This is a genomic window from Mycobacterium palustre, assembly GCF_002101785.1.
Classification (GTDB): Bacteria; Actinomycetota; Actinomycetes; order Mycobacteriales; family Mycobacteriaceae; genus Mycobacterium; species Mycobacterium palustre.
Genome location: NZ_LQPJ01000143.1, coordinates 1 through 53,329, shown reverse-complemented (window position 1 = coordinate 53,329; position 53,329 = coordinate 1). Strand labels below are relative to the sequence as shown.

58 protein-coding genes and 1 pseudogene are annotated in these 53,329 nt (G+C 70.4%); 26 read left to right on the top strand and 33 right to left on the bottom strand.

Annotation, left to right across the window (positions count from 1 at the left end):
* Positions 1-78 precede the first annotated feature (78 nt).
* The 4 genes from AWC19_RS25755 to ruvC form a co-directional block, all read right to left on the bottom strand.
* The gene (locus AWC19_RS25755; protein ID WP_085080917.1) at positions 79-756 is read right to left on the bottom strand and encodes a hypothetical protein; all 678 of its coding nucleotides are present in this window, start codon (positions 754-756) and stop codon (positions 79-81) included.
* Between the two features lie 95 nt (positions 757-851).
* Positions 852-1,925, bottom strand: coding sequence for a Holliday junction branch migration DNA helicase RuvB (ruvB, locus tag AWC19_RS25750; RefSeq protein WP_085080916.1), 1,074 nt, complete (start codon positions 1,923-1,925; stop codon positions 852-854).
* Positions 1,922-2,530, bottom strand: coding sequence for a Holliday junction branch migration protein RuvA (gene ruvA, locus AWC19_RS25745; RefSeq protein ID WP_085080915.1), 609 nt, complete (start codon positions 2,528-2,530; stop codon positions 1,922-1,924). Before ruvA ends, ruvB begins: the two co-directional genes overlap by 4 nt.
* A complete protein-coding gene (gene ruvC, locus AWC19_RS25740) occupies positions 2,527-3,093 on the bottom strand; it encodes a crossover junction endodeoxyribonuclease RuvC (RefSeq protein ID WP_085080914.1) in 567 nt (188 codons plus the stop codon). Before ruvC ends, ruvA begins: the two co-directional genes overlap by 4 nt.
* Positions 3,094-3,244: 151 nt before the next feature.
* Here ruvC and AWC19_RS25735 point away from each other — a divergent pair, with 151 nt between their 5' ends.
* The 5 genes from AWC19_RS25735 to AWC19_RS25715 are packed head-to-tail and all read left to right on the top strand — an operon-like array spanning position 3,245 to position 6,863.
* On the top strand, positions 3,245-3,856 hold the full coding sequence (locus AWC19_RS25735) for a DUF4178 domain-containing protein (protein ID WP_085080913.1): 612 nt from the start codon (positions 3,245-3,247) through the stop codon (positions 3,854-3,856).
* Between the two features lie 10 nt (positions 3,857-3,866).
* Entirely contained in the window at positions 3,867-4,379 is a 513-nt protein-coding gene (locus AWC19_RS25730) for a DUF2617 family protein (RefSeq protein WP_085080912.1), read from the top strand.
* Positions 4,376-4,807: a DUF4247 domain-containing protein gene (locus tag AWC19_RS25725; protein WP_085080911.1), complete on the top strand. Its 432-nt coding sequence runs from the start codon at positions 4,376-4,378 to the stop codon at positions 4,805-4,807. Before AWC19_RS25730 ends, AWC19_RS25725 begins: the two co-directional genes overlap by 4 nt.
* Before the next feature lie 14 nt (positions 4,808-4,821).
* Positions 4,822-5,277, top strand: a complete 456-nt coding sequence (locus AWC19_RS25720) for a DUF350 domain-containing protein (RefSeq protein WP_085080910.1) — start codon at positions 4,822-4,824, stop codon at positions 5,275-5,277.
* Entirely contained in the window at positions 5,274-6,863 is a 1,590-nt protein-coding gene (locus tag AWC19_RS25715; protein ID WP_085080909.1) for a polyamine aminopropyltransferase, read from the top strand. The genes AWC19_RS25720 and AWC19_RS25715 overlap by 4 nt, the downstream gene beginning before the upstream one ends.
* Before the next feature lie 75 nt (positions 6,864-6,938).
* Here AWC19_RS25715 and AWC19_RS25710 read toward each other — a convergent pair whose 3' ends face one another.
* From AWC19_RS25710 to AWC19_RS31320, 12 genes are all read right to left on the bottom strand, one after another.
* Positions 6,939-7,691 carry a YebC/PmpR family DNA-binding transcriptional regulator gene (locus AWC19_RS25710; RefSeq protein WP_085080908.1) on the bottom strand — a complete coding sequence of 251 codons (753 nt, stop codon included), beginning with the start codon at positions 7,689-7,691 and terminating at the stop codon, positions 6,939-6,941.
* An 82-nt stretch (positions 7,692-7,773) separates the two neighbouring features.
* Complete coding sequence (pdxT, locus tag AWC19_RS25705) at positions 7,774-8,370, bottom strand: pyridoxal 5'-phosphate synthase glutaminase subunit PdxT (protein WP_085080907.1); 597 nt, start codon at positions 8,368-8,370, stop codon at positions 7,774-7,776.
* Positions 8,367-9,212, bottom strand: coding sequence for an acyl-CoA thioesterase II (gene tesB / locus AWC19_RS25700; RefSeq protein ID WP_085080906.1), 846 nt, complete (start codon positions 9,210-9,212; stop codon positions 8,367-8,369). The genes pdxT and tesB overlap by 4 nt, the downstream gene beginning before the upstream one ends.
* Positions 9,213-9,221: 9 nt before the next feature.
* Positions 9,222-10,133: a pyridoxal 5'-phosphate synthase lyase subunit PdxS gene (gene pdxS / locus AWC19_RS25695; RefSeq protein ID WP_085080905.1), complete on the bottom strand. Its 912-nt coding sequence runs from the start codon at positions 10,131-10,133 to the stop codon at positions 9,222-9,224.
* A 66-nt stretch (positions 10,134-10,199) separates the two neighbouring features.
* Entirely contained in the window at positions 10,200-11,237 is a 1,038-nt protein-coding gene (locus AWC19_RS25690; RefSeq protein ID WP_085080904.1) for an NUDIX hydrolase, read from the bottom strand.
* Positions 11,237-12,373: a glycosyltransferase family 4 protein gene (locus AWC19_RS25685; protein WP_085080903.1), complete on the bottom strand. Its 1,137-nt coding sequence runs from the start codon at positions 12,371-12,373 to the stop codon at positions 11,237-11,239. Before AWC19_RS25685 ends, AWC19_RS25690 begins: the two co-directional genes overlap by 1 nt.
* Positions 12,373-13,290: a phosphatidylinositol mannoside acyltransferase gene (locus AWC19_RS25680; protein ID WP_245849336.1), complete on the bottom strand. Its 918-nt coding sequence runs from the start codon at positions 13,288-13,290 to the stop codon at positions 12,373-12,375. Before AWC19_RS25680 ends, AWC19_RS25685 begins: the two co-directional genes overlap by 1 nt.
* Positions 13,287-13,934, bottom strand: coding sequence for a phosphatidylinositol phosphate synthase (gene pgsA, locus AWC19_RS25675; RefSeq protein WP_085080902.1), 648 nt, complete (start codon positions 13,932-13,934; stop codon positions 13,287-13,289). The genes AWC19_RS25680 and pgsA overlap by 4 nt, the downstream gene beginning before the upstream one ends.
* A gap of 16 nt (positions 13,935-13,950) precedes the next feature.
* Positions 13,951-14,523 carry an ATP adenylyltransferase gene (locus AWC19_RS25670; RefSeq protein ID WP_085080901.1) on the bottom strand — a complete coding sequence of 191 codons (573 nt, stop codon included), beginning with the start codon at positions 14,521-14,523 and terminating at the stop codon, positions 13,951-13,953.
* The gene (gene thrS, locus AWC19_RS25665; RefSeq protein WP_085080922.1) at positions 14,516-16,633 is read right to left on the bottom strand and encodes a threonine--tRNA ligase; all 2,118 of its coding nucleotides are present in this window, start codon (positions 16,631-16,633) and stop codon (positions 14,516-14,518) included. The genes AWC19_RS25670 and thrS overlap by 8 nt, the downstream gene beginning before the upstream one ends.
* 76 nt (positions 16,634-16,709) lie before the next feature.
* Positions 16,710-17,333: a PaaI family thioesterase gene (locus AWC19_RS25660; RefSeq protein WP_142281420.1), complete on the bottom strand. Its 624-nt coding sequence runs from the start codon at positions 17,331-17,333 to the stop codon at positions 16,710-16,712.
* A gap of 40 nt (positions 17,334-17,373) precedes the next feature.
* A complete protein-coding gene (locus AWC19_RS31320) occupies positions 17,374-19,308 on the bottom strand; it encodes a PE family protein (protein WP_142281419.1) in 1,935 nt (644 codons plus the stop codon).
* Positions 19,309-19,535: 227 nt separating this feature from the next.
* Here AWC19_RS31320 and AWC19_RS25645 point away from each other — a divergent pair, with 227 nt between their 5' ends.
* Positions 19,536-22,109 carry a helix-turn-helix transcriptional regulator gene (locus AWC19_RS25645; RefSeq protein ID WP_085080899.1) on the top strand — a complete coding sequence of 858 codons (2,574 nt, stop codon included), beginning with the start codon at positions 19,536-19,538 and terminating at the stop codon, positions 22,107-22,109.
* A 14-nt stretch (positions 22,110-22,123) separates the two neighbouring features.
* Here the strand turns inward: AWC19_RS25645 and AWC19_RS25640 are convergent, their stop codons facing one another.
* Positions 22,124-23,002 (bottom strand): aldo/keto reductase, encoded by an 879-nt coding sequence (locus tag AWC19_RS25640; protein ID WP_085080898.1) that lies wholly within the window; start codon positions 23,000-23,002, stop codon positions 22,124-22,126.
* A 59-nt stretch (positions 23,003-23,061) separates the two neighbouring features.
* On the opposite strand from AWC19_RS25640, the gene AWC19_RS25635 reads away from it, so the two are divergent.
* Positions 23,062-23,562 (top strand): DUF1990 domain-containing protein, encoded by a 501-nt coding sequence (locus AWC19_RS25635; protein ID WP_085080897.1) that lies wholly within the window; start codon positions 23,062-23,064, stop codon positions 23,560-23,562.
* Here AWC19_RS25635 and AWC19_RS25630 read toward each other — a convergent pair.
* Complete coding sequence (locus tag AWC19_RS25630; protein ID WP_085080921.1) at positions 23,544-23,984, bottom strand: DoxX family membrane protein; 441 nt, start codon at positions 23,982-23,984, stop codon at positions 23,544-23,546. The two genes, AWC19_RS25635 and AWC19_RS25630, sit on opposite strands and share 19 nt — an antisense overlap.
* A 92-nt stretch (positions 23,985-24,076) precedes the next feature.
* On the opposite strand from AWC19_RS25630, the gene AWC19_RS25625 reads away from it, so the two are divergent.
* Positions 24,077-24,814 (top strand): helix-turn-helix transcriptional regulator, encoded by a 738-nt coding sequence (locus tag AWC19_RS25625; protein ID WP_085080896.1) that lies wholly within the window; start codon positions 24,077-24,079, stop codon positions 24,812-24,814.
* Here the strand turns inward: AWC19_RS25625 and AWC19_RS25620 are convergent.
* Genes AWC19_RS25620 through AWC19_RS25605 form a run of 4 tightly spaced genes read right to left on the bottom strand, consistent with a single transcriptional unit; the run spans position 24,756 to position 27,205 of the window.
* Positions 24,756-25,709: an NAD(P)H-dependent flavin oxidoreductase gene (locus AWC19_RS25620; RefSeq protein WP_085080895.1), complete on the bottom strand. Its 954-nt coding sequence runs from the start codon at positions 25,707-25,709 to the stop codon at positions 24,756-24,758. The two genes, AWC19_RS25625 and AWC19_RS25620, sit on opposite strands and share 59 nt — an antisense overlap.
* 5 nt (positions 25,710-25,714) lie before the next feature.
* Positions 25,715-26,062, bottom strand: a complete 348-nt coding sequence (locus AWC19_RS25615) for a cupin domain-containing protein (RefSeq protein ID WP_085080894.1) — start codon at positions 26,060-26,062, stop codon at positions 25,715-25,717.
* Between the two features lie 34 nt (positions 26,063-26,096).
* Positions 26,097-26,531, bottom strand: a complete 435-nt coding sequence (locus tag AWC19_RS25610; RefSeq protein WP_085080893.1) for a hypothetical protein — start codon at positions 26,529-26,531, stop codon at positions 26,097-26,099.
* Complete coding sequence (locus AWC19_RS25605; RefSeq protein WP_085080892.1) at positions 26,528-27,205, bottom strand: helix-turn-helix transcriptional regulator; 678 nt, start codon at positions 27,203-27,205, stop codon at positions 26,528-26,530. Before AWC19_RS25605 ends, AWC19_RS25610 begins: the two co-directional genes overlap by 4 nt.
* A gap of 361 nt (positions 27,206-27,566) precedes the next feature.
* On the opposite strand from AWC19_RS25605, the gene AWC19_RS25600 reads away from it, so the two are divergent.
* Both AWC19_RS25600 and AWC19_RS25595 read left to right on the top strand, forming a co-directional pair.
* Positions 27,567-27,773: a hypothetical protein gene (locus AWC19_RS25600; protein ID WP_211285002.1), complete on the top strand. Its 207-nt coding sequence runs from the start codon at positions 27,567-27,569 to the stop codon at positions 27,771-27,773.
* A gap of 293 nt (positions 27,774-28,066) precedes the next feature.
* Positions 28,067-28,744 (top strand): TetR/AcrR family transcriptional regulator, encoded by a 678-nt coding sequence (locus AWC19_RS25595; protein WP_085080890.1) that lies wholly within the window; start codon positions 28,067-28,069, stop codon positions 28,742-28,744.
* On the opposite strand, the gene AWC19_RS29755 is transcribed toward AWC19_RS25595, so the two are convergent.
* Genes AWC19_RS29755 through AWC19_RS25585 form a run of 3 tightly spaced genes read right to left on the bottom strand, consistent with a single transcriptional unit; the run spans position 28,731 to position 30,356 of the window.
* Positions 28,731-28,904 (bottom strand): hypothetical protein, encoded by a 174-nt coding sequence (locus AWC19_RS29755; protein ID WP_158090939.1) that lies wholly within the window; start codon positions 28,902-28,904, stop codon positions 28,731-28,733. The genes AWC19_RS25595 and AWC19_RS29755 overlap by 14 nt on opposite strands.
* Before the next feature lie 31 nt (positions 28,905-28,935).
* Positions 28,936-29,421 (bottom strand): hemerythrin domain-containing protein, encoded by a 486-nt coding sequence (locus AWC19_RS25590; protein WP_085080889.1) that lies wholly within the window; start codon positions 29,419-29,421, stop codon positions 28,936-28,938.
* Positions 29,418-30,356 carry a Rieske (2Fe-2S) protein gene (locus AWC19_RS25585; RefSeq protein WP_085080888.1) on the bottom strand — a complete coding sequence of 313 codons (939 nt, stop codon included), beginning with the start codon at positions 30,354-30,356 and terminating at the stop codon, positions 29,418-29,420. Before AWC19_RS25585 ends, AWC19_RS25590 begins: the two co-directional genes overlap by 4 nt.
* 362 nt (positions 30,357-30,718) lie before the next feature.
* Between AWC19_RS25585 and AWC19_RS25580 the strand changes: the two genes are divergently transcribed.
* A complete protein-coding gene (locus tag AWC19_RS25580) occupies positions 30,719-31,564 on the top strand; it encodes a polysaccharide deacetylase family protein (RefSeq protein WP_372508571.1) in 846 nt (281 codons plus the stop codon).
* Between the two features lie 7 nt (positions 31,565-31,571).
* On the opposite strand, the gene AWC19_RS25575 is transcribed toward AWC19_RS25580, so the two are convergent.
* Positions 31,572-32,354, bottom strand: a complete 783-nt coding sequence (locus AWC19_RS25575; protein ID WP_085080920.1) for an IclR family transcriptional regulator — start codon at positions 32,352-32,354, stop codon at positions 31,572-31,574.
* Between the two features lie 299 nt (positions 32,355-32,653).
* Between AWC19_RS25575 and AWC19_RS25570 the strand changes: the two genes are divergently transcribed.
* A complete protein-coding gene (locus AWC19_RS25570) occupies positions 32,654-33,493 on the top strand; it encodes an SGNH/GDSL hydrolase family protein (protein ID WP_085080886.1) in 840 nt (279 codons plus the stop codon).
* Positions 33,490-34,149 (top strand): DedA family protein, encoded by a 660-nt coding sequence (locus tag AWC19_RS25565; RefSeq protein ID WP_085080885.1) that lies wholly within the window; start codon positions 33,490-33,492, stop codon positions 34,147-34,149. Before AWC19_RS25570 ends, AWC19_RS25565 begins: the two co-directional genes overlap by 4 nt.
* On the opposite strand, the gene AWC19_RS25560 is transcribed toward AWC19_RS25565, so the two are convergent.
* On the bottom strand, positions 34,150-34,770 hold the full coding sequence (locus AWC19_RS25560) for a TetR/AcrR family transcriptional regulator (RefSeq protein WP_085080884.1): 621 nt from the start codon (positions 34,768-34,770) through the stop codon (positions 34,150-34,152).
* 156 nt (positions 34,771-34,926) lie between these two features.
* Between AWC19_RS25560 and AWC19_RS25555 the strand changes: the two genes are divergently transcribed.
* On the top strand, positions 34,927-35,364 hold the full coding sequence (locus AWC19_RS25555) for an anti-sigma factor antagonist (RefSeq protein ID WP_211285001.1): 438 nt from the start codon (positions 34,927-34,929) through the stop codon (positions 35,362-35,364).
* On the top strand, positions 35,358-36,467 hold the full coding sequence (locus AWC19_RS25550; RefSeq protein WP_085080918.1) for a glutamate--cysteine ligase: 1,110 nt from the start codon (positions 35,358-35,360) through the stop codon (positions 36,465-36,467). Before AWC19_RS25555 ends, AWC19_RS25550 begins: the two co-directional genes overlap by 7 nt.
* A 2-nt stretch (positions 36,468-36,469) precedes the next feature.
* Here the strand turns inward: AWC19_RS25550 and AWC19_RS25545 are convergent, their stop codons facing one another.
* Genes AWC19_RS25545 through AWC19_RS25535 form a run of 3 tightly spaced genes read right to left on the bottom strand, consistent with a single transcriptional unit; the run spans position 36,470 to position 39,058 of the window.
* Positions 36,470-37,255: a sulfite exporter TauE/SafE family protein gene (locus AWC19_RS25545; RefSeq protein ID WP_142281418.1), complete on the bottom strand. Its 786-nt coding sequence runs from the start codon at positions 37,253-37,255 to the stop codon at positions 36,470-36,472.
* A gap of 49 nt (positions 37,256-37,304) precedes the next feature.
* Positions 37,305-38,243: a catalase family peroxidase gene (locus AWC19_RS25540; protein ID WP_085080882.1), complete on the bottom strand. Its 939-nt coding sequence runs from the start codon at positions 38,241-38,243 to the stop codon at positions 37,305-37,307.
* 17 nt (positions 38,244-38,260) lie between these two features.
* Positions 38,261-39,058 (bottom strand): SDR family NAD(P)-dependent oxidoreductase, encoded by a 798-nt coding sequence (locus AWC19_RS25535; RefSeq protein ID WP_211285000.1) that lies wholly within the window; start codon positions 39,056-39,058, stop codon positions 38,261-38,263.
* A 45-nt stretch (positions 39,059-39,103) separates the two neighbouring features.
* Here AWC19_RS25535 and AWC19_RS25530 point away from each other — a divergent pair, with 45 nt between their 5' ends.
* Positions 39,104-40,654: a long-chain-fatty-acid--CoA ligase gene (locus AWC19_RS25530; protein WP_085080880.1), complete on the top strand. Its 1,551-nt coding sequence runs from the start codon at positions 39,104-39,106 to the stop codon at positions 40,652-40,654.
* Between the two features lie 488 nt (positions 40,655-41,142).
* Here AWC19_RS25530 and AWC19_RS30975 read toward each other — a convergent pair whose 3' ends face one another.
* Positions 41,143-41,334 (bottom strand): hypothetical protein, encoded by a 192-nt coding sequence (locus AWC19_RS30975; RefSeq protein ID WP_245849334.1) that lies wholly within the window; start codon positions 41,332-41,334, stop codon positions 41,143-41,145.
* On the opposite strand from AWC19_RS30975, the gene AWC19_RS25525 reads away from it, so the two are divergent.
* Complete coding sequence (locus AWC19_RS25525) at positions 41,242-41,757, top strand: TetR/AcrR family transcriptional regulator (protein ID WP_372508574.1); 516 nt, start codon at positions 41,242-41,244, stop codon at positions 41,755-41,757. The two genes, AWC19_RS30975 and AWC19_RS25525, sit on opposite strands and share 93 nt — an antisense overlap.
* Positions 41,758-41,864: 107 nt before the next feature.
* Positions 41,865-42,221 (top strand): hypothetical protein, encoded by a 357-nt coding sequence (locus tag AWC19_RS25520; protein ID WP_085080878.1) that lies wholly within the window; start codon positions 41,865-41,867, stop codon positions 42,219-42,221.
* A gap of 199 nt (positions 42,222-42,420) precedes the next feature.
* Here the strand turns inward: AWC19_RS25520 and AWC19_RS25515 are convergent.
* Positions 42,421-42,672: pseudogene (locus AWC19_RS25515) on the bottom strand (hypothetical protein); the annotation flags it as partial.
* Positions 42,673-42,850: 178 nt separating this feature from the next.
* On the opposite strand from AWC19_RS25515, the gene AWC19_RS25510 reads away from it, so the two are divergent.
* Genes AWC19_RS25510 through dszC form a run of 3 tightly spaced genes read left to right on the top strand, consistent with a single transcriptional unit; the run spans position 42,851 to position 46,523 of the window.
* A complete protein-coding gene (locus tag AWC19_RS25510; RefSeq protein WP_005099785.1) occupies positions 42,851-44,209 on the top strand; it encodes an LLM class flavin-dependent oxidoreductase in 1,359 nt (452 codons plus the stop codon).
* Positions 44,209-45,279 carry an ABC transporter substrate-binding protein gene (locus AWC19_RS25505; protein WP_023900526.1) on the top strand — a complete coding sequence of 357 codons (1,071 nt, stop codon included), beginning with the start codon at positions 44,209-44,211 and terminating at the stop codon, positions 45,277-45,279. The genes AWC19_RS25510 and AWC19_RS25505 overlap by 1 nt, the downstream gene beginning before the upstream one ends.
* A complete protein-coding gene (gene dszC, locus AWC19_RS25500) occupies positions 45,276-46,523 on the top strand; it encodes a dibenzothiophene monooxygenase (RefSeq protein WP_023882538.1) in 1,248 nt (415 codons plus the stop codon). Before AWC19_RS25505 ends, dszC begins: the two co-directional genes overlap by 4 nt.
* Before the next feature lie 180 nt (positions 46,524-46,703).
* Here the strand turns inward: dszC and AWC19_RS25495 are convergent, their stop codons facing one another.
* Positions 46,704-47,372, bottom strand: coding sequence for a TetR/AcrR family transcriptional regulator (locus AWC19_RS25495; RefSeq protein WP_011725686.1), 669 nt, complete (start codon positions 47,370-47,372; stop codon positions 46,704-46,706).
* Positions 47,373-47,517: 145 nt separating this feature from the next.
* On the opposite strand from AWC19_RS25495, the gene AWC19_RS25490 reads away from it, so the two are divergent.
* The 5 genes from AWC19_RS25490 (at position 47,518) to AWC19_RS25470 (ending at position 53,097) form a co-directional block, all read left to right on the top strand.
* The gene (locus tag AWC19_RS25490) at positions 47,518-48,030 is read left to right on the top strand and encodes a PaaI family thioesterase (RefSeq protein ID WP_031344738.1); all 513 of its coding nucleotides are present in this window, start codon (positions 47,518-47,520) and stop codon (positions 48,028-48,030) included.
* 59 nt (positions 48,031-48,089) lie between these two features.
* On the top strand, positions 48,090-48,650 hold the full coding sequence (locus AWC19_RS25485) for a TetR/AcrR family transcriptional regulator (protein WP_005099718.1): 561 nt from the start codon (positions 48,090-48,092) through the stop codon (positions 48,648-48,650).
* Between the two features lie 74 nt (positions 48,651-48,724).
* The gene (locus AWC19_RS25480) at positions 48,725-49,150 is read left to right on the top strand and encodes a DUF6188 family protein (protein WP_003882618.1); all 426 of its coding nucleotides are present in this window, start codon (positions 48,725-48,727) and stop codon (positions 49,148-49,150) included.
* A gap of 123 nt (positions 49,151-49,273) precedes the next feature.
* Positions 49,274-52,501: an MMPL/RND family transporter gene (locus AWC19_RS25475; protein WP_024455269.1), complete on the top strand. Its 3,228-nt coding sequence runs from the start codon at positions 49,274-49,276 to the stop codon at positions 52,499-52,501.
* A complete protein-coding gene (locus AWC19_RS25470; RefSeq protein WP_019732906.1) occupies positions 52,501-53,097 on the top strand; it encodes a TetR/AcrR family transcriptional regulator in 597 nt (198 codons plus the stop codon). Before AWC19_RS25475 ends, AWC19_RS25470 begins: the two co-directional genes overlap by 1 nt.
* Positions 53,098-53,329: the final 232 nt, after the last annotated feature.

The following is a 53,329-nucleotide window of genomic DNA, read 5'->3' as shown; positions in this document are numbered from 1 at the left end:
ACACTCAACGCCGCCACAGCGCACTCAGCGGCCTACCACCCATCAGCCGCCTGTAACCAACGTTATGGCCGGGTACACCTAGACGCCGGCGTGGTGGCGCCGGCCGAACAGGCCGCCGCCGAAGCGCCGCCGCGGTTCGGCCTCGGCCGCCGCGGGGTCCGTGCGCGCCCGCGACACGTCGCGTGACTCGTCGTACATCGCCGGTTCGGCCGCCGGCGCGCCGGCGCCCGGTGCGGCCACCGGGGCGGCCGCCGGCTCGGTCACCACGACGTCGCGCGCGTGCCGCACCGCCGCGCGGGCCAGCGCGGCGCCGCCCAAAAACACGATCAGCGCGCCCAGGCCCGTGAAATAGGTGACCTCCAGCAGGGCCCGCTTGAGGTCCGCGGCCGCCGCGGGTTGGCCCACGTCGCCGATCCGCAGCGTCGGCGCGAACGCGCGCCCGACCACGAACCACGCGCCGCCGACCACCGCCAGCCAGCCGCCGAACACCGCGCTGGCGCGGTTCCCGGAGACGAGCAGGATCAGGCCGCCCACCGCGGTGACGACGCCGGGAAGCACCTCCAGCCAGCCCTTGGCCGCCGTCCAGGTCCAGGCCGGGTCGGTCATGTAGGCCCAGTTGATGTTGGGTCCGAAGAACGGAACGAGCGCGCCCCACGCGCCCAAAAGAATAAGGAGCAGCCCGGACAGTGCGCCGCGGCTGCGCGGCATGTAGGGCCGTCCATAGCCGGCGCCGTAGTCGGCGTTGGTGTGCCTCATAAGAATCTCCTCCGACAGCTAATTACTGCTGACGGCCTGGATACCCGCGGAGACGGTGACGTAACCCACACCGGCGCGCGGCGGTCACCACGGCGCTAGTCGAACAGACCCGGCTGCCCGAGGCCGGCCGCGCCGGCCGGCGGGGTCATCCCGAGGTGCGTCCAGGCCTGCGCGGTCGCCACCCGCCCACGCGGCGTGCGCGCCACCATGCCCGCGCGGACCAGGAACGGCTCGCACACCTCCTCGACGGTGGCGGCCTCCTCGCCCACCGCCACCGCCAGCGTCGACACCCCGACCGGGCCGCCGCCAAAGCCACGGGTCAGCGCGGACAGCACCGCCCGGTCCAGCCGGTCCAGGCCCAGCTCGTCGACGTCGTAGACCTCGAGCGCGGCCTTGGCGACATCCCGGGTGATCACGCCGTCGGCGCGCACCTCGGCGAAGTCGCGGACCCGGCGCAGCAGCCGGTTGGCGATGCGCGGGGTCCCGCGCGAGCGCCGGGCGATCTCCGCGCCGGCGTCGGCGCCCAGCTCGATGCCCAAAATCCCCGCCGAACGCGCCAGCACCCGCTCCAGCTCGGCGGGCTCGTAGAAGTCCATGTGCGCGGTGAAGCCGAACCGGTCGCGCAGCGGGCCGGTCAGCGCGCCGGACCGCGTCGTCGCGCCGACCAGGGTGAACGGCGCCACCTCCAGCGGGATCGACGTCGCCCCGGGGCCCTTCCCGACGACGACGTCGACGCGGAAGTCCTCCATCGCCAAATAGAGCATCTCCTCGGCGGGCCGGGCGATGCGGTGGATCTCGTCGATGAAGAGCACGTCGTGCTCGACCAGGTTGGACAGCATCGCGGCCAGGTCGCCGGCGCGCTCCAGCGCCGGCCCGGACGTCACCCGCAGCGACGAGCCGAGCTCGGCGGCGATGATCATCGCCAGCGACGTCTTGCCCAGCCCCGGCGGCCCGGACAGCAGGATGTGATCGGGCGTGCCGCCGCGGTTCTTGGCGCCCTCGATGACCAGCTGCAGCTGCTCGCACACCCGCGGCTGGCCGATGAACTCCCGCAGCGAGCGGGGCCGCAGGCCGACGTCGACGTCGCCCTCGCCGGACACCAGCGCCCCCGACACCTCGCGCTCGGCGTAGTCCTCCGGATGGTCGGGGCCGCGGAAGTTGTCGGTCATCGCGCCTTCCCCAGCAGCGACAGGGCGGCCCGCAACGCGCCCGGCGTCGTCGCGTCAGGATTCGTGGCCAGCACCTTGTCGGTGGCCTCCTCCGCCTGCTTGGCGGCGAAGCCCAGGCCCACCAGGGCCTCGACCACCGGGCCCCGCACGGCGTGGCCGTCGAGACCCGCGTGGGCGGGCGCGCCCGGCGCAAAAGCAGCCCCCACCGGGGCCACCTTGTCGCGCAGTTCCAGCACCATCCGCTCGGCGCCGCGCTTGCCGATGCCGGGCACCCGGGTCAGCGCGGCGACGTCGCCGTCGTGCAGGGCTTGGCGCAGCGCGGCGGCGTCGTGCACGGCCAGCGTCGCCATCGCCAGCCGGGGGCCCACCCCCGACACCGACAGCAGCGTGGCGAACAGGTCGCGGGTCTCGGCGTCGGAGAACCCGTAGAGCGTCATCGAGTCCTCGCGCACCACCATCGCGGTGATCAGCCTGGCCTCGCTCCCGCACCGCAGCGTCGCCAGCGTCGACGGCGTCGCGTTCACCCGGTAGCCGACGCCGGCGGCCTCGATCACAACGTGGTCGAGCGCCACCTCGAGCACCTCGCCGCGCACCGAGGCGATCATCGGACGGCCCTCGCCTTGGCCGCCAGCCTGGCCCGGTAGGCGTGCCGCTGCTGGGCGGCCACGGCCTCCGCTTTGGCCATCCGCGCGAGCATCGGCGCCCGCCAGCAGTGGCAGATCGCCAACGCCAGCGCGTCGGCCGCGTCGGCGGGCGTCGGTTTGGCTTGCAGCGCAAGGATTTTGGTGACCATCGCGGTCACCTGGGCCTTATCGGCGGCGCCGTTGCCGGTGACGGCGGCCTTGACCTCGCTGGGGGTGTGGAAGTGCACGCCGACGCCGCGCTTGGCCGCCGCCAGCGCCACCACGCCGCCCGCCTGGGCGGTGCCCATCACCGTCGTCACGTTGTGCTGGGAGAACACCCGCTCGATGGCGACCACGTCCGGCTGGTGGGTGGCCAGCCAATGCTCGACGGCGTCGCTGATGGCCAGCAACCGACTCGGCAGCGACGCGTCCGACGGGGTGCGCACCACGTCGACGTCGAGCGCGACGACGTGGCGCCCCCGCCCGCTTTCCACCACGGACAGCCCGCATCGGGTCAGCCCGGGATCGACGCCCATCACCCGCATTACCGCTCCCTACCACCAACAGTGCGAACAGCTGTTCGAGAGCCTAGCGGGCCGGGCCGACGCGATCCGTCAGGACACGCGCCGCCCTGGGCAAAAGCTGTTAACTTAAGGCCCACGTCCGCTCCTGCACCGCCGCAACGGAAGGGTCCGCGTGGGAACACTGCTGTTCGTGCTCGCGGCGGTGCTCTTCGTTGCCTCCATCGTGGTGCTGGTCATCGCGTTGCGGCGGCCGAAAAAAGGCGCGCGGCCGCGCGGGCGTTCCGACCCGCTGTCGTTCGACGCGATGCCGCAGTTCGGGCCGCGCCAGCTCGGCCCCGGCGCCGTGGTCAGCTACGGCGGCGTCGACTACGTGGTGCGCGGGTCGGTGACGTTCCGCGAGGGCCCGTTCGTGTGGTGGGAGCACCTGCTCGAGGGCGGCGACCAGCCGCTCTGGCTGAGCGTCGAAGAGGACGACGGGCGCCTCGAGCTGGCCATGTGGGTCGCCCGCAAGGACCTCACGCTGCAGCCCGGCGACTCCTACGTCGTCGACGGCGTCTCGTTCCACGAGTCCGAGCGCGGCCGCGCCTCCTACACCACCGAGGGCACCACCGGGCTGCCCGCGGGCGGCGAGATGGAGTTTCTGGACTGCACCAACGCCGACGAGAGCGCGCTGCTGTCCTTCGAGCGCTGGGCCCCGGACATGCCCTGGGAGATCTCGACGGGCAAGTCCGTGCGGCCCGGCGAGCTCACCGTTTATCCCGCGCCCCCACCCTCCTCGCCGTAGGAGCGCCCCGGTGCCGCTTCATCAGCTCGCCGTGACCCCGACGGACGTGTCCGGCGAAAGGCTGGGGCTGGCGCTCAACGCGCCCGCCCCGGCGCCGCTGGCCAGCTGCTCGCTGCGGCACCCCGCCGGCGGGGCGCTGCTGCTCGGGGTCCTGGGCGCCTCGCACGTCGTCGCGGTCGAGCACGCGAAAGGCACGTTCTCCGAACAGGTTTCGTGCACCGCCCGCAGCGCCGGGGGCGACCTGCCGCAGCGCACCGACGCGCCCGGCTACCGGCTGGAGTCGCGCACCGAAACCTACGACGAGGCCCGCTTCCGCCGGCTGGCGCGCGGGCTGCGCGACCGGTGCGCGCGCGAACCCGGCTGGCTCGGCGGGACGTTCCCCGGCGACGACGCCGCGCTGACCGCGCTGGCGGCCGCGCCCGACGGCGCCGGCTGGCGGTGGCAGACCTGGCATCTGTATCCCGGGCGCCGGCCCGGCTCCGGCGGGACCGTGGTGCACACCTCGAGCCGGTGGCAACCATGAGCCGCAACCGCCTGTTCGTGCTGTCGGGCGCCCTGGCCGTCGGCGCCGTCGTGTGCCTGGTATTGGGAATCGCGTTGCAGCACAAGAACATCGCGTCCTATATCGCCGGCCACTACCGGGAGTACTCGCGCGACGCGAACGGGACCCGCTACGCCTGCACCGGACCGCCCGCCCAGGTGGCCAACACGCTCGCCGGCTATCAGCGCCCCGACGCCCGCGCCGCGCGCGGCGACAGCCAATACCTGCGCTACCCCGACAACATCGTCATCGTGGGGCCCGACGGCGGCTACCCGTGCAGCATCCGCGTGGAGGGCCTCGGCGGCGGATACAGCCACGGCGCGTTCATCTTCCTCGGTCCCGGGTTCTCGCCCGGATCACCGTCGCGCGGCGCCGGAGGTAGCCCCGGCGGGCCGGGTGGAACGAAATAGCAAAGGAGACAACCATGTACCTCGCCGTCGAGATCGGCAACGTCGACGTCAACCCGATCCTGCGCGGCGTCGTCGCGTCGATCCTGTACTTCGCGGTCGGGATGGCCGTCCTCGTCGTGGGGTTCTACATGGTCGACGTGCTGACCCCGGGCAAGCTGCGCCAGCTGGTGTTCGTGGACCGCCGCCCCAACGCCGTCGTGATCGCCTGCGCGATGTACACCGCGCTCACCGTCGTGATCATCACCGCCATCGCCAACAGCTACAGCCAGCTGGGCCAGGGGCTGCTCGGCGTGGCGGTGTACGGCTTGATGGGCGTGATCCTGCTCGGCGTCGCGCTGCTCACGCTGCACCTGGTGATCCCCGGCAGCTTCCACGAGCACGTCGAGGACCCGCAGCTGCATCCGGCGTCGTTCGCGGTCGCGCTGATGCTGCTGGCCGTGGGAGGGGTCACCGCCGCCGCGGTGTCATGACGTCGGTCGATTCGCCGGCGCCGCGGGCGGTCCGGCCCCCGGAACCCTCGGCGCGGTGGCGCGCCGTGCTGCTGGCCGCCGTGGCGGCGTGCGCGGCGTGCGGCATCGTCTACGAGCTCGCCCTGCTGACGCTGTCGGCCAGCCTCAACGGCGGCGGGATCGTCGCCACCTCGCTGATCGTCGCGGGCTACATCGCCGCGCTGGGGGCCGGCGCCCTGCTGGTCAAGCCGCTGCTGGCGCACGCGGCGGCCGCGTTCGTCGCCGTGGAGGCGCTGCTGGGCGTCGTCGGCGGGCTGTCGGCGGCGGCGCTGTACGTGGTGTTCGCCTTCCTGGAGGCTTCCGACGGATCGACGTGGGTGCTGGCGGTGAGCACGGCGCTGATCGGCGCGCTGGTCGGCGCCGAGGTGCCGCTGCTGATGACGCTGCTGCAGCGCGGCCGGACCGCGGGGCCCGCCGACGCGGGGCGCACCCTGGCCAACCTCAACGCCGCCGACTACCTCGGGGCGCTGCTGGGCGGGCTGGTCTGGCCGTTTGTGCTGCTGCCGCAGCTGGGCATGATCCGCGGCGCGGCCGCCACCGGCATGGTCAACCTGGCCGCGGCGGCCGTGGTGTCGGTCTTCCTGCTGCGGCGCGCGGTGTCCGCCCGGCAGCTGCTGGCCGCGCTGTGCGCCCTGGCCGCCGCGCTCGCGCTGCTCGCCACGCTGCTGGCGCGCTCGGCGGACATCGAAACCACAAGCAGGCAGCGGCTTTACGCCGACCCGATCATCGCCTACCGGCACACGCCGTACCAGGAGATCGTGGTGACCCGCCGCGGCGACGACACCCGCCTCTACCTCGACGGGGGCCTGCAGTTCTCCACCCGCGACGAGTACCGCTACACCGAAAGCCTGGTCTACCCCGCGCTGGGCGGTGACGCCAGAGGGGCGCGCTCGGTGCTGGTGCTCGGCGGCGGCGACGGCCTGGCGGCCCGCGAGCTGCTGCGCCAGCCCGGCATCGAAAGGATCGTGCAGGTCGAGCTCGACCCCGCGGTGATCGAGCTGGCGCGCACCACGCTACGCGGCGCCAACGCCGGCGCCCTGGACAACCCGCGGGTCGGCGTGGTGATCGACGACGCGATGACCTGGCTGCGCCGCGGCCCGCCGGGGCTGTTCGACGCGGTCATCGTCGACTTGCCCGACCCCGACACGCCCGTCCTGGGCCGGCTGTACTCGACCGAGTTCTACGCGCTGGCCGGGCGGGCCCTGGCCCCCGGCGGGCTGCTGGCGGTGCAGGCGGGCAGCCCGTTTTCCACCCCGACGGCGTTCTGGCGCACGGTCTCGACGATCCGGGCCGCCGGGTACGCGGTCACGCCGTACCACGTGCACGTGCCCACCTTCGGCGACTGGGGCTTCGCCCTGGCGCGCCGCGGCGACGCCGCGCCCAGGCCGAAGATGCCGGCCGACGCGCCGCCGCTGCGCTTCCTCAACCAGCGGGTCCTGGACGCCGCCACGGTGTTCGCCGGGGACATCGGGCCGCGGGCGCTGGAGCCCTCGACGCTGGACAACCCGCGCGTCGTCGACGACATGCGGCGCGGTTGGGATCGGTAGCGCCCGCTTGCACGCAGATCGCGTTCTGGGCGGTCGTCGTGGCCGTCCGAGAGCCTCGGCCCGGCCCCGTGGCGCTCAGCCCTCGATCTGGGCCAGGATCTCGTCGGGGATGTCGGCGTTGGTGTAGACGTCCTGAACGTCGTCGCTGTCCTCGAGGGCGTCGACGAGCTTCATCACCTTCGCCGCGCCGTCGGCGTCGAGCGGCACGGTCACCGACGGCTGGAATCCCGCCTCGGCGGAGTCGTAGTCGATGCCGGCGTCCTGCAGCGCTTTGCGCACCGCGACCAGGTCGCCGGGCTCGGTGATGATCTCGAAGCTGTCGCCCAGGTCGCTGACGTCCTCGGCGCCGGCGTCGAGGACCGCGGCCAGCACGTCGTCCTCGGTGAGGCCGTTCTTCTCCAAAGTGATCACGCCCTTGCGGCTGAACAGGTAGGCCACCGACCCGGGGTCGGCCATGGTGCCGCCGTTGCGCGTCATCGCGACCCGGACCTCGCTGGCCGCGCGGTTGCGGTTGTCGGTCAGGCACTCGATCAGCACCGCCACGCCGTTGGGCGCGTAGCCCTCGTAGGTGATGGTCTGCCAGTCGGCGCCGCCGGCCTCCTCGCCGGCGCCGCGCTTGCGCGCCTTTTCGATGTTGTCGTTGGGCACCGAGCTCTTCTTGGCCTTCTGGATGGCGTCGTACAGCGTGGGGTTGCCCGCGGGGTCACCGCCGCCGACTCGGGCCGCGACCTCGATGTTCTTGATCAACCGGGCGAACATCTTGCCGCGGCGGGCGTCGATGACGGCCTTCTTGTGCTTGGTGGTGGCCCACTTGGAATGGCCGCTCATTGCTCGTCGTACCTCTTCTGTTGCCTCAAAGTTCGCCGTACGAGTCTACGTGGCCGGCCATCGTGGGGTCGGCGACCGGCACTCAGGCCTTGCCGGTGACCATGTCCACGAACATGTGGTGGATGCGACGATCGCCCGTCATCTCGGGGTGAAACGCCGTCGCCAGCACCGGGCCCTGGCGCACCGCGACGATGTGCCCCGCCGCGCGGGCCAGCACCCGGACCCCGTCGCCGACCCGCTCCACCCACGGCGCGCGGATGAACACCGCGCGCACCGGCCCGTCGAGGTCCGCGAATCCGATGTCGCCCTCGAACGAGTCGACCTGGCGCCCAAAGGCGTTGCGCCGCACCGTCATGTCGATGGCGCGCAGCGGCAGCGCCTGGCGCCCCCGGGCGCCGGCGTCGAGGATCTCGCTGGCCAGCAGGATCATGCCGGCGCACGCGCCGTAGGCCGGCAGCCCCTCGGCCAGCCGCGACCGCAGCGGCTCGAGCAGGTCGAAGTCGACCAGCAGGTGGCTCATGGTGGTGGACTCCCCGCCGGGGATGACCAGCCCGTCCACGGCGTCCAGCTCGCGGCGCCGGCGAACCGGCGCCGCCTCGGCCCCGGCCTCGGTAAGCGCGGCCAGGTGCTCGCGGGTGTCGCCCTGCAGCGCCAGGACACCGATCCGCGGCGCGCTCACCGGTCGGCGGAGGAAAAGTCGCGCATGAAGCGGGTCAGCCCCTCCTGCATGACCGCGGCGACCATCTCGCCGGAACGGGTGAAGATCTTGCCCTGGCACAGCGAGCGACCGCCGCTGGCCGACGGCGAGCTCTGGTCGTAGAGCAACCACTCGTCGGCCCGGAACGGGCGCATGAACCACATCGCGTGGTCCAGCGACGCCACCTGCAGGTGCTCGCGCACGTCGAGGTGGTTGACCTGCGCCGACCCGAGCAGGGTCAGGTCGCTCATGTAGGCCAGCGCGCAGATGTGCAGCACCGGGTCGTCGGGCAGCGGGTCGCGGTGGCGAAACCACACCTGCTGCTGGGAGGCCTTGCCCGGCGAGAGCCGCAGCCGCTCGCGGGGCACGATGCAGACGTCCCACTCCTCGAACTGCTTGAACCCGGCGTCGTCGAAGACCCGCATCGAGTCCAGGCCGGGCAGCCCGTCGGGCGGCGGCGCGACGGGCATGACGTCCTGGTGGTGGATGCCTTCCTGGTCGATCTGAAAAGACGCCGACATCGAAAAGATGGTCTCCCCATGCTGGATGGCGTTGACGCGCCGCGTGACGAACGAGCCGCCGTCGCGGATGCGCTCGACGAGAAACACCGTGCGCTCCGTCGCGTCCCCGGGCCGCAGGAAGTACCCGTGCAGCGAGTGCACCTGGTAGCGCGGGTCGACGGTGCGCACCGCCGACACCAGCGACTGCCCGGCCACGTGACCGCCGAAGGTGCGCTGGAAGTAACCCGATTCCGGGCTGAACACGCTCCCGCGATAGATGTTGACCTCGAGTTGTTCGAGATCGAGGATCTTTTCGATCGCCACGGACTGTTCTTACCAGCCCCGCTGAGCCAGGCGATGCGGCTGCGCGATCTGCTCGACGTTGATGCCGACCATCGGCTCGCCCAGCCCGCGCGACACCTTGGCCAGCACGTCGGGGTCGTCGTAGAACGTGGTGGCCTTGACGATCGCGGCGGCGCGGTGCTCGGGGGCGCCGGACTTGAAGATGCCCGAGCCGACGAAGACCCCCTCGGCGCCGAGCTGCATCATCATCGCGGCGTCGGCGGGCGTGGCGATGCCGCCCGCGGTGAACAGCGTCACCGGCAGCTTGCCCGCCCGCGCGACCTCCACGACGAGCTCGTAGGGCGCCTGCAATTCCTTTGCCGCGACGTACAATTCGTCCTCGGACAGCGACGTCAGCCGGCGGATCTCGCCGCTGATGGCGCGCATGTGCGTGGTGGCGTTGGAGACGTCGCCGGTGCCGGCCTCGCCCTTGGAGCGGATCATCGCCGCGCCCTCGTTGATGCGGCGCAACGCCTCGCCGAGGTTGGTCGCCCCGCACACGAACGGCACCGTGAACTTCCACTTGTCGATGTGGTGGGTGTAGTCGGCGGGGGTCAGCACCTCGGACTCGTCGATGTAGTCCACGCCCAGGCTCTGCAGGATCTGCGCCTCGACGAAGTGCCCGATGCGGACCTTGGCCATCACGGGGATGGTCACCGCGGAGATGATGCCCTCGATCATGTCGGGGTCGCTCATCCGCGACACCCCGCCCTGGGCGCGGATGTCGGCCGGCACCCGTTCGAGCGCCATCACCGCCACGGCACCGGCGCCCTCGGCGATGCGGGCCTGCTCGGGGGTGACGACGTCCATGATGACGCCGCCCTTGAGCATCTCGGCCATGCCGCGCTTGACCCGCGCGGTGCCCGTCTGGTTGGCCTGGCTCGGCCGTCCGGCGCTGTCCACCACTCTCCTTCACCCGGTAATTCGGGCACCAGTCTAGTGGGGGTCGACGACCGAGTCCGCGCGCGATCAGCGGATCGGCTGGGGCGCGCCGGGGTCGCGGGCGCCGTCGGCCAGCCGGTTGGCCGCGGGCAACAGCTCCCCGAGCTGCAGCGGGTACACCTGCTCGCCGGCCGCGGTCAGCGCGGCGATGTCGTTCGCGTCACACCAGCGGGCGCCGTGGATGTAGCGGCGCTCCAGCTCGGTGCGGCCCGCGACGGACGGCTCGAAGCGGCGGGTGCGGTGAACCAGGTAGAACTCCTCGCTGTCGATCAGCGAGCCGTTGAACTCGAAGACCTCGTCGCGCCGCCAGATGGGGCCGACGAAGCCGGCGGGGTCGACGCGCAGCCCGGTTTCCTCGGCCAGCTCCCGCGCCGCGGCCTCGGCCAACCGCTCGCGGGGGCGCACCTCGCCGCCGACGGTGAACCACCACCTCGGCGCGCCGCCGTCGCTGATCGCGGGATCCGAGCCGCACAGCAGCAGCACCGCGCCGGTTTCGTCGAGCAGCACCACCCGCGCCGAGGTGCGACGGTTGAGCGCGCCCGGAACGGCCAGGTCACCGTGCGCCAGGGCGTGTGGCCGCTCGACGATCTCGAAATAGCTTGGCAGCGCGGCGGTTCCACCGAGCCGGAACGCGCGCACCAGGGGCCGCTCGGCCAGCGCGAGGGTGTCGCGCACGGCGTCGTTGTGGAACCGGCGGGCCAGCACCACCCGCGCCTCGGCGTCGGCCAGCTCGGCCACCAGGCCCGCCGGCACCGACGCCGGGCCGACGGCGGCCAGCGCCGCCGACAGCTCGTTCTCGCACGACTCGCGCGCGTGCCGGGGGGCGTTCTCGGCCGCGTCGGCCAGCGCCGTCAACCGCCGGCCCGCGGGCGAATTCCCGTACGCGTCGATCGCGACGGCGCGCGCCACCACCGCCCGCCGCGCCAGCGCGCCGTCCAGCGCCTGCCACGACAGGTCGTAGCGCACGTGCAGCCGGTCCAGCCGGTTGGCGGTCCGGTACGCCCAGGCGCCGGCCAGGGCGACCAGCGCCGCCAGCACAGCGATGGCGACGATCAGCCACGACATCAGCCGGCCACCTGGACCTTGCTGCCCGACCCGGCGACCGTCTCGTACACCCGCATGATCTGGCTGGCCACCACCGACCAGTCGTAGCGGTGCACCGCCGCCGACCCGGCCGCCACGTAGCGGTCGCGCAGCGCGTCGTCGGAAAGCACCTCGACCAGCGCGTCGGCCAGGGCGGCGGCCTGCGACTCCGGCGGATCGACCGGCACCAGCCGCCCGCACTCGCCGTCGCACAGCACGCGCCGGAAAGCGTCCAGGTCGCTGGCCACCACCGGGGTTCCGGCCGCCATCGCCTCCACCAGGACGATGCCGAAGCTCTCGCCGCCGGTGTTGGGCGCGCAGTAGACGTCGGCGCTGCGCATCGCCGACGCCTTGCCGGCGTCGTCCACCTGCCCGAGAAACCGCATGTGCTTCGCCAGCCCGCCGGCCTGCCCGCGCAGCTGCTCCTCGTCGCCGCGGCCGACAATCAGCAGCTGCACGTCCGCGCAGCGCCGCACCACCCGCGGCAGCGCGTCCAGCAGCACCGACATGCCCTTGCGGGGCTCGTCGTAGCGGCCCAGGAACAACACCGTCTTGCCCGGCCGCGGGTAGCCGTCCAGCGGCGGGGCCGCCGCGAACGATTCGACGTCGACCCCGTTGGGGATCTCGACCGCGTCGGTCCCCAGCGCCTCCATCTGCCAGCGCCGGGCCAGGTCGGACACCGCGATGCGCCCGACGATCTTCTCGTGCATCGGGCGCAGGATGCCCTGGAACACCGTCAGGGTCAGCGACTTGGTGGTCGAGGTGTGAAACGTCGCCACGATCGGTCCCTCGGCGATGTTGAGGGCCAGCATCGACAGGCTGGGCGCGTTGGGCTCGTGCAGGTGCAGGACGTCGAAATCACCGTCGGCGAGCCACTTTTTGACCTTGCGGTGCGTGGCGGGCCCGAACCGCAGCCGCGCCACCGACCCGTTGTAGGGGATCGGGACGGCCTTGCCGGCGGAGACGACGTAGTCGGGCAGCGACGCGTGCGGCGACACGGGCGCGAGCACGCTGACGTCGTGGCCGCGGGCGCGCATCACCTCGGCGAGTTGCAGGACGTGCGACTGCACCCCGCCCGGGACGTCGAACGAGTAGGGACAGACCATCCCGATGCGCATCAGGCTTCCCTCAGCCTCGCCCGTCTCGCCTCGGTCAGGTCGGCCAGCCACTGCGGCTGCATCATGTGCCAGTCCTCGGGGTGGGCGGCGATGTTCTCGGCGAACCGGTCGGCCAGCCCCTGGGTGATGGCGCCGACGTCGCCGCCGCCGGTGTCGAGCGGCGGGAACACCTCGAACCCCCAGCCGTCCCCGTCGAACCAGCAGTGCACCGGCAGCAGGGCCGCCCCCGTCGCGACCGCCAGCTTGGCGGGGCCGGCCGGCATCCGGGTGGCCTCGCCGAAGAAGTCGACCTGCACGCCGGTGCGGGTCAGGTCGCGATCGGCCATCAGGCACACCAGCCCGTTGGCGCGCAGCCGGTCGCACAGCACCTCGAAGGGCGGCCGCTCGCCGCCCGACAGCGGCAGCACCTGAAAGCCCAGGCCCTCGCGGTAGCGGACGAAACGCCGGTACAGCGACTCCGGTTGCAGCCGTTCCGCGACGGTGGTGAAGGTGCCGCGCGTCTGGGTGAACCACACCCCGGCCATGTCCCAGTTGCCGCTGTGCGGCAGCGCGCATATCGCGCCGCGGCCCGCGGCCAGCGCCGCGTCCAGGTTGTCGGCGCCGCGGAACGCGGCGTCGAGTTCGACCGCCAGCTTCCGAAGGTTCATCGACGGGAGGCGAAACGCCTCCCGCCAGTAGCGGCCGTAGGACGCCAGCGAGTCGCGCATCAGCGCGTCGGGCACCCGCTCCGGGGCCACCCCGACGACGCGCGCCAGGTTCTTGCGCAGCTGCTCCGGGCCGCCGTTGCGGGCGGCATAACGCGCCCCGGCGTCAAAGGCGTTGCGGGCCGCGAACTCCGGCAGGGCCCGCACGGCCATCCAGCCGGCCGCGAAGGTCCAATCGGTCGCGGTCCGGGTCAGCGGTCCGGGCAGGATCACGGCTGCCCCTCGGGCGGGAGCGGGCCCGTCGCCCCCGGCGACGTCCGCACGGTGTGCAGCCGCTGCACGCAGGTGATCACGCTGGCCACCGCGAGCAGCCACATCGCCACCGGCAGCGCCCACGGCAGGGGGTATCCCGGCAGGTCGGACAGGCCCGCGCCGACCAGCACGATGATCAGCCGTTCCGGGCGTTCGATGATGCCGGCGTCGCCGCGCAGGCCGCTGGCCTCGGCGCGGGCCTTGATGTAGGAGATGACCTGGGAGGTGACCAGGCAGATCAGGGTCGCCGCGGCCAGCGGCTCGTCGCGCAGGCCGAAGGCGACCCACCACAGCAGCCCGCAGAACACCGCGCCGTCGCTGACGCGGTCGCACGTGGCGTCCAGCACCGCGCCGAAGCGGGTGCCGCCGCCGCGTTCCCGCGCCATGGCGCCGTCGAGCATGTCGAACAGCACGAAGAACCAGACCACCAGCGTGCCGGCGAACAGCTTGCCCAACGGAAACAGCGTCAGCGCCCCCGCCACCGCGACGACGGTGCCCAGCACGGTGACCGCGTCCGGGGTCAAGCCGACCCGCAGCGCTGCCCTGGCGGTCGGAGTGGTGAGCCGCGCGAACGCCGCCCGCGACAGGAACGGCACCTTGCTCATCGCTGTCTTGCCCGGCTCATGACTGGCGGGCCCATTCCGTGGCCAGCAGCTGGCGGGTCTCGCGCAGCAACTGCGGTATCACCTTCGACCCGCCGATGATGGTGATGAAGTTGGCGTCGCCGCCCCAGCGCGGCACGACATGCACGTGCAAATGCTCGGCCAGCGACCCGCCCGCCGACGTGCCCAGGTTGAGCCCGACGTTGAAGCCGTGCGGGCGCGATACGTTCTTGATCACGCGAATCGCCTTCTGAACGAAGGCCATCAGCTCCGCGCTCTCGGCCTCGGTCAGGTCCTCGAGTTCGGAGACGCGCCGGTAGGGCACCACCATCAGGTGGCCGGGGTTGTAGGGGTAGAGGTTGAGCACGGCGTAGACCAGCTCGCCGCGGGCCACCACCAGGCCGTCCTCGTCGGGCAGCTGCGGGATGTCGGTGAACGGCTGCTCGGTCTTGCCGTTGTCGCGCTTCAGCGGCGCCTCGGCCAGGTACGTCATCCGGTACGGCGTCCACAACCGCTGCAAATGGTCACGCTCGCCGACACCCCGGTCCAGGATGGTGTCTTCGGCGTCCTCGGCGCGCCCTTGGTCACCCACCGCCGGCCACTTTCACCAGTTCGGCTGTGGGAGCGGCGTTTTCGCGGTCCGCGATCCACTTCACGACGGCGTCCACCGCGCTGTCGCGGTCCACGCCGTTGATCTGCGTGCGGTCGCCGAAACGGAAGCTCACCGCCCCGGCCGCCACGTCGCGGTCGCCGGCCAGCAACATGAACGGGACCTTCTGGTTGGTGTGGTGGACGATCTTCTTGGCCATCCGGTCATCGCTGGTGTCCACCTCAACCCGGACACCGTGCGACTTCAGCTGCGCGGCAACGCTTTCCAGGTAGGCGATGTGCTCGTCGGCGACGGGGATGCCGACCACCTGTACCGGCGCCAGCCACGCCGGGAACGCCCCGGCGTAGTGCTCGGTGAGGATGCCGAAGAACCGCTCGATCGACCCGAACAGGGCGCGGTGGATCATCACCGGGCGCCGGCGGGTGCCGTCGGGCGCGGTGTACTCCAGCTCGAAACGCTCCGGGAAGTTGAAGTCCAGCTGGATCGTCGACATCTGCCAGGTGCGCCCCAGCGCGTCCTTGACCTGCACGGAAATCTTCGGGCCGTAGAACGCCGCGCCGCCCGGGTCCGGCACCAGGTCCAGGCCGGACTCGGCGCCCACCTCCGCCAGCACGTTGGTGGCCTCCGCCCATACCTCGTCGGAGCCGACGAACTTCTCGGGGTCCTTGGTCGACAGCTCGAGATAGAAGTCGGTCAGGCCGTAGTCGCCGAGCAGGTCGAGCACGAACCGCAGCAACGAGCGCAGCTCGTCGCGCATCTGCTCGCGCGTGCAGAAGATGTGCGCGTCGTCCATCGTCAGGCCGCGCACCCGGGTCAGCCCGTGGATGACGCCGGACTTCTCCAGCCGGTAGACGGTGCCGAACTCGAAGAGCCGCAACGGCAGTTCGCGATACGACCGCCCGCGGGCCCGGAAGATCAGGCAGTGCATCGGGCAGTTCATCGGCTTGAGGTAGTAGTCCTGGCCCGGCTTGCGCAGCGACCCGTCCTCGTTGTGCTCGGCGTCGATGTGCATCGGCGGGAACATGCCGTCGGCGTACCAGTCGAGGTGGCCCGAGGTGTTGAACAGCTGGGCCTTGGTGATGTGCGGGGTGTTGACGAACTCGTAGCCGGCGTGCGCGTGCTTGCGCCGCGAGTAGTCCTCCAGCTCCCGGCGCACGATGCCGCCCTTGGGGTGGAAAACCGCCAGGCCCGAACCGATTTCGTCGGGGAAGCTGAAAAGGTCCAGCTCGGCGCCCAGCTTGCGGTGGTCGCGGCGCTGGGCCTCGGCGATCAGCTCGAGGTGCCGGTCGAGCGCCTCCTGCGACTCCCAGGCCGTGCCGTAGATGCGTTGCAGGCTGGCGTTTCGCTGATCGCCCCGCCAATAGGCGGCCGAGCTTCTGGTCAGCTTGAACGCCGGGATGTGCTTGGTGGTCGGGATGTGCGGGCCCCGGCACAAATCGCCCCAAACCCGTTCGCGGGTGCGGGGATTGAGGTTGTCATAGGCGGTGAGCTCGTCGCCGCCGACCTCCATGATTTCCGCGTCGCCGGACTTGTCGTCGACGAGTTCGAGCTTGTAGGGCTCGTCGGCCAGCTCGGCGCGGGCCTGCTCTTTGGACTGATAAACCCGCCGGTCGAACAGCTGGCCCTCCTTGACGATCTGGCGCATCCGCTTTTCCAGCTTCTCCAGATCGTCCGGGGTGAACGGCTCGGGCACGTCGAAGTCGTAGTAGAAGCCGTCGGTGATCGGCGGCCCGATGCCCAACTTGGCGTGCGGGAACAGGTCTTGGACGGCCTGGGCCAGCACGTGGGCGGTCGAATGCCGGATGACGGCGCGGCCCTCTTCGGTGTTGGCGGGCACCGGGATCACGTCGGCGTCGGCCTCGGGCACCCAGCTCAGGTCGCGCAGCTTGCCCTCGGCGTCGCGGACCACCACGACCGCGTCGGGCGCGCCGCGGCGCGGCAGCCCCGCCTCGCCGACGGCGGCCGCCGCGGTGGTCCCCGCCGGCACCCGGATCGGGGCTTCGGCTCCTTGCGGCGATCGCGGGCGCGGCGAAGCCGGGCGCTGCGGGTCGCCGCCATCGGCTCCGGGGGTCGGCTGTGCGGCGGCGCTCATCGGGTTGCTCTCCACGGTTCGGGTCGAGACAGGTGATCGGTGAATATCGTTGCAATGCTATCGGGGTGGGGCCGCCTCAGGGCTGGCCAGGCTTGAGCCGCACGAACAGCGCCTCGGCCTCGGTCAGCAGGGTGTCACCGTCGCTGAGCCGGCCCGACACGAAGATCTTGCGCCCGTCCACCCGGTCGACGCCGGAGTCGAACCGCAGCCGCTTTTCGATCGGCACGATGTTGCGGTAGTCGATCTTGAGGTAGGCGGTGCGCTGGTGGGGGCCGCCGGTGAGCACCGCGGACGTCAACCCGAGCACGGTGTCGAACAGCATGCCCAACGCCCCGCCGTGGACGGCGCCGTTGCGGCCCAGGTGGAACCGGGCGAAGCGCGCCCAGCCGTGGATCCGCCCGTCGTCACCCTTGCCGGCCGACATGGGAACCGTCAGGATGTTGCCGCGCATCGGCAGATCCATCCGCCGTCCCGACGGCGACTCCCACTCGTCGGCGTCGTAGGGGCTCAGCAGCGACGAAACCTTTTCCAGCAGGTCGGCCGCCTCGGTGATCACCTCGTCGGGCGCGTCCACGGCGCGCGCGTGATCCTGCAGCCTGCGGACGCCGTCGATGAACCGGCCGTAGTCGGGGCCGCCCTTGGTCGTCGGCTCGGGCGGGTTGAACCCGCCGCCGGGGTGCTGATGTCGGTCGCCGGCCACCAGGACACCGTATCGGTGGCCTAGCGGGCGCTAGGCGGCGCTAGGGGCCGCCGCCGACACCGCCCGCGCCGCCAAGGGCCACATCCGGGGAACTGCCGTTGGCGACGGCGGCACCACCACCTCCGCCGCCGCCGACGCTGGCCGAGCCGCCGGCGCCGCCGGTGGAGGTGGCATTACCAGCCCCGGCGGCGTCGCCGTTCTTACCGTCGACGCCGGCGCCGCCGATGGTTTGGCCGGTGCCGCCCGGGCCGCCCTGGCCGCCTGAGGAGGCGTCGGCGCTGCCGCCTTGGCCGCCGCCCGCGCCGGGGCTCCCGGCAACACCAGCGCCGCCACCACCACCGCCGCCGGCGCTGAACTCGCCCGAGGTGCTGTTGACAAAGCCGCCGTGACCGCCACCGCCGGGGGCGCTGAAGCTCCCGGCGAACGCGCCGTCGGCGCCGTCACCGCCGTTGGCACCTGCGTTGCCGATACCGGCGGCGCCGCCGCCACCACCACCGCCGCCGGGGCCCGCGGAGGGGGTTTGGGCTCCGCCGCCGCCGAAACCACCGCCGCCGGTAGCGATTTGGGTGCCGGATCGGGCCGTGGCGGTGCCTCCGTTTCCGCCGTCGCCGCCCCTGCCGGCGCCGCCGCCGGCGGTGCTGAGGCCGCCGGCACCGCCGCCGCCACCCCCGCCGCCCTCGGCGGAGACACTGGGGGCGCTGATGAAGGGGGCGACATCGGCGTTGCCGCCGTTGCCGCCGTTGCCGCCGTCGCCGGCGGTGACGCCGTTGCCGCCGTTGCCGCCGTTGCCGCCGGTGCCGCCGGTGAGTCTGGCGCTGCCGGTGCCGGTGAAGTTGCCGTCACCGCCGTCGCCGCCGCGGCCGCCTTGACCGCCGGCGCCGCCGGCGCTATCGCCGCCGTGGCCGCCGGCGCCGCCGTTGCCGGCGTCATGGAAGGCAAACGCCGTGTCGCCGCCGTTGCCGCCGGCGCCGCCGGTGCCGCCGGTGCCCGCGGGGCCCGCGCTGGCGCCTGGGCCGCCCGCGCCGCCACCCGCCCCGGCGGCTCCGCCGTTGCCGCCGTTTCCGCCATTGCCTGCACCGGTCCCGGTGTCGGTGGCGCCGGGGCCGCCTTGGCCGCCCTGGCCACCCCGGCCGCCTTGGCCGCCGTCGCCGTTCGCGCCGGCATGGCCGAACAAGGCCGAACCCTGGCCGCCGGCCCCGCCCCGGCCGCCGGCGCCGCCTTGGCCACCGTCGGTGCCGTTGCCGCCATTGAGGGCTCCGCCGCTGTTTCCGGCTACACCGTCCCCGCCCGGGCCGCCGAGCCCGCCCGCGCCGCCGATGCCGCCGGCGCCGCCGTCGCCATGCAACAGGCCGCCGTGGCCGCCGGCCCCGCCGTTACCGCCGACCCCGCCGGTGCCGCCTTTGGTGAAGGTGCTGGCGTTGCCCGTGGTGCCGGTCGTGCCGGTCCCACCGGCTCCGCCGGCACCGCCGTTGCCCCACAGCCCGGCGTCGCCGCCCCTGCCGCCGGCCTGCCCCGGCCCGCCGGACCCGCCGTTGCCGCCGTTGCCCCACAGGATGCCGCCCGGCCCGCCGGGCTGCCCGGTGCCGGGCGCACCGTTGGTGCCGTTACCGATCAGGGGTCGGCCCAACAACAGCTCGGTCGGCGCGTTGATCACGCCGAGGACGTCGTCCTGCAGGGTCTGCAGCGGGGACGCGTTGGCCGCCTCGGTGAGGCCGTAGGCACCCGCACCGCCGTTCAGCGCCTGGACGAACTGCTGATGAAACGCCGCCGCCCGCGCACCGAGCGCCTGATAGGCCTGGCCGTGGCCGCTGAACAGCGCCGCGATCGCCCCCGACACTTCGTCGCCGGCCGCCGCGAGCACCTCGGTCGTCGCGCCGGCGGCCGCCGCGTGGGCCTCGTCGAGCGCCGCCCCGATGCCCTGCAGATCCGCCGCCGCCGACGCCAAGAAGTCCGGTGCGGCAACCACAAACGACATGTCGACCCTCCCGCCCAATGCGACCGTAATGGGCGCGTCCGGGCGGCGTCGCAGCTACAGTGAGCCGCATCATGTCGGGATTCTGCGGTGGGTGTGCTGTCGGCCGCCCAGAGCGCTCGACGAGTAGTGTGCGCCGGCCGGCCTGGGCGAATCCTGAGGAATTTTCCCTATTTTTGCCACGCCCGCTGCCCGAGGCACCGTAGCGGTCGGACGGGAGCGGGCAGCTGGTGGAACGTTTGCTCGAGCGCCAGGCGGCGCTCGGCGAGTTGAGCGCGCTGACCCGTGGCCTACGTCGCGGCGCCGGCCGGGTGGTGCTGCTGCGCGGCGAGGCCGGCGTCGGCAAGACCGCGGTGATCACCCGGTTCACCGCCGCGCTCGACGGCTCGGTTCGCCGGTTGACCGGGTGGTGCGAGCCCCTGGCCACGCCGCGGCCGCTGGGGCCGCTGCTGGACGCGCTGGCCGGATTGAGCCCCGCCGCGGCCCACGCGCTGGGGGACGCGATCGAAGGCGGCGACGCCGGCGCGCTATACCGGCGGCTCCTGACGGTGCTGCGCGACGGGCACCCCTGGGTGTGGTCGATCGAGGACGTCCATTGGGCCGACGGGGCCACCCTGGACCTGATCCGCTTCTTGGCCCGGCGCATCGACGCGCTGCCGCTGCTGTTGGTGGTGTCCTACCGCGACGACGAGCTCGGCCCGCAGCACCCGCTGTCGATCGCCCTGGGCGACGTCGCGACGTGCGCCGCGGTCAGCCGGATCGGGTTGGAGCCGCTGAGCCGCGACGCGGTGGCGGTGCTGGCCGCCGGCGCCGGCGTCAACGCCGACCAGTTGCACCAGCTGACCGGCGGAAACGCGTTCTACGTCACGGAGGTTCTGGCGGCCGGCGCCGACCCGCTCGGTCGCGACGCGCTGCCCCGCAGCGTCTCCGAGGCGGTGTGGGGCCGGCTGGGCAGGCTGTCGGACGCCGCGCGGGAGACCGCGCAGGCCGTCGCCGTCTGCGGGCCGCGGGTGAGCGCGACCCTGGTGCAGACGGTGTGCCCGGCGGCGGGCTCCGCGCTGACCGAATGCCTCGACGCGGGGGTCCTGGTCGCCGAAGGCGAGGTGGTGCGGTTTCGTCACGAGCTCGCCCGGCGGGCCACCCTGGATCGCATTCTCGACCCGCAGCGCCGGCTGCTGCACAAACGCGCGCTGGCGGCGCTGGCCGAACCCCCGGTGAGCCCGGAAGCCTTGTCGCCGTTGGTGTTTCACGCCCATCAGGCCGGTGACGAGGAGGCGGTCGTCGAATACGGGCCGGCGGCGGCCGAGCGGGCCGCGGCGCTGGGCGCGCACGCCGAGGCCGCCGAACTGTACGGGTTGACGTTGCGGCAGTGTGGCGCCGCCCCGCCGCGGCGGCAGGCGCATTGGCTGGAGCGGCACGCGTTCGAAAGCTACCTGTGCGGGCACGCCGCCGACTCGATGTCGTCGTGGCGGGCGGCCATCCAGATCCGCCGCCGGCTCGGTGACCGCCTGGAAGAGGGCGACGACCTGCGGTGGCTGTCGCACCTGCTGGAACCGCTGGGGCGCACCGCCGAAGCCGTCGAGGCCGGCCGCGCCTCGCTGCGGCTGCTCGACGGCCTGGGCCCCACCCCGCAGCTGGCCTGGTCGCTGGTCAACATGGCCCACTCCTACGCCGCGGTCAGCTACCAGCCGGCGGCCGCCGCCGAGTACGCCGAGCGCGCGCTGCGGCTGGGCGAGCAGTTGGGCGAACCCGCCGTGGTGCTGCGGGCCCGTGGCTATCGGGCGCTGGCCCGGATCCTTCGCACCGGCGAGGGGTGGGACGAGCTGGAGGCGGTCTGGCAGGAGGCGCTGGACGACCCGGGCCTGACCGAGCACGCCGGGGTGCTGGGCGTCCTCATCTGCTGGGTCGCGGTGTTGCGTTTTGAGCTGACCCGCGCCGAGGACTACCTCGCCCGCGCGTCGGCGTTCTGCGGCGACCATGACCTCGGCATGTTCCAGGCGTTGGTCACCGGGGCCGAGGCGCTGAGCGGGCTTTACCGCGGCGACTGGGACCGCGCCGCGCTGCAGGCCGAGCGGATCCTCACCCGCACGGGCCTGAGCCCCCAGCACCGGGTCCTGCCGCTGATCGCGCTCGCGCTGATCCGCGCCCGCCGCGGGGAACGCCAGGACGGCCTGCTCGACGAGGCTTTCGAGCACACCGCCGGCAACGTCCTGCGGTCGCAGGTGTTCGCCGCGCGCGCCGAGACGGCGTGGCTGGCCGGCGACGACGACGCCGCCCGCGCCGAGGCCCGCGCCGGGCTGGCGGGCCTGCCGGCCGACGCCGATGCGCGCTGGGCCGAAGCCCTGCGGCGGTGGCTGCACCTCGCCGGCCCGCCGGATCCGGTCGCGAGCGACTGGCAGGCCGCGGCGCAGGAATGGGCGGGCCGCGGCTGCCCCTACGAAGCGGCGCTGGCACGGCTGGGCGGTGACATCGGCGCCGTCCAGGCCGCGCTGGAGACCTTTCGCCGGCTCGGCGCGCGCGCCGCGGCCCGCCGCGCCCGGCAGCGCCTGGCGGCGTTGCGGGGACCCACCCGCCGCGGCCGCCACGCCGACACCCGCGCCGACCCGAACGGGTTGACTCGCCGCGAACGCGAAGTGCTCGAGCTGCTCGCCGACGGGCGCAGCGACGCCCAGATCGCCGCGACGCTGCACATCAGCCCGAAAACCGCGGGCTCCCACGTCGGTTCGATCCTCGTCAAGCTCGGCGTGACCAACCGCACCCAGGCCGCGGCCTACGCCCGGGCGCAGCACAGCGCCGACGCCTGAGGGGCGTGCGTCGGTCAGACGGTCTGCTGGCCTCCGGCGGCCGCCAGGGTCTCGAACTCCTCGTCGCTCAGCGTGATCTGGGCCGCGGCGACGTTCTCCTCCAGGTGCGCGACGCTGGAGGTGCCCGGGATCGGCAGCATCACCGGCGAACGCTTCAGCAACCACGCCAGCGCCAGCTGCGACGGCGTCGCGTCGTGGTCGGCGGCGATGCGCTGCAGCGGACCGTCGGGGGCCGCGAGCGGGCCGGCGGCCAGCGGGAACCACGGGATGAAGCCGACGCCCTGGTCGGTCGCGTAGTCCAGCAGCGGCTCGGCCCCCCGCGAGGCCAGGTTGTACATGTTCTGCACCGACACGATCTCGGTGATCTGGCTGGCCTCCTTGAGCTGGTCGATGTCGACCTCGGAGAGCCCGATGTGGCGGATCTTGCCCTCGTTCTTGAGGTTGACCAGCTCGCCGACCTGGTCGGCCAGCGGGAAGTTGCGGTCGACGCGGTGCAGCTGGAACAAATCGATGGTCTCCACGCCGAGGCGGCGCAGGCTCATCTCGCATTCCTGCCGCAGGTAGGCCGGATTGCCCAGCGGGACCCACACATCGGGGCCGGTGCGCAGCAGCCCCGCCTTGGTCGCGATCACCACCCCGTCGTAGGGGTGCAGCGCCTCGCGGATGATCTCCTCCGACACGTAGGGGCCGTAGGAGTCCGCGGTGTCGATGAAGTTCACGCCGAGTTCCACCGCGCGCCGCACGACGCGGACGCATTCGTCGCGGTCGGCGGGCGGGCCCCACACGCCCTTGCCGGTCAGGCGCATGGCGCCAAAACCGAGTCGGTTGACGGTCAGGTCGCCGCCGAGGGTGAACGTTCCGGATGCTTGGGCAACGGGTGTTTGCGCGGTCACATTTAGACCCTACGCCGCCGCGACGGCGGACGCGCGTCGCGACGTGGCAAGCTGGCCGGGTGGACCTGGGAGCGCTCGAGGAACTTCCGTTGACGTACCGCGAGGTGGGCGCGACCGCCGACGGGCGGCTGCCCGCGGGCTACCATCACCAGCACGTCGAACGCCAGATCGGCACGGGCACAGAGCGTTTCGAGCGGGCCGCCGACGCCGTCATGCACTGGGGCATGCAGCGAGGCTCCGGGCTGCGGGTGCAGGCCAGCTCGGAGGTCGCCGTCGTCGACGCCGTGCTGGTGGTGCGCCTGGGTTTGCTGCCCGCGCCGTGCCGGGTGGTGTACGTCGTCGACGAGCCCGACATCCGCGGGTTCGCCTACGGCACCCTGCCGGGCCACCCCGAGTCCGGCGAGGAACGCTTCGTGGTGCGCCGGGACCCGAGCACCTCCGCGGTGTTCGCGGAGGTGTCGGCGTTCTCCCGGCCCGCCCGGTGGTGGAGCAAGGCGGGCGGGCCGCTGGTGCGCGGGGCCCAGCGCGTCATCGCCGGGCGCTACCTGCGCGCGGTCTGACGGGCCCGGTCCTGCGCCAGCAGGCCGAGCGCGACGGCGCCGACCAGCAGCCCGAAGTCACGCAGCGCGATGTCGTAGCAGCCGGGACCGGTGACGAGGTTGATGATGATCCCGGCCAGCCAGGCCGCCACCACCCAGGCGCCGATCCGCGGCGCGACCGCGACCACGATGCCGGCGACGATCTCGATCACCCCGACCACGTACATCAACTGATCGGCGGTGCCGGGCACCAGGTCGTCGATCCAGCCGGCCAGATACACGCTCCAGTGGCGCGGGTGGGTGAGCAGGTTGAAGAACTTGTCCAGCCCCATCACAACGGGCGCGATCGTGAACACGGTGCGCAGCGCGAGGTACGCCGAATTGGCCGGGTCCCGCAGCTGATTGGCGAGGGCGGGGCTCGCGCCGGCTTGTTGGGTGCTCATGGCCACCTCCATTTTCTAACGGATAATGATTCGAACGTTAGAACCGGTAGACTGTAGCGTCAAGAGTTTTGTCCGTTAGAAATGGCTGGTGAGTGGACGGCAGGGACCCGCTGGAGCGTGACGCCGCCGGCATCGGGGCGCTGGCCGACCCGGTGCGGCGGCGGCTGTATCGCTTCGTGTGCGCCCAGCCCGCGCCGGTGAGCCGCGACCAGGCCGCCGACGCCCTCGGGATCCCGCACCACCAGGCCAAGTTCCACCTGGACCGGCTGACCGCAGAGGGCCTGCTGGAGACCGACTACGCACGGCTGACGGGGCGGTCCGGACCGGGCGCGGGCCGCACCGCCAAGCTGTACCGGCGGGCCCGCCACGACATCGCGATCAGCCTCCCGCAACGCGAATACGAGCTGGCCGGCCGGCTGATGGCCGACGCCATCGCGCAGTCGGCGGCCACCGGCGAGCCGGTCGTCGAGGTGCTGGACCGCGTCGCCCGCGACTACGGCCGGGCGATCGGCGCGCCCCAGCGCCCGCCCGCCGACGCGGCGGGCGCGCTGCGGCTCGCGCTGGCGGTGCTGCGCGAGCACGGCTACGAGCCGCGCCGCGCGTCCGGGGAGGTGCAGCTCGCGAACTGCCCGTTCCACGCGCTGGCCCAACAACAGCGGGAGCTGGCCTGCCACATGAACCACGCGCTGATCACCGGCGTTGCCGAGGCGCTGGCGCCCCACGGGCCCGAAGCGCGCCTGTGCCCGGGCCCGGATCGGTGTTGCGTCGTGCTTAGGCCCGGCCCCAACCGGCGAGCAAGCGCTCCGCGCCCGCGCACATCTGCTCGATGACCTCGCTCACCGGCGCGTCGTCGGCGATCATGCCCACGCCCTGGCCGGCGTCGACGGGCGCGATGCTGCGGTCGTCGGCGGCCGTCGCGGCGGCCAGCTCGTCGCAGGCCGGCGGGTCGAGCGCGTCCTCGCGGCCGGTCCAGCGCGCGACGAAGTCGTTGGCCAGCACCCGCGCCGGGAACCGCGCCGGCCAGGGCAGGCCCTTGGCGACGTCGAAGGCCCGGGTGACGGCCGTGTCGGTGGCCCGCGCGGCGATCAGCGCCCGGCGGCTGCCGTCGCCGGTCAGCGCCTCGGGGCACGCGGCCAGGCGGGTGCCCACCCAGGCGCCGCTGGCGCCCGCGGCCAGCACGGCGGCCAGGCTGCGCGGCGAGGCGATGCCGCCGCCCGCGAGGACCGGCACCGCTGCGCCGTCCAAGGCGTCCAGAACGGCGTCGAGCAACGGCAGCGTCGCGAGCCTGACCTCGCCGTGGCCGCCGCCCTCGGCGCCGCGCGCCACCAGGACGTCGACGCCGGCGTCGACCGCCCGACGGGCGCCGTCGCGGTCGTAAACCTGTGTGGCGGTAGGGATTTTGGCGTCGTGCGCGCGCGCGACCCACGACAGGTCGGTCCCGAAGCTGACCGACAGCAGGGCGGGGCCGGCGGCCAGCGCGTCCTCGAGGAGACCCTCTTCGTTGCGCATCACCCAGTCCACCAGGCCGATCCCGAACCGACCGCGCACGTGGCGCAGCTGGTCGGCCAGCAGCGACCTGCTGCCGTCGCTGCCCATGCCGACCATGCCCAGGCCCCCGGCGGCGGTGACCGCCGCGGCCAGCCGGCCGCCGGCCACCCCGCCCATCGGGGCGTTGACGATGGGCGCCCGCAGCCCGAAACTCCTCGACCAGGGCGTGGACAGCATCGAAACTAGTGGGCCGCCCCGGGCTGGCTCTTCAGCACGGTCAGCATGACCACCGAGTCCTCGACCGCGTGCAGGGCGTGCCGCTCGGCCGGGATCGCGACGTAGTCGCCGGCGTTGCCCTCCCAGGCGTCGCCGCCGGTGGTCAGCCGGACGTGCCCCTGCAGCACCTGCAGCGTCGCCTCCCCCGGGCTGTCGTGCTCGGAGAGGTCGTGGCCGGCCAGCAGGGCCAGCACGGTTTGGCGCAGTTCGTGGGTGTGGCCACCGTGGATGGTGTGCGCGGCGCGTCCGCTGTGCGACCGCCCCGCCTCGGCCAGCTTTTCGGAGGCGAGGCTGGTCAACGAGATGGATTCCATGGTCGACCCCTTCGATTCGGGAAAGCGCTTTTGGTCAGACGGTCAATAGCAGTATCCCCGCCACCAGCAGGGCCACCGCCTTGACCACCTCGAAGCCGACGTAGACGTAGTGCGCGCGCGACCGGGGACCGTCGGATCCGGCGAGCACCTGATTGGAGCGGCGGGCCAGGCGCGGCCGCACCGCGACCAACTGGATCGCCAGCGCGGCGATGGCGACGGCGAGGGCCGCCACGATCCGCGCGGGGGCCGGGCGCTCGGTGCTGCCGGCCACGATCGCCACGATCACGAGGGCGAAGACGACCTCGACGGTGTTCAGCGCCCGAAACACCAGGCGCCCGATGCCGAGCCCGATCTGCAGGGTCACGTTGGGTGCGCGGAACTTCAGCGGCGCTTCGAGGAACGAGATGGCCAGCACCATGCCGAGCCATACGAAAGTGACCGCGACGGCGACCGCCGCTCCGGCGCTCATCCGGCGGCCCCGACGGCGCTGACGTGGGCCAGGCACAGGTCCGGTTCCGCGAACGCGTCGAGCCGATCGACCGACACCGGCGCCGCCCACGCCTCCAAAGCGCCCTGCATCAGCCCGAGGTGGATCGGGCACACGACGGCGCCACGGGTTTCGGCCAGCTCCAGAAACGGGCAGTGCCGCAGGCCCACCTGTTGCTCGCCCTTGGCGGTCCGGCGCTCGGGGGCGAACCCGAGATCGTCGAGCATCTCGATTAGGCGATCGATGGCCTCGCCGGCGCTCGCGACGGGCGTCGGCGGCGAGCCGCGTTCCGCCTGCCGCCCCCACGCGCGTCCCGCGGCCACCGCCTTGGGGCGCGGGTTGCGCTCGGCCGCCAGCGCGGCCGCGAGGATCTCGGCCAGGACGCGGTAGTGGCGCGTGCCGCCGCGATCCATCTGGCGCACCGCGGCGAACATCAGCGGCGGGCGCCCCGGCCCCTTGCGCCCCTGCTCGACCTGCTCGACGTGGCCGTCGGTGAGCAGGGTGCCGAGGTGGAAGCGCACGGTGTTGGGATGCACCCGGAGCGCGTCGGCGATCGCGAGGATGCTCATCGGGGCGGGCGAGGACCGCAGCAACCGCAGCACCTCGCGGCGGCGGCCTGCGGGTTGAGCGGGCGGCTTTCCGGCCGGGGATGTCATGCCGCAGATTTTACACAAGGCTGATTGTAAAAACCAGGACGGCGGGAGAAGCCATGGCGACGGCGGCCGCAATCGCCGGCCGCGAGCCGTCGATGCCGGCGATGAGGCTTTCACCGTCCCCACCAGCCCGACCGTAGGGCGCCCCAGCGCCCGCCACTAGAGTCGTTTGGCCCCGGCCCCTCTGGGCAGCCGTCAAATACGAAGACCGTCAAATGATTCCGACGGCGATCGCGGCGACTTTGGCCCCTATCCGCAATCTGCGCGTGACGCAATAATGGTGTGGCCTGACGTAGCTTTGCTGGGGCGGTTGCGGGGCGAACAAAGGAGCATGACGGTTATGGGTGGAAACCCGCCGTTGTTATTGACCGAATCGGACGTCGACGCCCTCGCGCACGAATTCCTGCGCTCGAGCTACCTGGGGCCGACCTACGCCGGCTGGTCGCCCGATCGGCGCCTCGACACCTTCCTGCGGCGGCGCGGCCTGTCCCGGGTGGCCGACGACGGCGACCTGTCCAACGCCGTCTTGGACCGGATCATGGCCAACGTGCGGCGCACGCCGCGCAACTAGGTCCCGCCGGACGGACGCTTAAGGCGCCTGAAGCGGCGGTCCCGGACGGGGGGATTCCGGGACCGCCGCGGCATGAGGCGGCTTGGTGACCGCGGCGAGACTGGTTGCCCCGCGAGCGACTGCCCGCATAGATGCGACCATCGCGGGCCGGGCGAAAACCAGAGGCGAAAGTCACCGGTTCGCCGGAACCGGGGGCCGAAAGACAAACACCCGTCGATCCTTAATCGACAATATTGCTGGTCTTAATCGACAATTTCTCTGCGGTACGTCGAGGTGTCCATAAAGTAACCCCCGTGTCCGAGCGCTCGACGCAGGCCGCGTACCCGCACGCGTCCCGGGGCCGGCGGTCCTCGCAGCACTCCGGCGACGGCCGCAAACAAGCGATCCTGGCCACCGCCGAGCGGCTCCTGCAGGAGCGGCCGCTGGCCGACTTTTCCGTCGACGACCTGGCGCGGGGCGCCGGCATCTCCCGCCCGACGTTCTACTTCTACTTCCAGTCGAAGAACGCGGTGTTGTTGTCGCTGCTGGATCAGATGAACCACAAGGCGCAGGCGGCGCTCGCGGCGCTGGGCCCGCAACTGCCGGGCGATCCGGTGACCCTGTGGCGGGCGCGCATCGAGGCCTTCTTCGAGGTGTCGGGATCGCACCGGGCGGTCGCGGTCGCCGGGGCCGCGGCGAAGTCCACCAACCCCGAGGTTCGCCGGCTGTGGTCGACGTTGATGGCCAAGTGGGATTCCTACACGACGGCGGCGATCAAGGCCGAACGCAAGCGGGGCGCCGCTCCGGAAACCTGTCCGGCGGAGGACCTGTCGGTCGCGCTGAACATGTTGAGCGAGCGGGTGATGTCCGCGACGTTCACCGCCGAGGAGGAGGCGATCCCCGAGGACCGGGTGATCGACACGCTGGTGCACATCTGGGTGGCCAGCATCTATGCGGGCGGCCGTAAAGCGTTGGCCGCTAACGTTTTTTGAGCATCCGCCGCGCCCGGTCGATGCCCTGGTCGATCAAGCCGTCGACGGCGCCGAGGTGGGTCGCCGACGCCGGCGTACCGGCCAGGGCGGCGATCTCACGCTGCTCGGGCGGCAGCGCCGTGTCCAGGACGCCCCGGGACGCGACACCGTCGGCGCTCATCAGCCGTGCGGCTACTCCTTACCGAAAGTCCTTACAGGGAGCGCACCAGCGCGGCGCGGCCCTTCGTGCGCAGCTTGTACAGCGCGGAGCCGCGGTATTCCTCGATCTTGGCGGCCATCTTGTTGCCGAGCTCCTCGAGCTCGTCGTCGGTGATGTGCACCGGCGGCGGGGCCGGAATCATGTCGCGCTCCTCCTCGTCGGCGTGCGCCTCGAGCACCGTCTTGAACGAGTTCCACTCGTCTGGGTAGCGCGGCGAGCCCTGCGGGGTCTTGAGCAACACCGAAAGCTGGTCGATCACCTGGCGATGTTCGGCGTGGGCGACCGCGATCAGCTTGCTGGCCGCCGCCAGCGCCGGGTAATACAGATCGTCCTCGATGCGGAAGTGGATGTCGAGCTCGATCAGCATCTCGTCGAAAAGGTCATGGCGCTCTTCGCTGTTCACCGGCGCCTCGCTGACCTTGCGGCCCAGCCCCTTGATCACCACGTGGTGCTCTTTCAACACGTCGTAGGCGTTCACTTCGCAACCTCCTCGGCACGCACCTCAACCATCCCGTCGACCAGCCGGGCCTGATAACACGGCAGCGGCGCCGCTGCCGGGCCGCGCAGCACCTCGCCCGACTCGGCCTCGAACCACGAGCCGTGCCAGGGACACACGATCCGCCCGCGGTCGACCCAGCCGTCGGACATCGGGGCGGCCAGGTGCGGGCAGAACTCGCCGAACGCCGACACCTGCCCCGGCTTGGTCTGGCACACAACGACTCCGACGCCGTCGACCTCGACGCGCACCGGCTTTCCGTTCAGCGAGCCGGCGGGCAGCACCGGCGTCCACTCGGCGGTGCGCAGCCGCTCGCCGGACCGGTCGATGCCGATGCCGGACTCGAACACCAGGGCGCCGCCGAGGTAACTGCCGCCGAGGGTGATCGCGTAGCCCAGCGCGGTCAGCGCGATGCCGCGGCCGTGGCGACCGCGGCGGCGGTCCCACCACGACTGCGCGTAGAGCGCGGTCGCGACCAGGTTCACCAGGCCGTGGACCAACCCCACCCGGCGGTCCTCGGAGTGGGTGTGCTGCCAGTCGGTGGTGCCGGTGACCGCGGAGGCGACGCTCGCCGCGATGCCCACCCCGAGCGCGCGGGTGGCAAAGCGCGACGCGTCGCGGACTTCCGTTGCCCGCCGGCCCGGCATCACGCTGAGCGCGTCGAGCGCCACCGTCGTGCCGAGCGCCCCGCTCGTCAGCGACGCCAGCGGCGGATGGACCGGGTGCCCCAGCCACACGCCGTGCAGCGCGTTGGTGACGGTGTTGCGCGCGTCGCCCAGGGCGTTGTAACCGAAGCTGAGCAGGTGCTCCAACCGGTAGCTCGGTCGATCCAGCCACTCCTGGCGCCCGATTGCTGAGAGCACCCTCGGCCCGAGCTCCCGCAACCGACCACCGGCCCGCCGGGACCGACCCACCATGACACCGTCCTTCCTCAAATGCAGGGCGAATATGGCGCTGCAGCACGCAAAAGCGGCGATTACCGCCGCATTGCCGCGTGCTCACGCGCACGCTGGGGCTGACGTGACCACGGTAGCGGCGGCTCCTGGCACTGGGTCACCAGACGCCGGTGAATTTGCCACCAGGATCCTGGCGGCGCGCTGATTGACCGGCGGCCCGCCTGGCGCCACCCCGCTAACCGTCGCTGCCCGGCTGTGCCGGCCGCGCCGTCGCGTCCGGGCGTCGCCTTGAAAACCGCGTTCTCACCGCGGCAGGTCACGGGTTCGTCTCCAGCGCGCGCCACGCGATGGATTTCCCGGCACCCGGCTTAGCCTGTGGCGTCGTGAGCGAGCTCGATCGGCGGCGGTTCCTGGTCGCGGTGGCCGCGACGGCCGCCGTCGCCGGGGTCTCGTGGTGCTCCGCCGGCGGGCCCAGCGAGTCGGTGGCGCGCGGGGACGTCGCCGGATCCGTGCCGGGCCCGATCACGCCTGCCCTGCCCCCGCTGTTGCCTCCCCCGGGCCGGGGCGCGCGCATCCCGCTGCCCGGTGGCGCGGTGCTGAGCAAGCTTCCCGGCACCGACCTGGTGGCATGGACGGTCGACGACGGCGTCGACGCCGACGTGGTGCGGCTCTACACCCAATTCGCCAAGGACACCGGGGTGCGGCTCACGTACTTCGTCACCGGCTCCTTCCGCTCGTGGACCGAGCATTCCGCGTTGCTGCGGCCGCTGGTGGAGTCCGGCCAGATCCAGCTGGCCAACCACACGTGGAGCCATCCGGATCTGACGAAACTTTCGCCGAGCCAGGTCGCCGCGGAGCTGGGCCGCACCGACGCGTTCCTGCGCAACGCCTACGGCGTGGACGCCGCCCCGTACTTCCGCCCGCCGTACGGGCACCACAACGCCGCGGTCGACGCGGTGGCCGCCGACCTGGGCTACCACGTTCCCACCCTGTGGAGCGGCGATTTGCGGGACTCCGCGGTGCTTTCCGAAGACCAGATCGTCTCGCTGGCGCGCCAGTCCTTCGTGGCGCAGAACATCGTGATCGGCCACCTCAACCACCCTCCGGTGACCCATGGCTACGGCCGGCTGGTGGACATCATCCGGGCGCGCCGGCTGCGGACCGTGACGCTCAACGACGTCTTCCTGCGGCCCGAGATCTCCCACCGCGCACCGCGTCCCGCCAACTGAGACCGGCTCAGCCGAGCTGATCGCCGATTTCCTTGGCCGCCTTGGCAAGTGCGGCGGCCACCGACGCGTGCCGCGAGCCGGCCAGCCGGTTCTGCGGGGCCGCGGCGTTGAGCGCGAGCCGCAGGCCCGGCGCCCGGGTCGGGATCGGGACCGCCACCGAGGCGACGCCATCCTCGCTCTCCTCGCGGTTGACGGCGTAGCCGCGCTCGCGCACGCGCGACAGCTCGGCCTCCAGTTGGGCCCGGCGGCCGATCGAATGCGGGGTGATGCCCTGCAGCTTCTCGCCCGAAAACAATTGGTGCAGTTCGGCTTCCGGCAGCTGGGCCAGCATGGCCTTGCCCGTCGAGGTGCAATGCGCGGGCATGATGCGTCCCAGCCGGGAGGCCACCCGCACCGCCGACGGCCCCTCGACCGCGGCGACGAAGCGGACGTTGGCGCCGTCGAGCATCCCGACGTGGATCGTCTCGCGCAGCTGCTCGCTGAGCGCCCGCATGATCGGCGTGGCCGAGCGCTGAATGTCGACGCGGCCGAAGATCGCGAACGCCACACCGGTCAACGACGGGCCGGGAAGGTACGCCCTGGACACCGGGTCTTGCCGGACGAAGCCTCGGTAGGCCAGCATCGCCAGCAGCCGGTGCGCCGTCGACGGCGCGACCCCCAGGTACCGCGTCGCCTCGCTCAACCGGACCTCGGGCCGCTCCCCCAGCAGCAGCAGCAGCTTGAGCGCGTTGTCGACCGACTCGATCGGATACTGCGGCGCAAGCGAATCGGCGGCGCGCTTTTTCGGCATGGGCCAACGGTAGCCCGGCGCGGCACCGGAGCGTGCGCGCATTTTGTCGCCGAGGGCCAAAGTGACCGATGAAGCGACACGCACCACCTCAATCCCCTTGCGCCGCTTTAATTTTCGCCCACCGATAGTCGGCCGTGCCGGACGGCGAGCGCCGCAGCCGATCCCCGAAAGGGGACGCGGTCCCGATCCTGGTTGGCCCGCGCCACCGCACCGAACACCTGGGCGAGGTTGAATTGCACCGCCTGTCCTCCCGTCGAGCCAGCGCAACGGAAGCGCGCCCGCCTATTAGTCTCGGCTTCGTGTGCGGGGCCAGTGGGACCGGATACAGCCGTTACGTCGCCATCGGGGACAGCCAGACCGAGGGCTTGTGGGACGGCGACGACGCCGTCGGCCTGCTCGGATTCGCCGACCGGCTCGCGACGCTGCTCGACTCGCTCTATCCCGGCCTGCACTACGCCAACCTGGCGATCCGCGGCAAGCTGGTCGCCGACGTGCTGCGCGAACAGGTCCCGCAGGCGCTAAAGATGCGGCCGGACCTGATCACCGTGTGCGTCGGGATGAACGACGTCATCCAGCCCGGGCGCTCGTTCGGGCGCGCCCTGACCGACCTCGACGAGGTCCACGCGAAGCTGGCCGAATCGGGGGCGACGGTGGTGACGACGACGTTCCCCAACGTCGCGCAGTTCCTGCCGCTCGGCCAGCTGGTGTCGGGGCGGCTCACCCGCATCAACGACGCGATCCGGGCCGCCGCCGACCAGTACGGCTTCCGGCTGGTCGACCTCTACCACGCGCCCTCGATGCGCGACCTGGACACCTGGGACGTCGACCGCGTGCACGCCTCCACCAAGGGCCACATCCTGTTCGCCCAGGCCGCCGCCGAGGCCCTCGAGCTGCCCGGCAGCAGCCATGACTGGGCGCAGGCGAGCGGCAGCCCCACGCGGCTGCCGCTGCGCACCCGCACCTACGGGCAGCTGCGCTGGACCCAGCAGAAGTTCATGCCGTGGGTGTGGCGGCGCCTGCGCGGCAAGTCGTCGGCCGACGGGCGGGTGCCCAAGCGGCCGCGGCTGGAACCCCTGGCCGCGCCCAGCGCAGAGATCGCGGCGCGGTTCGCCGACCGGTCAGGCATCCTTGAGCCATGAACGTGGAGGCTTTGCTGCAGTCGATCCCGCCGCTGCTGGTCTACCTGGTGGTCGGCGGCGTGGTCGGGGCGGAAAGCCTCGGCATTCCCCTTCCGGGCGAGATCGTGCTCGTCAGCGCGGCGCTGATGTCGTCGCACCACGACCTGGCCGTCAACCCGGTCGGGGTCGGCGCCGCGGCCGTGGTCGGCGCCGTGGTCGGCGACTCGATCGGCTACGCCGTCGGGCGCCGGTTCGGCATGCCGCTGTTCGACCGGCTCGGCCGCCGGTTCCCCAAACACTTCGGGCCCGGGCACGTCGCGCTCGCCGAAAAGCTGTTCAACCGGTGGGGGGCCCGCGCGGTGTTCTTCGGCCGGTTCATCGCGCTGCTGCGGATCTTCGCCGGGCCGCTGGCCGGCGCGCTGAAGATGCCCTACCCGCGGTTTTTGGCCGCCAACGTGTCCGGCGGCATCTGCTGGGCGGGCGGCACCACCGCGCTGGTCTATTTCGCCGGGATGGCCGCCGAACGCTGGCTGGAGCGGTTTTCCTGGATCGGGCTGGTCGTCGCCGTCGTCTGCGGGCTGACGGCCGCGATCGTGCTGCGGGAACGCACGTCGCGGGCGATCGCCGAGCTCGAGGCCGAGCACTACCGAAAGACTGAGGCGGCCGACGCCGCCTGATTACCCGGCGGCCTGGCCGAGGTCTCCGGGATCCGCCGGCCGGTGCTGTTCGATCAGTGCGCCGGCCATCTTGCGGGCCCGCCTCGCCGCGTCGAGATCGCCCACCGCGGCCAGGATGATGGCGCCCTTCATCAGGATGTGCCAGGACGACGCGAGGTCTTCGACGTCGGTCAGGCCGGCCGCGACGGCCCGGCGCCGCACGATGTCGCGGACGTGGTCGATGTGGGCGATGCAGGCCTCCCCCACCGGATGGTCGGCGCCCATCTCGAGCAGCACGTTGATGAACGAGCAGCCCTCGTAGCCGTCGCGCTGCTGGAACCAGTCGTGCAGGACGTCGAAGATCGCCAGCAGCTGCTCCTCGGGCGTGTCGCCCCGCAGCCGCGACTGCTCCTCGATCAGGTTGTGCGTCCACACCTCTTCGCGCCGCCGCAGCACGGCCAGCACGAGCGCGTCCTTGGTGGCGAAATGGCGGTACAGGGTGGCCTTGGCCACCCCGGCGCGGGCGATCACCTCGTCGGTGCCCACCGAGCGGATTCCGCGCCGGCTGAACAGCTCGTAGGCCGCGGTCAGGATCCGTTCACGGGCCGAAACGGCCGATGTGGCGACGTCGTCGCTGGTCATAGCGAGCCTTACCATACTCTTAGGCCTGGACAGGTAGACAGACTACCCTGTCTCGTTATAAAAATGAGATTCGCAGTGCGCGAATCGTCTGTCTTCAGGCAAGAAGGACGGGCACCGTCCCGGCATCCCAGAGGCCGGTAGATTAGGGAGTCCATCATGAGCCCGGTTATCACAGACCCGATGCCCAGCCACCACCTGATGCTGAGCACGCGGTTGGTCTATCAGCTGGGCAATCCACGCAGCACGCTGCGCGCGACCACGGACCGCAGCGGGCCGGCGGTGCTGATCAACGCCGGCGGCGAGGTCGACGCGTGCAACGAGCAGACCTGGCGCCAGCTGGTCAGCGAGGCGGCCAACGTGGTTGTCGCCCCGGGGCCCTTCGTCGTCGACGTCACGGGGCTCGATTTCATGGGTTGCTGCGCGTTCGCCGTGCTCGCCGAGGAGGCGCGCCGGTGCCGCGGGCGCGGCATCGAGCTGCGCCTGGTGAGCTGCGACCCGATCGTCCGCAGGATCGTCGACGCCTGCGGCCTGCGCGGGCTGCTGCCCATCTACCCGACGGCGGACGGCGCCCTGTCGGCGGCCACCCCCTGGTAGGTCCCTATCCCGGGCCCGCTTCGGGACCCACCTTCGGTGCCGAGGAGGAGTTCCTCCTCGTCGACCCCCGGACCGGCGAACCCGCGCCCCGCAACACCGCGGTGGCCACCGAGGCGCAACGCCGGGGCATCGAGCTGCAGCTGGAACTGAGCAGCTGCCAGGTGGAAACCACCTCCGGTGTGGCCAACTCCAGCGCGGAGCTGCACGACGAACTCACCCGGCTGCGGCGCGCCGCCGCGCGGGCGGCCGAGGCCAGCGGGGTGCAGCTGCTGGCCTGCGGGCTGCCGCCCGCCACGCCGCACCGGTTTCCGGTGACCGACACCCCGCGCTACCGGCGGATCGGCGCCGAGTACGGGATGGTCGCGCACGAGCAGGGCATCTGCGGGTGCCACGTGCACGTCGAGGTGCCCGACCGCGCGGCCGCCGTCCACGTCAGCAACTGGCTGCGCCCGTGGCTGCCGGCGCTGCTCGCGCTGTCGGCCAACTCGGCGGTGTATCGCAGCGCCGACAGCGGCTACGCGAGCTGGCGCAGCGTGCTGTGGCGGCGCTGGCCGGTCGCCGGGCCGCCGCCGTTCTTCCCCTCGCCCGACGATTACGAGAGCACGGTGCGCATGCTGGTCGACAGCGGCGTGATCCTCGATCGCAAGATGCTCTATTGGGACGTGCGCCCGTCGGACAACTTCCCGACGATCGAGGTGCGGGTGGCCGACGTGCCCGCGACGGTCGCCGAGACGGTGCTGCTGTCCACGCTGGTCCGGGCCGCGGTGATGACGGCGCTGCAGGGGCGCGACGACCGGCCGGGGCGCCTGCCGCCGGCGGCGCTGCGGGCGGCGTACTGGAAGGCCGCCCACGACGGGCTGGCCGGAAGCGGGCTCGACCTCTTCGAAGGCCGCGGCGCCGTGCCGGCCCGCTCCCAGCTTGAGGCGCTGGTGCGACGGGTGCGCCCGGCGCTGGAGGCGCTGGGCGAATACGACCGCGCCGCAACGGAACTCGACCGCATCGCCGCCCAGGGCAACGGGGCGATGCGCCAGCTGCGGGCGTGGCGCGAACGCGAGAACGTGATGGACGTGATCGCGGAGGCCGCCGCGGCCACGCTGAGCTGAGATCAGGCCACCGCGAGCAGGCGGTACAGCCCGACCAAGCCCACCACGACGATGGCGGCGCGCAGGCCGTTGGGCGACAGCTTGCGCCCGTAGCGCGCGCCCACCCATCCCCCGATCAGCGAGCCGGCCGCGATGAGCCCCGCGACCGGCCAGCTGATCCGATGACCGGCGACCAGCGAATAGCTCAGGGCGGCAACCACGTTCACCACCAACGCCAGCAGGTTTTTGGCCGCGTTCATGCGCTGCACCGACTCGGGCAGCAGCGCGCCCATCATGCCGACCAGCAGGATGCCCTGCGCGGCGGTGAAGTAGCCGCCGTAGACGCCGACGGCGAAGGTGCCCAGCACCAGCACCGCCATCCGCGCCGGCGTGACGTGCTCGGGCGCGCGGCCGGCCTCCTCGGCGCGCCGGCGCGCCCACGACTGGATGCGCGGCCCCAGCACCACCAGGCCCAGGGCCAGCACCAGCAGCACCGGCACGACCGCGCCGAACACCTTCTCCGGCAAGTGCAGCAGCAAGAAGGCGCCCAGCACCGCGCCCGCGAGCGACGCGGGCAGCTGCCAGCGCAGCCGGTCCCACTGGCCGCCCAGTTCGGCGCGATAGCCCCAGGTGCCCGACACGCTGCCGGCCACCAGGCCCACCGCGTTGGACATCGTGGAGGTCACCGGCGGATACCCGAGCGCGACGAGCGTCGGGAAGGTGATCAGGGTGCCCGAGCCTACGAGCGCGTTGATCGCGCCGGCGCCGAACCCGGCCAGGGCGATCAAAAGCATGTGGGAGGGCAGCACTTCCGACGAGCCTAGCCCGGCGCCGACCTCCGCGGCCGGGCGAGTTTCGTCACACCGGCGGCGCTTCGGCGCCGCGATCGACGCCGCTGCGCAGCTTGACCGACGCCGAGTAGGCCAGGGTGCGGAAGTGCAGCACCGGGTCGTCGGAGGGCTCGATGCCGTCGGTAACCCGCATCGGGTCGAACACGACGATGTCGCCGCCGCGCTCGCGTTCGGTGTCGCGGCCGGTGATCTCGAGGGTGCCGACGGTGACGACCTGGGTGCTATCCCAGGGCGCCGACGGGTCGACCGTCGAGTCGTCGGGCCCGGCGATCTGGACGCGGAAGTCGAACCACACCGGCCCGTTGGCCAGGCGCGCGTCGAGTTCTTCGGTGAGGAAATCGGGGCCCGCGCCGCGGGTGGCGGGCCCCGAGATCCGCTCGCCGGTGGCGGGGATCCAGTGGTAGCGAACGAATCTGGCGCCGCCATCGGCGCCGATCCACCGGAACGCGTGCAGCCCGTGGTAGTCGATGGTGGCGTAGCTCTCCGGGACCTTGCCGGCCTCGCGCAGCACGGGCAGCGCTCGCAGCAGGCGCGGATGGGTCAAAAAGTATTTGCCCACCCGCAGCGGCGCGGTCAAACCGGGGCGCATCGCCTTGAGCAGGTCGACGAATCCGTCCGGCGTGCTGGACACGAACAGCCGCGCGGTCTGCGCCGAGACGTCGGTGGTCGAGCCGTGCGGCAGCGTGAACTTCACCGCCATCCCCCGCACCCCGGGAACGCCGTCGCGCTGCGCGGGGTTGCCCGATCCGTTGGAGAAGCGGATCAGCGCCGGGACCGGCGAGCCGTCGAGGTGGCGTGCCCGCGACAGCCGGGCCGCCTCGGGGGTCGCGGCGAACGTGCCGCGGTACAGCGCGCCTTTGGCGTGCAGGGCCCGGCAGCCCGGCCGGGCGCCGCCGCTGCCCCGGATCGCCTCGATCGCCTCCTCGGGGGTGACGGAACGGGCCATCCGCGAATCTTAGAGGCTCAGCGGGGAAACCCGAAGAGTTTGACGACGCCGTGGTCGCGGCCGGCGGTGTAGCCGCCGTCGACGGCGATTGCCTGACCGCTGACGAACGAGGCGTCGGGGGACAGCAGAAAGGCCGCCATGGCCGCCACCTCCTCGGGCCGGCCCAGCCGTTGCAGGGCGTGCTCGGAGGTGATCGACGCCAGCGGCTCCTCCATTCCGGGCAGGCCGAAAACGCCTTGCGCCATTGGGGTTTCGATGAAGCCGGGGCAGATGGCGTTGGCCCGGATGCCGCTGGGCCCGTAGTCGAGCGCGATGTTCTTGGTGAGCAACACGACGCCGCCCTTGGCCGCGTTGTACGAGCTGCCGCCCGCCGTGCCCTCCAGGCCCTCGATGCTGGCGACGGTCACGATCGAGCCGCGCTCGCCGTCGACGCGGGGCTGCTCGATCATCCGGGCCAGCGCGGCCTTGGCCACCAGGAAGGTACCGGTGAGGTTGATGCCGATCACCCGGTCCCACTCGGTGCGGTCGAGCAGGTGGACCGGGCCGCCGCCGGCCACGCCGGCCGCGTGGAAGACGCCGTCGAGGCGGTCGGGGACGGCGGCCAGCACCGCGCCAACGGCGGCCTCGTCGGTCACGTCGGCCGGCACGTAGTGAAAGTCGGCGCCGAGGTCCGGCGGGTGTGCCAGGTCGGCGCCGATCACGGTGCCGCCCTCGGCCAACAGCCGCCGCGCGGTGGCCAGGCCGATGCCCGACGCCGCGCCCGTCACGATGAAGGTGCGAGAACGGGCGCGGTCGGTGCTCACCATGGCAGTCATGGTGACACGGTGTGTCGTCGCATGCCCGTCAGGCACACTCGAACCATGCCACCAGCCGACACCAGCACGACCGGGACGCTCGCCGGGTTCGTCGAGCGACACGCCCAGCGGCGGCCCGACGACATCGCGATGCGCTTCGGCGAGCGGCAGTGGTCATGGGCGCAGTGGGCGTCGCGGATCCGGCGCGCGGCCGGGGCGCTGCGCGACGCCGGCGTGAGACGCGGCGACGGCGTGGCGTTCCTCGACAAGAACCACCCGGCCTGTCTGGAGATCCTCTTCGCCGCCGCATCGATCGGCGCGGTGACCACCGTCGTCAACTGGCGGCTGGCCGGCGACGAACTCGTCCACGTGCTCGACGACAGCCGCCCCCGCGTGCTCTTCGTCGGTGAAGAGCTGCGCCAAGCGGCCGACGCGGCAGCCGGGCGCGCCGACGGCGTGCGACGCGTCGTCGTGGTCGACGACGAGTACGAAACCTTGCTCGCCGCAGCGTCGCCCGCGCCGCCCGAGGAGGTCGGCGGGGCCGAGACCGCCCTGGTGATCTACAGCTCCGGCACCACCGGCCGCCCGAAGGGCGTGCTGCTGAGCCAGCGCGCGCTGGCCAACCACGCGGCCAACCTGGCGCCGGCGTTCCCGTTCGCCGACGGCGACACGAACCTCGTCTGCATGCCCCTGTTCCACGTGGGCGGAATCGGCTACGCGCTGTTCGGCATCCGGGCGGGCGTGCCGACGATCATGACGCGCGAGCCCGACGCCGCCTCGTTGGTCGGGGCGGTGCGGACCGGTGCCACCCACGCGTTCTTCGTGCCGCCGGTGATCGCGCGCTTCCTGGACGCGGGCGCGGCCGCCAGCGCCGCGATCGCCGGCCTGCGCTACATCGTCTACGGCGCCGCCCCGATGCCGCTGCCGCTGCTGCACCGGGCGCTGCAAACGTGGCCGGAGACGAAATTCGTTCAGGTGTACGGCCAGACGGAGCTGTGCGGGGCGGTCACCGCGCTCGGCGACGCCGAGCATCGCGATCCGGCCCGGCCCGGGTTGCAGCTATCGGCCGGAAAGGCGGTGCTGGGCACCGAGATTCGGGTCGTCGACCCCGACACCGGCGCCGATTTGCCCACCGGCGAAGCCGGCGAGATCTGGGTGCGCAGCAACCAGAACATGACCGGCTACCTGAACCGGCCGGAGGCGACCGCCGAGACGATCACCGACGACGACTGGGTGCGCACCGGTGACGTCGGGCGGCTGGACACCGACGGCTACGTCTACATCGAGGATCGCCTAAAGGACATGATCATCACCGGCGGCGAGAACGTCTACGGGCCCGAAGTGGAGAGCGTGCTGATCGAGCATCCCGCCGTCGCCGACGCCGCGGTCATCGGCGTCCCCGACGACTATTGGGGCGAATCGGTCAAGGCCGTCGTCGTGGCCGGCGGCGAGGTCGAGGCCGACGACATCATCGCGTTCTGCCGCCGGCACCTCGCCGGCTTCAAATGCCCGCGCACCGTGGACTTCGTGGACTCGCTCCCGCGTAACCCGAGCGGCAAAATATTGAAAACCACGCTGCGCGAACCGTATTGGCAGGGAAGGACCCGCAAAGTTTGACGCCCGGCGGCGCGACTGCGCGATCACCGTGCTGGGCGGCCCGACCACGTTCGTCGACATCGGCGGCCTGCGGCTCGTGATCGACCCGACGTTCGATCCGCCCGGCGCGCACTCCTAACTCACCAAGCTCACCGGCCGGTCAGCGACACGTCGGCGCGCGCGGGCGCGGCGGGGGTGTGCCCGTGGCCCGGCAGGTCGAGGGCGATGCAGCGCCGCCGATCTCCGGCGACCCCGAAAATGACGCGGCGCCACAGCAGGCTGTTGACAGAATGCCGTGAACGAACACCGCGGGCCGGCCGCGTCCGACGTCGAGGTCACTGACCGGACCGGATTCGGTTGTGGCGTGGCAACGGCGGGTTTCGAGGGTGGCGAGGTCCATCAGGACGACCGACTCCCTTCGCGGCTGGCGGCTCCATATCTGGCGCACGTCACAAACTCCGGGTATGCGAGGGGTCTTTGCGCGACTATTTTCCTAGCCGTAGACAGTGTCAAAGAATCGTCGCGCGGAATACGCCGAACAGACGCGCGCCGCCATCCTCGACGCCGCCGCCGACGCGTTTGCCGAAGACGGGTTCACGGCGAGCTCCATCACTGATATCGCGGCCGCCGCGCGGGTGACGAAAGGCGCCGTCTATCACCATTTCCCAGACAAACGGGCCCTCTTCGAAGCTGTCGTGCATCGATGCAACGAGGCGGCACAGCGGCGGGTGTACGAGGCGGCCGCACGACACGGCGACGATCCATGGCGGGCCGCGCTGGCCGCGCTCTCGGCCACCCTCGACGTCTCCCTCGACCGGGTTGTCGCGCGGCTGCTCTACATCGAGGGTCCGGTCGGCCTGGGGTGGCGGCGCTGGCGCGAATCCGAGGATCACTACATCCGCCGCAACGTCCGCCTGTTGTGGCAAGGCCTGATCGACGCGGGCGTATTCGCCGACGATATTCCCGTCGACGCGATGACCCAGCTTCTCAGCGGCATGATCACCCATGCCGGTATCTTGTTGGCCGAGGTTCCAAACCGCCGACGCAAAGCCGTCCGCCACGACCTCTGCACCGCGATCCACCAGGTCATGCTGGGCCTGCGGCGGGGGCGCCCGCCGGCCTGAACTCGACACCAAATCGTCGCGATTTCGTGCGAGTCACATGGCCGGTTGATATAAGTTTCGATTTGGTGAGGCGTGCTGACGTCGTCTGAGCGGTTAAGGGAGTCGGGATGAGATTCATGCTTGCTCGCCGGGGCGCTGCGATATTCGGTTGTGCTGCGGCGTTTGCGTTTTCTGTTCCGGTTGCCAGCGCCGACCCGCCCGACCCGCACCAGCCGGACATGACGAAAGGCTTTTGTCCCGGCGGTCGTTGGGGTTACGGCAATTTGGCCGTGTGCGACGGCGAGAAATACCCCGACGGCTCGTTTTGGCACCAATGGATGAAGACATGGATCGTCGGCCCCCAGTTCTACTACGACTGCGTCGGCGGCGACGAACCCCTCCCCGGCCCGCCACCGCCCGGGGGCTGCAACGGCGCGATCCCGCCCGAAGGAGCTCCCCCGCCGCCGCCGCCGCCGCCAAGCTGATCGCGGCGCGCGGCGCGGCTCGTGCGGCCGCGCGGTAGAGCCCGTGGGCCAATTCGCAACGCCCGCATAGGGTCCCGTCTTACCGTGGGGCACGCCTGGGCGTGGCGGTGTTCGGGTGCAGCGGGTGTCGCGGCACGAAATCGACTATGCCCCAGAGCCTTTGAGGCTCAGCGGGTGTCGACCCGCTTTGGTAACGACCCTAGTTGTTGGTGGGTGGTGGTTTTGGCTCGAAGGGCTGGTACCACCACCAGTCGGCGCGCTCGCCGAGCGGCCCGCGGCACGGTGGCACGTCGGGCGGGGGGAAGTTCGGGGGACGCGCCAGCGATGCGGGGCTTAGCGTCTCGCCGGTGTTGTCGGTGACGACCAGATCGTCGGGGTGCCCGCCGATGGTGATGACGCCGCGGTGGTGTAACCGGTGGTGATAGGGGCACAGCAGCACCAGGTTGGTGACAAGTTCCTAATATACCCTCCTGGCAGCCGTCCGGTTACCCCGAGATAGGTAGGTGCCGGGCCACCGACGACACACTCCGGGGCCTTAAAAATCATTGGTCTCCTAACCCTGTTGGGGTCCAGGCTGGTGGTCGAGCATCGGTGTCCGGTATCTGATCCCCACGGAGGCACTGCTGATAATGGCTGAACAACGCCAACTACATTTGGCCGGGTTTTTCTCGGCCGGCAACGTCACTCACGCGCATGGCGCGTGGCGCCATGTTGGTGCCACGAACGGATTTCTGACTGGCGAGTTCTACAAGCAGATTGCACGGACCCTGGAGCGGGGAAAGTTTGACCTGTTATTTCTTCCCGATGGCCTGGCCATCGAAGACAGCTATGGTGAGAACTTGGAGACCGGGGTCGGCCTGGGTGGCCAGGGCGCGGTGGCGCTGGAGCCGACCAGCGTGATAGCGACTATGGCTGCGGTGACGGAACGTTTGGGTCTGGGCGCTACGGTTTCCACAACGTACTACCCGCCGTATCACGTGGCTCGGGTGTTTGCCACGCTCGACAACCTGTCTGATGGCCGGATCTCGTGGAATGTGGTCACGTCGCTCAACGACTCGGAAGCACGCAACTTCGGCGTGGACGAGCACCTTGAGCACGACATCCGATATGACCGCGCTGACGAATTCTTGGAGGCAGTCAAGAAGCTATGGAGTTCTTGGTCCGAGGATGCCTTGTTGTTGGACAAGATTGGCGGTCGGTTCGCCGACCCCAAGAAGGTTCAATACGTCAATCATCGTGGCCACTGGTTGTCCGTCCGTGGCCCCTTGCAGGTTCCACGGTCACGCCAGGGCGAACCGGTGATCCTGCAGGCCGGCTTGTCACCGCGCGGGCGTCGCTTCGCGGGGCGCTGGGCCGAAGCAGTATTCAGCGTCTCGCCCAACCTCGACATCATGCGCGCGGTCTATCAGGACATCAAAGCTCACGTTGCGGCCGCGGGACGTGACCCGGAGCAAACAAAGGTGTTCACCGCGGTAATGCCAGTACTCGGTGAGACTGAGCAGGTGGCCCGTGAGCGTCTGGAATATCTCAATTCTCTGGTCCATCCCGAGGTGGGTTTGTCGACGTTGTCGAGCCATAGCGGTTTGGATCTCTCCAAGTATCCGCTGGATACGAAGTTTTCCGACATCGTCGCCGATCTCGGTGATCGTCACGTGCCGACCATGTTGCAGATGTTTTCTGCGGTGGCCGGTGGCGGTGCGGACCTGACGTTGGCCGAGCTGGGTCGACGATACGGCACCAACGTCGGGTTTGTACCGCAGTGGGCCGGAACTGCCGAACAGATCGCTGATCAATTGGTTAGTCACTTTGAGGCCGGGGCCGCTGACGGATTCATCATTTCGGCGGCGTATCTGCCTGGGATTTACGAGGAATTCGTCGACCAGGTGGTGCCGCTGCTGCAGCAACGTGGTGTGTTCCGTACTGAGTACGAAGGGGCAACGCTGCGTGAGCACCTTGGGTTGGCTCGGCCTGAAGTTGGGAGCATCTGATGACCACCACGGGCATAGATCGAGATATTCTTGCCTACAGCAATTGCCCGGTTCCTAACGCGTTGCTGACAGCGCTGGAGTCAAACCTGTTGGCTGGCAACGGTATTTCGCTGAATGTGCTGAGCGGCGCGCAAGCTGGGTTGCATTTCACCTACGATCATCCCGCCTACACCCGTTTTGGTGGCGAAATTCCACCTCTTATCAGTGAGGGCCTGCGAGCACCAGGACGCACCCGTCTGCTGGGCATCACACCTCTGGCCGGTCGGCAAGGGATCTATGTCCGTGCTGACAGCCCGGTGACATCACCCGAGCAGCTGCGGGGTCGGCGGGTGGGTGTGTCCGGCGCAGCGATCCGCATTCTCACCGGCGAGTTGGGTGACTACCGGCAATTGGATCCGTGGCGGCAAACACTGATCGCGCTGGGCACCTGGGAGGCGCGGGGACTTTTGCAGACCCTGCATATCGGAGGCATCGGGATCAGTGACGTCGAATTGGTGCGTATCGAAAGCCCTGGCGTCGACGTGCCCGAAGAGCGGCTGGAAGCAGCGGCCAGTGTCAAAGGCGCTGACCTGTTTCCCGACGTGGCCGCCCACCAGAGCGACATCCTGAGTAGTGGCAACGTTGATGCGCTATTCACGTGGTTGCCCTGGGCGGCGGAGCTAGAAGACCTCAGCGGCGCGCGGGTACTCGCCGATCTCGGCGACGACAAACGAAACCGGTATGCCAGTGTTTGGACGGTCAGCGCCCAGTTGGTTGACGAGCGACCCGACCTGGTGCAACGACTCGTCGATGCGGCTGTCCAAGCCGGCCGTTGGGCACAGGCCCACCCCGAGGACACCGTTGGCATCCATGCCGCCAACCTCGGGGTAGCACCTTCGGCGATCGGACGCGGTTTCGGCGCTGATTTCGCCCAACATCTGATCCCAACGCTTGACGACTCGGCGCTGGCCGTTGTCGACCAAACTCAACAGTTCCTCATCGACCACAATCTGCTCGACCGTCCGGTGGACCTCACACAGTGGGCAGCACCGCAATTCCTCACCCAATCCGCGACTGGAGAACAGCAATGACGTTGACCGATGACACCACCACGGCACAGAACAGTAGGCATGGCGACCCAATCGAGGTCGCGCGCGAGCTGACGCGAAAGTGGCAAACTACCGTCGTCGAGCGCGACAAGGCAGGTGGTTCGGCAACAGAAGAGCGTGAGGATCTACGCGCCAGTGGGCTGCTCTCGGTGACCGTTCCCCGGCACCTGGGCGGTTGGGGAGCCGACTGGCCTACCGCCCTGGAAGTGGTGCGCGAGATCGCCAAGGTCGACGGATCCCTTGGGCACTTGTTCGGATACCACCTCAGCACCCCAGCCGTTATCGATCTGTGGGGTTCACCCGAGCAAAAGGAACGCCTGCTTCGTCAACTGGCCGAAAACAATTGGTGGACCGGAAACGCCTCCAGCGAGAACAACAGCCACATCCTGGATTGGAAGGTGACGGCCACCCCGGCCGATGACGGCGGGTACTTTTTCAACGGCATTAAGCACTTCAGCAGTGGCGCCAAGGGCTCAGATCTGCTCTTGGTGTTCGGTGTGATACCGGAGGGTTTCCCACAGCAAGGTGCCATCGTAGCGGCGGCCATTCCCACCACCAGAGAAGGCGTTCAGCCAAACGATGACTGGCAGGCGCTGGGGATGCGGCGCACCGACAGCGGCACCACCGAATTCCACAATGTTGCGGTCCGTCCCGACGAGGTGCTCGGCAAACCCAATGCCATCCTCGAGGCGTTCCTGGCGTCCGGGCGCGGAAGCCTGTTCGGCCCGATCGTGCAGTTGGTGTTCTCCTCGGTTTACCTAGGGATCGCGCGCGGAGCGCTCGAGACAGCCCGCGAGTACACCCGAACGCAGGCACGTCCTTGGACGCCGGCCGGGGTCACTCAAGCCGTCGAAGATCCGTACACCATTCGCAGCTACGGCGAATTCGGCATCCAACTACAAGCCGCCGATGCTGCAGCCCGCGAGGCCGCACAACTCCTACAGGCCGCGTGGGACAAAGGTGACGCATTAACTTCGCAGGAACGCGGCGAACTCATGGTGCAGATTTCTGGAGTCAAAGCCATAGCCACCCAAGCGGCCCTGGACGTGACCAGCCGTATTTTCGAGGTCATCGGTGCCCGCGGCACCCACCCCAAATACGGATTCGACCGGTTCTGGCGCAACATCCGCACCCACACGCTGCACGATCCTGTCTCCTACAAAATCGCTGAAGTCGGAAACTACGTCCTCAACCAACGCTATCCGATACCCGGCTTCACTTCCTGACCCCGGCGTCGCGCTGCCGGGCACGCGTGAATTCGTCAGATCGGCGGGTCCGTCTTACCCAGTGGTGGCCGACGGTCCCGCCGTTTTGGGTGCAACAATGCGGTCGTTGGGTGACGGTGTGACCCAACCGGATGCGGCTGGCCAAGCGACGGAACGTGGTTCAGAGCAGTCTCATTAGCGCTATTGGTTCGGACTCGACGCCTCGACCCAAGCCGGTTGATCGCCGGTTTGCGCGGCAATGAAGCCTTCGACGATGCGGGTGCAATCTTGGTGGGTGATGACGCGTAGACCGGTCATTCGGGCAAAGACCAGAGGGCCAACAAGTTGACAGAGTGCGAGTTCAATGTCGAGTTCGCCGAGTTGATCGACGCTTTCGGGGCTGTACAGGATTTCGTCGAACGGCCGTCGGTATTGTTCGATCACACGCATCCGCAGAGTGCCGGCACCGGCGTGTTGCACAGTGTTTGGTTCGTGAGTCTCGGCGGGGCCCAACGCGGCCCAGGCCAGGGTGGTGACTTGTACGGGCGCTTCGGCGAACAGGTCGGCTTGGCGGGAGAGCAGTTCGATGAGCCGCTCACGGAGGGTGCCGCTGGTCGGGGCGGGCGGGATGACTTGGGGCAGAAGGCGTTCGAAGGTGGCCGCGAGCAGTTGCGAGGAACTGTTGAAATGGCGGTAGAGGGTGGTGCGGGCGACCTTGGAGGCTTTGGTGACCGCGTCGATGGTGACGGCTTCGATCCCACCGGTTTTGAGCAGGTTGGCCGCGGCGTCGAGCAGTCGGGTGCGTGATCGGGTGCGGCGCGGGTCGACGTCGTCCTCGTCGTCGGGTGTCTCCGCGGGCTGCGTCCCCACCTGACCTCCTGATGTGTTCCGATTGCCGGTGCGTTGCCCCCGCACTCCCGGTTATGGTACCGATAGTAGCGCAGCGAAACTGCTAGTACCGGCGGTCCCGGGTCGGGACGCGGTGGCGGGGCTGCCCGGGTGCGAGGAGGCCGTGATGGGTGTTGATCAGCCGCAGCGGTTGCCGTCGCACACGCCGACCTGCATGGGCTGCGGGTCGGACAATCCGCACGGTTTGCAGCTGGAGGTGTTTCGGTGCGGCGATGAGGTGTTCGCTGATCTGGTGTTCGATGAGCGCCATATCGGTGCGCCGGGGCTGGCGCACGGTGGCGCGATCGCCGCGGCCTGTGATGACGTGCTGGGTTTTTCGTTGTGGATCGCGGCCACCCCGGCGGTGACGCGCCGTTTGACGGTGGACTATCTGCAGCCGGTGCCGTTGGGATGTACGCATCGGCTGACCGCGCGGATCGCCTCCCGCGAGGGCCGGGCGTTGCATGTGGACGGGGTGGGGGTCGGTGTGGACGGTGTCACCCGGTTCACCGCCTCGGCGGTGTTCATCACGGTGGATGCGGCCCATTTCGCCGCCCACGGTGACATCAGCGGTTTCGGGGAGTTGTTCGCCGAGCTGACCCGCTACGGTGGCGCCGGCCCCGACGCGGGGTCGCGGTGAGTGCGCCCACCGCCGCACCCCGGGACCGGGTGCGGCACCCGCGCCGGCCGGCGGACTCGGTGTTGGTGCGTCGCGAGGCGATCCTGGATGCCGCGTGGGCGGTAGCCTCAGCACAAGGTTTTGACGGTGTGCAGATGCGTGCGGTGGCCGCGCAGGCCGGCATTGCCGCCAGCTCCCTGTATCGGCATTTCCGATCCAAAAGCCATCTGCTGGTGACGGTGCTGGCCCGCGAATTCGAACGTCTCGACACCGAATTCGATTGCACTACCGGTGAACTGGCGCCGCAGGCCCGGCTGGGGCGGTTGACCACCCACCTGCACATGGCCTGGCAGGCCAACCCGCACCTGACCGAGGCGATGGTGCGTGCGTTCGTCGTGGCCGACTCCGAGGCCGCCGGCGCGATCGAGCACGCTGTCGCGGTGATCGAGGACATGCTGGCCCGCGCCCTGGGCGGGCCCACACCCAGCGCGCATGACCGTGACGTGGCCAGCCTGATCGCCGACGTGTGGCTGGCCAACCTGATCGCCGTCATCGGCGGCCGGATCGATGCGGACCTGGCCCGCGAGCGCATCGACCGCACAACCCGACAGCTGGTGCACGGCACCGACACCACCACTTAGCGATACTAGTAGTATCGCTGCGCTACTCCCAGTACCATAAAGCGACACAATGACGTGTCGAAAGGGACCCGGGCATGCATACCCCCTGGATCGAGCGGTGCACCGTTCAGCGTGTCTCGTTGCGCGACGGATTGGTGCTCGACCTCGACGATTACAACGAATTGGTGATCGCCACCCCGATCCGGCTGACCCTGCCGCCGATCGGTTCGTCTTATCCCGAAGAGCAGGTCCTCATCGACCCGGGCAACGTCTCGGTCCAGCAGCGTCCGTTGCTGGACCTGGCCGGCGCGGTGTGCACGGGCGCGTGGTGCGACGAGGGCGGCGGGTTGCACCTGGGTTTTTCCCGCGGGCATCGCATCGATGTCGCCCCCCAGGAGGCCGCGACCTCCTGGGAGCTCTACGGCAAACGCCACGGCTACATGGCATGCCTGCCCCGCGGGCGGGTGCGGGTGGTGCGCCACGACCTGCCCGACGACGAATCTGAGGACACCGCAAGTTAATTCACCCCCACCGCGCCCAGCCCCAACCATGGCCCGAAAGGTCGGCGCGGCCCTTCCGATCCTCGTGTGGGACTATTAGTATCGTAGCGATACCGATAGTTTCGTTTCTTGGGAGGCGTGGGGATGGGCGATCGAACCGGAGATGCTGGGCCTTCCCGTGGCCGGCGCGGCGTCGATCTGTCCGGATCTTCGGAATACAGCGCCCGGCTGGGTCGGCTCGCGGCGTTCACGGTGGGCCACAAGGCATTAGTGATCGGTGGATGGATCGCGGCCGCGGTGGTGCTGGCGCTGCTGTTCCCGCAGTTGGAGACGGTGGTGCGCCAACAATCGGTCGATCTGATCCCGCGTGATGTGCCCTCGTTTCAGACCGTGGACCGCATGAGTGAGGCGTTCGGTGAGCAGGGGTCCAAGACGATGCTGTTCGTCGCGATGCAAGACCCGGCCGGTCTGACCCCCGATAATCAGCTGCGCTATCAGGATCTGGTAGGGCGGTTGCGCGCCGATCACGACCATGTCCTGCTGGTCCAGGATCTGCTGGCCGACCCGGTCACCAGAACCCAGGCGGTCAGCGGTGACGGCAAGGCCTGGTATCTGCCGGTCGGGGTGGCCGGCACGCTCGGTGATCCCACCGCGGCCGAATCCGTGCAAGCCGTGCGCGATCTCACCGACACGGCATTCGCCAACACGTCCACCACGGCCTATGTGACAGGGCCACCGGCCACGTTCGCCGATCAGATCGCCTCAGCCGAGCACGACCTGGTGTTCATCTCGATCGCCACCGCCGGGCTGATCGCGCTGATCCTGCTGATCGTGTACCGGTCGGTGTTCACCGCGCTGCTGCCGCTGCTGGTGATCGGGATCAGCCTGGCCGTCGGGCGTGGGGTGCTCTCTGCACTCGGGGAAATCGGCATGCCGGTCTCGCAGTTCACCGTGGCGTTCATGACCGCGATCCTGCTGGGCGCCGGCACCGACTACACCGTGTTTCTGATCAGCCGCTACCACGAACAACGCCGCGCCCAGGTGCCCGCCGAGCAGGCGGTCATCGCGGCCACCGCCAGCATCGGCCGAGTCATCCTGGCCTCGGCCGGCACCGTGGCCCTGGCCTTTCTGGCCATGGTGTTCGCCACCTTGAGTGTGTTCGCCGGACTCGGCCCGGCCTGCGCGGTCGCCGTGGCAGTCGGATTCGCCGCCACCGTGACCCTGCTGCCCCCGGTGCTGGCGCTGGCGGCCACCCGCGGCATCGGCGAACCCAAACCCGACCGCACCCGACGCTACTGGAACAGCGTGGCCGTGGCCGTGGTGCGCCGCCCGGTGCCGCTGCTGGTCATCAGCCTGACCATCCTGGTGGCACTGTCGGCGGCCGCGGCGACCATGACCATCAGCTATGACGACCGCCAAGGACAGCCCGCCACTACCGCCAGCAACCAGGGCTATCAGCTGCTGGACCGCCATTTCCCTAAAGACGTCGTCATCACCGAATTCCTCGTCGTGGAAAACCCGACCGACATGCGCACCGGCAAAGGCCTGGCCGACCTCGACGAGATGGCCTCACGCATCGCCCAAATCCCGGCCGTGACACGTGTTTCCGGGATCACCAGACCGGCCGGGCAACGCCTCGACCAAGCCCAACTGTCCTGGCAGAACGGACAAATCGGCGACAAGATGGCCGACTCGGTCGCCCAGGGCAACGACCGGCGCACCGACCTGGACAAGCTCACCCACGGCGCCGACCAACTCGCCGGCGGCCTGGCCCAACTCGACACCACCGTGCGCACCGCGCTCACCCCCCTGGGCGGTGTACTCACCCAAGCCGGCGCCGCCGGTGAGAGCATGCAGCGCTTCGGCCCGCTGCTGCAACAACTCTCAGCCACCGCACCCGAGGTCGACACCGCCATCCAAGCCGGCCCCGGCATCCGACCCCTGGCCGAACGCGCCCAGAACGCTATCGCCGCCCTCGACCCGCTCGTCACCGCACTCAACACCTCACCGTGGTGTATGACCACCCCGCAATGCGCCCAGATCCGCGACCAGGTCAGTATCCTGACCACCCTGCGCGACGACGGATTCTTCACCCAGCTCGCCACCCTGGGCGACCAGTACAACCCGGCCACCAACGCCACCGTCACCGGCACCCTCACCGAAGTTCAACACACCGTGGCCACCATGAACAACGCCTTCAAAACCCTCGGCAACCCCGAGAACCTGGCCGCTGACATCGGCCGACTCCAACACGGCATCAGCCAACTGGCCTCCGGCGCACGCGCCCTGGCCACCGGCGTGCACACCCTGGCCGACAGCAACATCCAAATGCTGTCCGGGATGAGTCAAATCGCGGCCCAACTGCAAAACTCCGCCCGCGCCACCGCCGGATCCGATGCCGCCACCGGCTTCTACCTGCCCCCCGAAGCCTTCGACAACCGCCAATTCGCCGACGTCGCCAAACATTTCCTCTCACCCGACGGCAAAACCGCCCGCTTCGCCATCGACACCAGCACGGACCCCTACAGCGGCGAGGCGATGAACCTGGCCCGCCAGATCACAGACGTCGCCAACACCGCCCGACCCAACACCTCCCTGGCCCAAGCCACCGTCTCGGTTGCCGGATTCCCCGCCGTCAACTCCGACATCCAACGCCTACTCTCATCCGACTTCACCCAGCTGGCCATCGCCACCCTGGTCATCGTCGGACTCATCCTCATCGCCCTGCTACGCGCCCTGATCGCCCCGCTATATCTGCTGGGCACCGTCGTGCTGAACTACCTGGCCTCACTAGGCATCGGAGTCATCGTCTTCCAATGGATCCTCGGCCACGAAATCGCTTGGCCCGTACCACTATTAGCGTTCATCATCCTCGTCGCCGTCGGCGCCGACTACAACATGCTGCTCGTATCACGACTACGCGAAGAATCCACCCACAACATCCGCGTCGGCGTCCTGCGCACCGTAGCCACCACCGGCTCAGTCATCACCTCCGCCGGCCTGATCTTCGCTGCCAGCATGTTCGGCCTGATGATCGGATCGGTAGCCATCATGATCCAAACCGGACTCATCATCGGCTGCGGACTACTGCTGGACACGTTCCTCGTACGCACCCTCACCGTCCCAGCCATCGCCACCCTGCTCCGCCAAGCCAGCTGGTGGCCACACATGAACCGTCACCCCGCATCGATGCCAGCTAAGCATCTCACCGGTGTGGGCGCGCTGAGCGCAACACGCGGACCGCACCTCCAGATATCGGCGAAGTGGGGTGGCGTCTCACCTGGGGGCGACCATGTACGAAGAATGGATGTGGGGACCGATAGTGGAAACGGGAAAGCAGCTGACCCAGAATCGCTCACATCCGACAACTGATGACCGCGACAACCAACCCGGACGTAGAACCTACTTCGTGGTCACCCAGAGAGACAGAGCTGCTGCGAGTAGCATTGGGTATCCTGCAGGATCGTGGGTACCACGGCCTAACAGTGGAGGCTGTCGCGGGCGCTGCTCATGCCAGTAAAGCCACCATCTACCGGCGCTGGCCCTCGAAATCTGAACTGATCCTAGCGGCCGTCATCGAAGGCACCCGTCAGAGCGCTGTTGCACCCAACACTGGCACCCTGCGCGGCGACTTGTTGTGTCTCGGCCAGATCATCTACAAACAGTGCCGAGACCACGCCAGCACCATCCGGGCAGTGCTTGTCGAGATATCCCGTGATCGCGCGCTCAACAACGTTATGCAAGACCGGTTTCTTCATGAACAGAGAACCCTGGTCCGGCAGGTCCTACAGCAGGCGATCAGCCGCGGCGAGATCGGCGCGTCAACAATCAACGAAGAGCTCTGCGACCTGTTGCCAGGCTATCTGATCTTCCGATGCATCTTTTCCAACCGCCCGCCGACCCATCTCACCATCGAAACTCTGGTCGACAATGCAATCCTCCCGAAACTCATCTCAGCAACTGAATAGCTCCCGCGACGTCGGAGCCACTGTTGTCAGGGAATGCGAGTTCCGCGCTGGAGCGGCCTAGGTGTTGCCTACACGCTTGATACCAGTAAAGAAAGTTCTCACATCGCAGGTCAGAGGGCTGTTTTGCGGCGATGGCCCGGTGGTTCGGCGGCGGACTGGCTGTGACAGCCTGATTTGGCCCCGGGTGGGCGGTCGAAAGTGGCCCCACCTGTGTGGTCGCGGGTGTGCTGTT

Bases quoted from the DNA above. Each gene is read 5' to 3' on its own strand.
- AWC19_RS30975 (WP_245849334.1), bottom strand. From the start codon at position 41,334: ATGCACGACAGCTTCGAAGAGGGCCCGTTTGTCTGGGAAATGGTGATA.
- ruvB (WP_085080916.1), bottom strand. From the start codon at position 1,925: ATGACCGACAACTTCCGCGGCCCCGACCATCCGGAGGACTACGCCGAG.
- AWC19_RS25535 (WP_211285000.1), bottom strand. From the start codon at position 39,058: ATGACTGCCATGGTGAGCACCGACCGCGCCCGTTCTCGCACCTTCATC.
- AWC19_RS25630 (WP_085080921.1), bottom strand. From the start codon at position 23,984: ATGAGCACCCAACAAGCCGGCGCGAGCCCCGCCCTCGCCAATCAGCTG.
- AWC19_RS31320 (WP_142281419.1), bottom strand. From the start codon at position 19,308: ATGTCGTTTGTGGTTGCCGCACCGGACTTCTTGGCGTCGGCGGCGGCG.
- AWC19_RS25690 (WP_085080904.1), bottom strand. From the start codon at position 11,237: ATGTCGTGGCTGATCGTCGCCATCGCTGTGCTGGCGGCGCTGGTCGCC.
- AWC19_RS25540 (WP_085080882.1), bottom strand. From the start codon at position 38,243: ATGGCCCGTTCCGTCACCCCCGAGGAGGCGATCGAGGCGATCCGGGGC.
- AWC19_RS25605 (WP_085080892.1), bottom strand. From the start codon at position 27,205: ATGACATCCCCGGCCGGAAAGCCGCCCGCTCAACCCGCAGGCCGCCGC.
- dszC (WP_023882538.1), top strand. From the start codon at position 45,276: ATGACGTTGACCGATGACACCACCACGGCACAGAACAGTAGGCATGGC.
- ruvA (WP_085080915.1), bottom strand. From the start codon at position 2,530: ATGATCGCCTCGGTGCGCGGCGAGGTGCTCGAGGTGGCGCTCGACCAC.
- AWC19_RS25490 (WP_031344738.1), top strand. From the start codon at position 47,518: ATGGGTGTTGATCAGCCGCAGCGGTTGCCGTCGCACACGCCGACCTGC.
- AWC19_RS25505 (WP_023900526.1), top strand. From the start codon at position 44,209: ATGACCACCACGGGCATAGATCGAGATATTCTTGCCTACAGCAATTGC.
- AWC19_RS25720 (WP_085080910.1), top strand. From the start codon at position 4,822: ATGTACCTCGCCGTCGAGATCGGCAACGTCGACGTCAACCCGATCCTG.
- AWC19_RS25560 (WP_085080884.1), bottom strand. From the start codon at position 34,770: ATGACCAGCGACGACGTCGCCACATCGGCCGTTTCGGCCCGTGAACGG.
- AWC19_RS25510 (WP_005099785.1), top strand. From the start codon at position 42,851: ATGGCTGAACAACGCCAACTACATTTGGCCGGGTTTTTCTCGGCCGGC.
- AWC19_RS25520 (WP_085080878.1), top strand. From the start codon at position 41,865: ATGAGATTCATGCTTGCTCGCCGGGGCGCTGCGATATTCGGTTGTGCT.
- pgsA (WP_085080902.1), bottom strand. From the start codon at position 13,934: ATGAGCAAGGTGCCGTTCCTGTCGCGGGCGGCGTTCGCGCGGCTCACC.
- AWC19_RS25620 (WP_085080895.1), bottom strand. From the start codon at position 25,709: ATGCTGTCCACGCCCTGGTCGAGGAGTTTCGGGCTGCGGGCGCCCATC.
- AWC19_RS25610 (WP_085080893.1), bottom strand. From the start codon at position 26,531: ATGAGCGCCGGAGCGGCGGTCGCCGTCGCGGTCACTTTCGTATGGCTC.
- AWC19_RS25685 (WP_085080903.1), bottom strand. From the start codon at position 12,373: ATGCGCATCGGGATGGTCTGTCCCTACTCGTTCGACGTCCCGGGCGGG.
- ruvC (WP_085080914.1), bottom strand. From the start codon at position 3,093: ATGCGGGTGATGGGCGTCGATCCCGGGCTGACCCGATGCGGGCTGTCC.
- AWC19_RS25530 (WP_085080880.1), top strand. From the start codon at position 39,104: ATGCCACCAGCCGACACCAGCACGACCGGGACGCTCGCCGGGTTCGTC.
- AWC19_RS29755 (WP_158090939.1), bottom strand. From the start codon at position 28,904: ATGAGCGCCGACGGTGTCGCGTCCCGGGGCGTCCTGGACACGGCGCTG.
- AWC19_RS25565 (WP_085080885.1), top strand. From the start codon at position 33,490: ATGAACGTGGAGGCTTTGCTGCAGTCGATCCCGCCGCTGCTGGTCTAC.
- AWC19_RS25710 (WP_085080908.1), bottom strand. From the start codon at position 7,691: ATGAGCGGCCATTCCAAGTGGGCCACCACCAAGCACAAGAAGGCCGTC.
- AWC19_RS25555 (WP_211285001.1), top strand. From the start codon at position 34,927: ATGAGCCCGGTTATCACAGACCCGATGCCCAGCCACCACCTGATGCTG.
- thrS (WP_085080922.1), bottom strand. From the start codon at position 16,633: ATGAGCGCCGCCGCACAGCCGACCCCCGGAGCCGATGGCGGCGACCCG.
- AWC19_RS25725 (WP_085080911.1), top strand. From the start codon at position 4,376: ATGAGCCGCAACCGCCTGTTCGTGCTGTCGGGCGCCCTGGCCGTCGGC.
- AWC19_RS25585 (WP_085080888.1), bottom strand. From the start codon at position 30,356: ATGGTGGGTCGGTCCCGGCGGGCCGGTGGTCGGTTGCGGGAGCTCGGG.
- AWC19_RS25480 (WP_003882618.1), top strand. From the start codon at position 48,725: ATGCATACCCCCTGGATCGAGCGGTGCACCGTTCAGCGTGTCTCGTTG.
- AWC19_RS25470 (WP_019732906.1), top strand. From the start codon at position 52,501: ATGACCGCGACAACCAACCCGGACGTAGAACCTACTTCGTGGTCACCC.
- AWC19_RS25575 (WP_085080920.1), bottom strand. From the start codon at position 32,354: ATGCCGAAAAAGCGCGCCGCCGATTCGCTTGCGCCGCAGTATCCGATC.
- AWC19_RS25715 (WP_085080909.1), top strand. From the start codon at position 5,274: ATGACGTCGGTCGATTCGCCGGCGCCGCGGGCGGTCCGGCCCCCGGAA.
- AWC19_RS25475 (WP_024455269.1), top strand. From the start codon at position 49,274: ATGGGCGATCGAACCGGAGATGCTGGGCCTTCCCGTGGCCGGCGCGGC.
- AWC19_RS25755 (WP_085080917.1), bottom strand. From the start codon at position 756: ATGAGGCACACCAACGCCGACTACGGCGCCGGCTATGGACGGCCCTAC.
- AWC19_RS25615 (WP_085080894.1), bottom strand. From the start codon at position 26,062: ATGGAATCCATCTCGTTGACCAGCCTCGCCTCCGAAAAGCTGGCCGAG.